Source organism: Sphingomonas sp. MM-1, from assembly GCF_000347675.2.
Classification (GTDB): domain Bacteria; phylum Pseudomonadota; class Alphaproteobacteria; order Sphingomonadales; family Sphingomonadaceae; genus Sphingomonas_E; species Sphingomonas_E fennica.
In genome coordinates, this window is sequence record NC_020561.1 from 3736903 (window position 1) to 3793223 (window position 56321).

Consider the following 56321-nt stretch of genomic DNA (forward strand, 5'->3'; position numbering starts at 1 on the left):
GGTGACGGCATAGGCGCCGGGGCGGATGGTGCCCAGCTCCAGCATGCGCCGCTCGCTCTTCTCGCCCGCCACCAGGGCGAAATCGAAGAGCCGGTCCCGCTTGTCATAGGTGATGGCGCGATCGCCCGCGCCGTGCGGCGTGAAGATCAGCTTCGTGCGGGACCCCAGGAAATGCCGGATCATGGTGGTGGTCCGTTCCGGCACCACGATCGCATCGAAGCCGCGAAGGTAGGGCAGGGCGGCGATCAGCCGGGTAATGCGCTGCTGCCCGCGCAGCACGCCCCATTTGTGCAGGGCATCGGCCGGGCCGGGAAGATCGAGATAGCGGATCGTGGGGGTGAAGCCGGGAAAGCAATTCAGCACGTCGCGCACCAGCGCATCATTTTCCGGGCCGGCGATCGCTATCTCGATATCCAGATCGGGATAGCGTGCCGCCATCTCGCCCGCGATCGGCAAGGCATGGAACACATGGTGCTTTTCGCCCACGAACAGGAACAGGATACGCATCGGAGCCCGTGACCGTCCTCCGCTGATCGCGCGGATATGCATCGGTCGCCGGGCGGCGGTGCCCATGGGCGGCGTCGCGGCCGCGGCGGAGCGGTGCTTAGAAATCGACCTTGTCATAATGATCGGGCGGGCTGACGATTTCCATGCGTTCCGACAAAAGCGGGCGGAAGCTAGGCCGCGATTTCAGCGCGGCATACCATTCCTTGGTGCGGTCATGCCCGCGCCAGTCGATTCCGCCCAGATAGTCCGCGACGGACAGGTGGGCGGCTGCGGTGAGATCCGCGAGGCTCAGCACCGGCCCGCCGATCCAGCGGCGATGATCGAGCAGGTAATCGACATAATCGAGGTGGCTGTTGGCCGCCTTCATCGCCTCGCGCAGGGCCTTGGCATCCGGCGTCATGCGGTGGACGATCCGCTTCAGCATGCGTTCGTGCATCAGCGGCGCCACCACCTCGGCATACATGCGCTCGTCGAACCAGGTGACGAGCCGGCGGATTTCCGCGCGGTTGGCGGCGGTGCCCGGCAGCATCGACGCCTTGTCGATCGTCTCCTCGAAATATTCGCAGATCGTGGAGGAATCGATCAGCACCGTGCCGGCGGCGCTGTCCGCCATCACCGGCGTCTGCCCGGCGGGGTTCATGTCCAGGAACTCGTCCCGCTGCACCCAGGGCGATTCGCGGACGAGCTCATAGCCCACGCCCTTTTCACCGAGCAGCAGGCGCACCTTGCGCGAGAAGGGACAGAGCGGGAATTGATACAATTGCCACATGACTGGCCCTTGTTAGGCACGGGATTGCGCGGGCGGAAGGGGGCGTGCGGGCCACAACGTAAATATTCGTTCACTGGAATCCGCGAACCGGCCGGAAAGGCGAAGGGCCGGGGGGGCGGGCGATCCGCTCTCCGGCCCTGGCCAGGGACATGCGGTTCAGGCCGCCAGCGACAGCGGGCTGGCGATCTCGTCCGGCGCGCCGGGGCGCATCCGCTTGCGGAAGGACTTGGGCGTCTCGCCGCAGGCGCGGCGGAACGCGACCGAGAAGCTGCTGGAACAGGTGAAGCCCAGCTTGAAGGCGATATCCTTGATGAGCAGATCGGTATCCGCCAGCATGTTGGCCGCGCGGTTGAAGCGTACCTGCTCCACATAATCGTAGATCGTCTGGCCGGTGGTCTGCTTGAAGGCGCGGCTCAGGTGGCGGCGGCTGAGGCCGGTCAGCTTGGCGAGATCGCTCAACGACGGCGTGCCGTTCTGCGTCTCGACATATTCGATGATCTGGCGGTGGGTGCGCCGCGCCAGCCCGCCGCGCTGGATCGTGGAGCGCGGCTGCAGATCGTTCACATAACGCGCGATTTCCACCATCAGCGAGGTGCCGAGCGCTTCGGCCAGCACGCGCGAGGCGAAGCCCGGCGCCTCCGCCTCGCCGGCAAGGCGGGCGAGCGTGTCGGTGATGCGCGGGCTCTTCACGTCGAGGCAGCCGACCATCTCATTGGGATGGACCAGCTCGTCCAGCCCGGTGATGCGGGCATAGGCATCCTGGTTGAAGATGCAGCGCACCGCCTGGGTCGGCCCGCCTTCGGCGCGCACCTCCAGCGGCACGTTGGCGGGAAGCACGAGGACCCGGCCGATATCCTCGAAGCGCTTTTCCGCGCCCTCGATCAGGTAGCGGCCGGTGGAGAAGGCCTGCTTGCGCTGGCGCTGCATCGCGATCGCATGGTGCGGTTCGCAATGCGTATATTCCACCGGCGTCGGGTGGATCGCGCTCACGATCTGGATCGTGCAGTTCGGGGCAACGATGGCGGCATCCACATGGATAGTGGACGATTGGGTGGCTTGCTGGGCTGCGATCACGTTCGTCATGCCTTTCCCTTTTTCCATCTCCGGTTCGCATTTTATTGTTTTTGACCTTCGACGGCCTTGCTATGCGTTCGAGGAACCATAGCATCGCTGCGCATATGATGCCTAGGGGGAAGATTCAGGGGGCGTTTTGCGTCCGTGGAGCGTGAATTTGGCCCGATTTTGGAAGGACGGGCTTCTCCTGGGCGGCGGGACGTGGTGGAACTGTGACCAACGATTGCGTCGCCGCGCATGATGCGCACGACCGGATAAAAGGGTGAGGCGGATGATGGAGGGCAAGATCACGACCGGCTGGGATCATGAGACGGACGTGCTGGTCGTGGGATCGGGGGCGGGCGCGCTGACGGCGGCGATCGTGGCGGCGGACAACCATGCCGACGTGCTGGTGATCGAGAAGGGCGAGCTGTTCGGCGGCACCAGCGCCACGTCCGGCGGCGTGCTGTGGATTCCCAACAGCCACCTCGCCAAGGCGGCGGGCCAGCAGGATTCGCGGGAAGAGGCGATCGAATATATCTCCGCGCTCGCGGGCGACGTCGATCCCAAGCGGATCGAGGCCTTCGTCGATATGGCGCCGGCGATGCTGCAATATGTCGAGCGCGAGGCGAACGTCCTCTACAACTCGATTCCCTATACCGATTATCATGCGGAGTTGCCGGGCGGTAAGCTCGGCTGGCGCAGCCACGATCCGGTGCCGCTGGACGGGCGGCTGCTGGGCGACGACCTGCGCTGGATGCGGCCGACCCACGCCTCCGCGATGCTGTTCGGCAAGATATCGTGGACGGCGGCCGAAGCCGCGCCGATGATCACGCGCTGGCCGGGCTGGTTCAAGAGCCTGCTCAAGGTGCTCTGGCGCTATTATTCCGATATCGGCCAGCGGCTCAAATCGGATCGCGCGCGCTTCCTCACCGGCGGCAACGCGCTGGTCGCGCGGCTGAAGCTGGCGCTGGACAAGCGCCATGTGCCGCTCTGGCGCAAGGCGCCGTTCGCGGACCTGATCGTCGAGGACGGCAAGGTCGTCGGCGCCACGGTGGTGAAGGACGGCCGTGTCCAGCGCATCCGCGCCCGCAAGGGCGTGATCCTGGCCGCCGGCGGGTTCGAACGGAATGCCGATCTGCGCGGCGCCAACCTCCGCCGCTCGCCCGATCCCGATGTCAGCGGCGGCCAGCCGGACAATACCGGCGATACGCTGCTCGCGGCGGAACGGGCCGGTGCTGCGGTCGAGCGGCTCGATTCGGCCTGGTGGGCGCCGACGATCAAGGTGCCGGGCGAGGATCGCGCCCGGCCGCTTTTCTTCGAACGGTCGCTGCCCGGATCGATCATCGTCAACCAGGCCGGCAAGCGCTTCACCAACGAAGCGGCCTCCTACCACATCGTCGGCAAGGAGATGTTCGAGAAGAATTTGCCGGGCGCCGAGACCACGCCCGCTTATGTGATCTTCGACGCCACCTTCCGCAGCAAATATCCGATGGGGCCGGTGATGCCGGTCTTCCCGGATTTCACCATGCGCGGCGAGGTGAAGCAGATCGTGACCAAGGCGAACAGCATCGCCGAACTCGCGGAGAAACTGGGCCTGCCCGCGGACGCACTGGTGGCGACGGTGGAGCGCTTCAACGAGAATTCCCGGCGCGGCGAGGACCCGGATTTCGGGCGCGGCCATCAGCCCTATGATCGCTATTATGGCGATCCCAAGGTGCAGCCCAATCCCAACCTGCTGCCGCTGGAAAAGGCGCCTTTCTATGCGCTGCCGGTCAATCCCGGCGACATCGGCACCAATGGCGGCCTGGTGACGGACAGCCACGGCGCGGTGCTGGACAAGCAGGGCAAGCGCATCCCGGGCCTCTACGCCATCGGCAATACCGCGGCCTCGGTGATGGGCCGTTCCTATCCTGGCGCCGGCGCCACGATCGGCCCGGCGATGACCTTCGGCTATGCCGCCGCGCGCGACCTTACGGGCGCGAACCAGCCGGTCGGCTGATCGGTGGAAGCGGGGAGGGGATCGCCTCCTCCCCGCAATCCGCTTTTCGGCGATGTTCCGGTTCAATCAGAGCCGGAGCATCTCCGAAAAGCTTCTTATCCGACGTGATTTCCGGGCCGGCAGATGGGATCATCCGCCTGGAAATCCCTTCAGCCCCGGAACTTGGCGTCCAGCTCCGCCTTGGCGGCGACATATTCGGCCTTGAAGCGGGCGATCATGTCGGCGGCCGGCTCCACCGCGTGGATGGTGCCGATGCCCTGGCCGCAACCCCAGATGTCGCGCCAGGCCTTGGCGGTGATCGTCGCGCCGAAATCCATCGACTTGATGTCGCCCTTGGGCAGATTGTCCGGGTCCAGCCCCGCCGCGACGATCGATCCGCGCAGATAATTGCCGTGCACGCCGGTGAAGAGATCGGAATAGACGATGTCCGCCGCATGGCCTTCGACGATCGCCTGCTTGTAGGCGTCGGTCGCGGTGCCTTCCTTCGTGGCGATGAAGGCCGATCCGATATAAGCGAGGTCCGCGCCCATCGCCTGCGCCGCCAGGATCGCGCGGCCGGAGGCGATGGCGCCCGACAGGATCAGCGGGCCGGCGAACCATTCCCGAATCTCCTGGATCAGCGCGAAGGGGGAGAGCCGCCCGGCATGGCCGCCGGCGCCCGCCGCCACCGCGATCAGCCCGTCCGCGCCCTTTTCGATCGCCTTGCGGGCGAAGCGATCGTCGATGATGTCGTGCAGCGTGATGCCGCCCCAGCCGTGCACCGCGTGGTTCAGATCCTCGCGCGCGCCCAGCGAGGTGATGACGATCGGCACCTTCCATTTGGCGCAGGTGGCGACATCCTCCTCCAGCCGCGCGTTGGACTTGTGGACGATCTGGTTCACCGCGAACGGGGCGGACGGGCTTTCGGGATGATCCCGGTCCCAGGCGGCCAGTTCCTCGGTGATGCGGTGCAGCCATTCGTCCAGCTCGCTCTGCGGGCGGGCGTTCAGCGCGGGGAAGGAACCCACGATCCCCGCCTTGCACTGCGCGATCACCAGATCGACGCCGGAGACGATGAACATGGGCGAAGCGATGGCCGGCAGCGAAAGCCGGTCGAAGATGGCTGGCAGGGTCATGCCCCGTTTCTTAGCGCAACCAAAATGAGCGTCCAGTGCGGGAATGGCCCCAATTCCGGCGCCGTCCCGCCCGCGAATGGCTCTGCCGGCGGCGCCCATCCGGCAACGGCAAGCCGTGCCGTAGCGTCTCGGGCGCCGAGATGCCCCCGCGCGGGCGGGACGGGATTTTTTCGCTTGGTCCTCAGTTGCCGGCGGTGGCGGGCTTGCCCTGATCCAGCGAGGCGGCGGTCTGGCCGAAGAGGATGCGGCGCTGCTCCTCGCTCTGGACGCCCGGCGTCGTGCGGAACTGTTCGCCGATCGCATAGGCGCGCACCGTCGCCGGCCGCGCGGCGATCGCCTCGAACCAGCGCTTCAGGTGCGGGAAATCGTTGAGGTCCTGCCCCTGATTCTCGTGCGGCACGATCCAGGGATAGGCGGCCATGTCGGCGATCGAATAATCGCCGGCCACGAATTCCCGATCCGCCAGCCGCTTGTTCAGCACGCCGTAGAGCCGGTTGGTCTCGTTGACGTAGCGATCGATGGCGTAAGGCAGCTTTTCCGGCGCATAGACGCGGAAATGATGGTTCTGGCCGGCCATCGGCCCCAGCCCGCCCATCTGCCAGAACAGCCATTGCAGCACCTCCGCCCGGCCGCGAATGTCGGCGGGGATGAAGCGGCCGTGCTTTTCGGCGAGGTAGAGCAGGATCGCGCCCGATTCGAACAGCGAGATGGGCGCGCCGCCGTCGGCCGGGGCCTGGTCCACGATCGCCGGCATGCGGTTGTTGGGCGCGATCTTCAGATATTCGGGGTCGAACTGCTCGCCCTTGCCGATGTTCACCGGCACGATGCGATAGGGAATGCCCGTTTCCTCGAGGAAAAGGGTGATCTTGTGGCCGTTCGGCGTGGGCCAGTAATGCAGGTCGATCATCGCAGCGCTCCCAGAAGGTGTCGGCCGGGTATCAGGGAGCCGGCCCGCCTCCGCAATTAATCCTTTCGTATGGCGGAGAAGCGGAAGTCCACCGCGACAGGCCCGGCGATGCGATCGGTCGCCTCCCATTCGCCAGTGCCGATGCCGAAATCGCCGCGCGTGATCGTGCCCTTGCCGGCCACATCGGCGCGATCGCCCTTGATCGCGAGCGTGAAGTCCACGGTCATCGGCCGCTTCACGCCCTTGATGGTCAGGCTGCCCTGCGCGCGATAGCGGGCCGGCCCGGTCGACGTCACCCGCGTGGCGCGGAAGGTGGCGGCTGCATGGGCGCCGGTATCGAAGAAGGCGTCGCCGCGCAGCGTCTCGTCGCGCGAGGAATCCTCGGTATCGGCGGACGCCATGTCGATCCGCACGCGGATGTCCGACTTGTCGAGCGCGTCCGCGTCGAAGCGGATATCCGCGTCCCAGCGGGTGAAGCGCCCCTCGATCGGGGTGCCGGTGAAGCTGGCGGTGAAGCCCAGCCGGCCGCCGGGCTGGACGGCCCAGCGCGGCGCTTCCGCCTTGGCTTCCTCGGCCGGGGCGGCGGCGACGCTGGCATTGTCTCCGGCGGTGGTGGCTGCGTTATCGGGGGCTTCGGCCGGCGCAGCTTGGATGGCGCCATTCCCTTCCCCCGCATCGTCCCCCGCCGTCTCGCCGGCCGGGGTTTCGGCGGCAGCCGGGGCGGGCGGCGGCACATTGCCCCGCGTCGATCCGATCGTGCCGGGCAGCAGGAAGGCGCCGCCCACCAGCGCCAGCGCCGCGATATAAGCGAGGGCGCCGCCGCCGCGCGACAGCCGCTCCGGTCCGGCAGGCAGCATCCGTTCGATCAGCGGCTGGCGCAGCAGCCACTGGTGGCGAAGCGCGCCGGCGACGTGCAGCACGAACAATGCGATGCCGATCCAGGCCAGCGCCGAATGGGCCGCCTCGCTGAATTCGTGGACGGGGCCGCGCAGCGCGCCGTGCAGGCCGGGAATGTGCGGCCAGGGAATGGTGCTGAACAGCAGGGTCGGCACCTGGATGCGCGATGTGGATACCAGCAGCCATCCGGTGATCGGCCCGCCGATCATGAAGGCATAGAGGCCGAAATGCACGAGGCCGGCGGCCCGCTTCGCCCACGGGCTGTCCGGTTCCGCCGCCGGCCGGGGCTTCCACCAGCGCACCGCCACCCGGATCAGGCTGAGCAGCAGGATCGTGATGCCGATCGACTTGTGGAGCTGGAAGGCGGTGAACTGGCCGGTGGCGGCGGTCAGATTCCCCATTCGCCAGCCGAGGCCGATCTGGAAGGCGAGGGCCGCGGCGATAAGCCAGTGGAGCGTGATCGCGATGCGCGAATAGCGGGCTGGTTCCATAGGCACAGGGCTAACCCGTTATTTCGCTTGTGTCGACGGTCACAGCCGCATGTCCTGACGGCCTGTTAACCCTGATTCCGGTTAGACATTCGGGGCGGATTGCGTCGCGCGGGTGGGCGTGCCGGGATTTTTGTGGGATTGATATCGATCATGTCCGGACCGGACCCCTTCGCCGACATCGTGCCGCCCAACCGGAGCGAGGCGATGTTCAATGGAGCGTTCCATTCGGCGGTGATCGGCATGGCGCTGGTCGGCCTCGATGGGCGGCTGATCCGGGTCAATCCCTCTTTCGCGGACATGCTCGGCTATCCCGCCGGGGAGCTGGAGGGCCAGCGCTTCCAGGCCGTCACCCATCCCGATGATCTGGCCGCCGATACGGAACAGTTCGAGGCGGTGCTGCGTGGGGATATCGATCATTACCGGCTGGAAAAGCGCTATCTGCGCAAGGATGGGAAAGTGGCGCACGGCATGCTGAGCGTATCGGTGGTGCGCGACGCGGGCGGCCATGCGGAGCTGTTCGTCTCGCAGATCGAGGATATCGGCGCGCGCAAGCTCGCCGAACGGGCGGCGCGGGAGGAGGCCGAGCGGCTGGCGCTGGCGTTCGAGGTGATGGAGGGTGGCCCCTGGCAATATGACATCGCCGGCGGCGTTTTCACCATGTCCTCCTATCTCACCCGCTTCGTCTGCGGCGACGGCCATGGCGGGATCGATGCCGATGACTTTCAGGCCCGCATCCATCCGGACGATCGCCCGGCGGCCAGCTTCATGGCGCTGCTGGCCAATGAGACGGACCGGGCCGTCGCCCATTTCCGCATCCGCGTGCATGACGACGAATATCGCTGGGTTCGATCCACCGCGAAGCTGCTGCGCGACGGCGCCGGCCAGCCGGAAAGCATCGTCGGCATCACCATCGACATCAACGAGGAGCGCAGCCGCCAGGCGCGCCTGCAGATGGAAGCGGAAAGCGATCCGCTCACCGGCCTGCTCAACCGTCGCGGCTTCGATCGGCGGGCTGCGGCCGGCTGGGGCGGGCTGGTGCTGATCGACCTCGATCATTTCAAGGCGGTCAACGACGGCCACGGCCATGCCGTCGGCGATGCCGTGCTGTGCGAGGCCGCCCGGCGGATACGCGCCACCGTCCGCGCCGGGGATATCGTCGCCCGGCTGGGCGGGGACGAGTTCGCCGTCCTTCTCGTCGAGGACGAAGGAGGCGATCATGCGGCCCTTGCCGAACGCCTGCTGGCCGCGTTGCAGGCGCCCTATCTGGTGGATGGCGCGCGGATCGCGGCCAGCGCCAGCATCGGCGTCGCCCCGCGCAACCATGGCGGGGAAGCCGCCGCCGGCCTCCTCGTCCGCGCGGACGCCGCGCTCTACGAGGCGAAGCGCGGCGGCCGGGCGGGCTGGCGCATCGCGGCCTGATGCCCGATCGCCGGAACGGCCGAGGCAGTTTGCGGGCTGCCGCCTATGCCGCGGCCGCGCTCTGCTCCGCCTCGCGCAGCACGTTGCGCTGGATCTTGCCGGTTGCGGTCTTGGGCAGTTCGGCGGCGATGCGGATGGCGCGGGGCACCTTGTAGGCGGCAAGCTGATCGCGGCAATGGGCGATCAGCGCCGCCTCGTCCGCCGCGGCGCCGGGCCGCAGCGAGACGTGCGCCACCACCGTTTCGCCGCGATAGGCATCCGGCGCGCCCACCACGGCCGCCTCGCGCACCGCCGGATGGGTGTGGAGCGCATCCTCCACCTCGCGCGGCCATACCTTGAAGCCGGAAGCGATGATGCAGTCCTTCTTGCGGTCGACGACGTAGAACCAGCCTTGCTCGTCCATGAAGCCGACATCGCCGGATCGCATCCAGCCATTGGTCAGCGTGGCCGCCGTCTCCTCGGGCTTGTTCCAATAGCCGGCCATGATCTGGCGGCCGCGCATCCATATCTCGCCGGTCTCGCCGACGGGCACGGGCCGGCCGGCCTCGTCCGCCACCATCGCCTCGGTGCCGATGAAGGGGATGCCGACGGAGAAGGCGCCCGATGCGGGATCGACGGGCACCTCGACGCCCACCGGGCAGCTATGGGTGACGGAGGCCGTTTCGGTCATGCCATAGGCGGCATAGACGGCGTGGCCGATCGTGTCGGCGATCGTGGCGCGGAGCGCGGGCGCGATCGGCGCGCCGCCAGAATCCATCCGCCGGAAGCTGGCGAAATCCTCGCGCGTCACCTCGCCCAGCCCGGCCAGCGCGTTGTAGGCGGTGATGGCGCCCACCGTCCATGTCGGCCGTTCCGCGCGGATGGTGGCGAGCGCCCTGGCCGGATCGAAGCGGCCGAACAGGATCAGCGTCGCCCGCGCCGCGATCGACAGAGCGAGGTGCATGACGAAGCCGGTGATGTGGAACATCGGCGCCACGCCCAAGATGCGGGCATCGCCGTCTATCCCATACCAGAGCGACATCGCCTCGCTGTTCCAGGCGAGGCTTTCGTGGCGGATCATGGCCGCCTTGGGAACGCCCGTCGTGCCGGAGGTATAGAGCAGCAGGCCGAGGTCGTCCGGCGCGATGGTGGGAGAGGGTGGCGGCACCAGTTCTTCCGCCATCGCGGCGGCAAGGCTGCCGGGGAGGGCGGCGTCGCCCGGCCCGCCGTCCTCGGGCACCGTCAGCACCGGCCGGCCACCGTCGCCGATGATCGCCAGCGCCTCGCCGATGGTTGCGGCATGGCCTTCGTGGCAGATCAGCAAAGCGGGGCGGCTGTCCTCGAACTGGCGGGCGATCTCGGCCGCGCGATACATGGGGTTGCCCGGCACCGGGATGGCGCCCAGCTTCCACGCCGCCACCGTCGCGATCGCGGCGGCGGGCACGTTCTGAAGGATGATGGCGATGCGATCCCCGGGCTTGACCCCGTGCGCGGCCGCCCAACCGGCCAGGCGATCGCTCTTGGCATCCAGCGCGCCGAAGCTGATGCCGCTGCCCGAAAAGCGGATCGCCGTCCGGTCCGCCGCGTCCGCCACCGCCGCGCGGAACGCCGCCAGCATGTCGCCGAAGCGGGCCTGGTGGTCATGGGGTTGCCCTTCGGGGAAAAGCCTTAACCATGGCTTCGCCGCATAATGGTTCGCGGTCATCCTCTGCTCCATTGTATTTTGGCTGGCACCATCGCGCGCGCGAATCGGGGCCGCAATATCCAAATGGATAGGAAACTCGCCCTTCTTGGAGGTTTCACCTTTGAAAAGGTCATGCTAGGGCGCAGGTAAAACCAGAACAGCGAAATAAGGTTGCACCTATGGTTGATTCGACGATCGGCGTGAAGGTTAGCGAGGAGCTTCGCCAGCGCCTCAAGGCGGCGGCGGCCGAAATCGCCCGCACCCCCCATTGGCTGGCGAAGAAATCGCTGATCGGCGCGATCGAGGCGATCGAGCGGGGCGATCACGGCATCGTCCAGGAAGGACCCGCCGTTGCCGAGGAGGTGGAGCCCGTCGCCGCCGCCGATCAGGATGGCCCGCCCGCGCCCTTCATCCAGTTCGCCCAGACGGTGCAGCCGCAGGGCGCGCTCAGGGCGCGGATCACATCCGCCTATCGCCTGCCGGAACGGGAATGCCTGCCCTATCTGCTGGCCGAGGCGACGTTGAGCCCCGAGCAGCAGCGCCAGGCCACCGATACCGCGACCCGGCTCGTCAGCGCGCTCCGCGCCAAGGGCCAGGGCGGCGGAGTGGAAGGGCTGATCCAGGAATATTCGCTGTCCAGCCAGGAAGGCGTGGCGCTGATGTGCCTGGCGGAGGCGCTGCTCCGCATCCCCGATCGCGCCACCCGCGACGCGCTGATCCGCGACAAGATTTCCACCGGCGACTGGCAGTCCCATGTCGGCCGCAGCCCCTCGCTGTTCGTCAATGCCGCGACATGGGGGCTGGTCGTCACCGGCAAGCTCACCTCCACCGCCAGCGAGAAGAGCCTGTCATCGGCGCTCACCAAGCTGATCGGGCGCGGCGGCGAGCCGGTGATCCGCAAGGGCGTGGACATGGCGATGCGGATGATGGGCGAACAGTTCGTCACCGGCCAGGATATCGGCGAGGCGCTGGCCAACGCCCGCAAGATGGAGGCGCGCGGCTTCCGTTATTCCTACGACATGCTGGGCGAGGCGGCGACCACGGCGGCCGATGCCGATCGCTATTATGCCGATTACGAACGCGCGATCCACGCGATCGGCAAGGCTTCGGGCGGGCGCGGCATCTATGAGGGGCCGGGCATCTCGGTGAAGCTCTCCGCGCTCCATGCCCGCTATTCCCGCGCCCAGGCCGATCGGGTGATGGCGGAGCTTTACCCCCGGCTGAAGGCGCTCGTCATCCTCGCGCGGGGCTATGACATCGCCGTCAACATCGATGCCGAGGAAGCCGACCGGCTCGAACTGTCGCTGGACCTGCTGGAAGGGCTCTGCGCCGCGCCCGAGCTCAAGGGCTGGAACGGCATCGGCTTCGTCATCCAGGCCTATTCCAAGCGCTGCCCCTATGTGATCGATCATGTCATCGATCTGGCGCGCCGCACTGGCCACCGCCTGATGATCCGGCTGGTGAAGGGCGCCTATTGGGATAGCGAGATCAAGCGCGCCCAGGTGGACGGGCTGGAGGATTTCCCCGTCTTCACCCGCAAGGTGCACACCGATGTTTCCTACCTCGCCTGCGCGCGCAAGCTGCTGGCGGCGCCGGATGCGGTGTTCCCGCAATTCGCCACGCACAATGCCCGCACGCTCGCCAGCGTGATGGCGATGGCGGGCGGCAATTATTATGCCGGCCAATATGAGTTCCAGTGCCTGCACGGCATGGGCGAGCCGCTTTATGAGGAGGTCGTCGGCGCGGACAAGCTGAACCGCCCGTGCCGCATCTACGCGCCGGTCGGCACGCATGAGACGCTGCTCGCCTATCTCGTCCGCCGCCTGCTGGAAAATGGCGCGAACAGCTCCTTCGTCAACCAGATCGGCAATGCCGACGTGCCGATCGCCTCGCTCGTGGTCGATCCGGTGGAGGTCGCCCGCAAGATCGAGCCGCTCGGGTCCCAGCATCCCGCCATCCGCTCGCCGCGCGATCTCTACGGCCCGTCGCGGCCCAATTCGGCCGGCCTCGATCTCGTCAACGAACAGCGGCTGGCCTCGCTCTCGGCGGCGCTCCTCACCAGCGCCGCCACCGCCTGGCGGGCGGAGCCGGCGGATGAAGGCGGGATCGAACGGCCCGTCTACAACCCGGCCGACGGCCGCGACATCGTCGGCACCGTGTGGGATTGCACGCCGGTGATGGTGGACGCGGCGCTCGCCCGCGCCGTGCGCGAACAGGTGGTGTGGGGCGCCACGCCCGCGGCCGAGCGCGCGGCCTGCCTGCGCCACGCGGCGGACCTGATGGAAGCGCGGATGCCGATCCTGCTCGGCCTGATCGTGCGCGAAGCCGGCAAGTCCCTTCCCAATGCCATCGCCGAAGTGCGCGAGGCCGTGGATTTCCTGCGCTATTATGCCGATGCCGCGCAGGATTTCGCGGCGGATACGCATCGTCCGCTCGGCCCCGTCGCCTGCATCAGCCCGTGGAACTTCCCGCTGGCGATCTTCACCGGCCAGGTTTCGGCGGCGCTGGCCGCGGGCAACACCGTCCTCGCCAAGCCGGCGGAGGAAACACCGCTGATCGCGGCCGAAGCCGTGCGGCTGCTGCACGCCGCCGGCGTGCCGGCCGATGCGCTCCAGCTCGTCACCGGTGCCGGTGATGTCGGCGGGATGCTGACGGGCGACGCCCGGGTGCGCGGCGTCGTCTTCACCGGATCGACCGAGGTCGCCCGCCTCATCCAGAAGACGCTGGCGAAGCGCGTGACGCCCGAAGGCCATGCGGTGCCGCTGGTCGCCGAAACGGGCGGCATGAACGCGATGATCGTGGACAGCTCCGCGCTGGCCGAACAGGTGGTGGGCGATGTCATCGCTTCCGCCTTCGACAGCGCGGGCCAGCGCTGCTCGGCGCTGCGTATTCTCTGCGTGCAGGAAGATGTCGCCGATCGCACGCTGGAGATGCTGTGGGGGGCGATGAACGAGCTTTCGGTCAACAATCCCGATCGGCTTTCCACCGATGTCGGCCCGGTCATCACCGCCGAGGCGCGCGATCGCATCCAGGCGCATGTCGATGCGATGGCGGCGAGGGGCCACAAGGTCCGATCGCTGCCGCTGCCGGCCGAGACCCGCAACGGCACCTTCGTAGCGCCGACGATGATCGAGATCGACGCCGTCGCCGATGTCGAGCAGGAGGTGTTCGGCCCCGTCCTCCATGTCCTCCGCTACGCGCGGGAGGATCGCGATGCCGTGCTCGAACAGGTCAATGCCAGCGGCTACGGCCTCACCTTCGGCGTCCATTCCCGCATCGATGAGACGATCGCCCGGCTCACCGATCGCAGCCATGCCGGCAACATCTATGTGAACCGCAACATCATCGGCGCGGTGGTCGGCGTGCAGCCGTTCGGCGGGCAGGGGCTTTCGGGCACCGGCCCCAAGGCGGGCGGCCCCCTCTATGTGCCGCGCCTGCTCGCCAGCCGGCCGGCGGTGGAGCGGCCGGGCCTATCGGCCGATCCGGCGATGCTCGCGCCCTATGAAGCCTATGCCGATTGGCTGCGCGATGCCGGCCATGGCGAGGCGCTGGCCGTCTGCCAGGCGCACAGCCGGGGCGTGCCGCTGGGCGCGCTGGCGGAGCTGCCGGGGCCGGTGGGCGAGCGCAATCTCTACCGTCTGGAGCCGCGCGGCACGATCGCGCTCATTCCGTCCTCCACGCTGGGCCTGCTCGTGCAGCTCGGCGCGGCGCTGGCGACCGGGAACGATGTCGTCGTCGAAAGCGGCCAGCCGGTGCTCGCCATCCTCGAATGCCTGCCGTCCGATCTTGCCCGGCGGGTCCATCGCACGGGCGACTGGGCGGCGCGCGCCGATCTGGGGGGCGTGCTGTTCGAAGGCGATGCCGATGCGCTGATCAAGGTCAACGCCATCCTCGCGGAACGCCCCGGCCGGATCGTCACCGTCCAGGGCGCCACGCCCGCGGATCTCGCCTCGGGCCGCTCCACCTACAATCTCGATCTGCTGCTGGAGGAAAAGTCCGTCAGCACCAACACCGCTGCGGCGGGCGGCAACGCCACGCTGATGGCGATCGGCTGAGCCTCGCCGCCCTTCCGCCGCCCGCTCCGTCTGGAAAGCGGGCGGCGGGGAGGGGCCTCATCCTTCCTGCCAGCCGCCGCCCAGCGCGCGGAACAGATCGACCTGCGTGGTCACGATCCGGGCATCGGCCTCGGCCAGCGCAGCCTGCGTCTCGGCGAAGGTCCGCTCCGCATCCAGCACGACGAGGAAGTCGACACGGCCTTCGCGCTGCTGGGCACGCGCGATGCGGGCGGCGATCTCCGCCTGGTCGCGGGCGGATTGCAGCGCGGTCCGCCGGTCGAGCGCGTGGCCGTAGGCGGACAGCGCCGTCTCGGTCTCCTCCAGTGCGCGCAGCACCGTCCCGTCGAAGGTGGCGAGCGCACCCTGCGCGTCGGCCTCGGCCCCCTGGATGCGGGCGCGGGTGGCTTCCTGGTTCAGGAAGTTCCAGTTCACCAATCCGCCCACCAGCCAGCCGAGCGGCCCGGCGCCGAAGATATTGCCGAAGCTGTTGCCGGTGGAGCTTACCGATCCGCCCAGCGTGATCCGGGGATAGAGGTCCGCCGTCGCCACGCCGATCCGCGCGGTTTGCGCGGCCAGCCGCCGCTCGGCCGCCCGCACGTCCGGCCGGCGGGCGAGCAGGGCGCGCCCGTCGCCCACCGGGATCGGCTTTTCCAGCCGCAGCGTCGTGCCGCGCGCCTGCGCCTCCGCCGGCAGCTCGGAAGGCGCACGGCCGGTCAATGTCGCCAGCCGGAAGCGGGCGGCGTCGCGCTCGGCCGCCAGCGGCGGGATCAGCGCCTTCTGCTGGTCCCGCAGCGCCAGCGCGCGGGATACGTCCAGCCGCGTGCCGCGCCCGGCTTCCAGCCGCTTGGCGGTGAGGGAGGCGGTCTGGTCGATCAACTCGACGATATGCTCGGCCACGCCCAGCCGCTCGGTCGCGCTGTTGAGGTCGGCATAGGCCCGCGCCGTCTCGGCCGCGACCGCGACGCGCACGGCGTCCCGCTCGGCCTCCGCCTCGGCCACGTCCGCGCGGGCGGCCTCGACGTTGCGGCTGATCCGGCCGAACAGGTCGACCTCGTAGGAGATGTCGAGCCCGGTATCGACCTGCCAGTCCTCGCGGTCGACGCCCGCCGGCCGCTGGATCGCCGGAAGCCGGCCGTAATTGGCGCCGAAGCCGGCATTGGTCTGCGGCAGCCGATCGCCCTTCACGCCGCGCAGCGAGGCGCGGGCCTTGGCGATGTTGGCGACGGCGACGGCGACGTCCTTGTTGTTGGCGAGCGCATCCTCGACCAGCCGGTCGAGCACGGGATCGTCATAGAGCCGCCACCAGCGGCCGTCCGTCGCCGCATCCGCCGTCACGGCGGCGGGCTGGCTCAGGAAGGCGCCCTGGGTGGGCGCCGCCGGCAGCGGCGCCACATAATCGGGGCCGACGGCGCACCCGGCGAGCGCCAGGGCGGCGAGGCTGGAGAAGGCAAGGTTGCGGAGACGGTTCATGGTCGTCCTCCTCATTCGGCGGGTTGCAGGGCGGCGGCGGGATCGTCCGCCGGGCGACGGCGAAGCCGATCGCCCAGCGCGCGGGCCGCCACGTAGAAGACGGGGGTGAAGATCAGGCCGAAGCCGGTGACGCCCAGCATCCCGAAGAACACCGCCGTGCCCAGCGCCTGCCGCAGCTCGGCGCCCGGCCCGGAAGCGATCACCAGCGGCAGCACGCCCAGGATGAAGGCGAAGCTGGTCATCAGGATCGGCCGCAGCCGGGTTTCGGCCGCCTGCACCGCCGCGTCCACCACGCTCCGGCCCGCTTCCTCCGCCTGCTTGGCGAATTCCACGATCAGGATGGCGTTCTTGGCGGCCAGCGCGATCAGCACGACCAGGCCGATCTGCGTCAGGATGTTGTTGTCCAGCCCGCGCAGGTTCACGCCCGCCAATGCCGCCAGCAGCGTCATCGGCACGATCAGGATGATCGCCAGCGGCAGCACCAGGCTTTCGAACTGGGCGGCCAGCACCAGGAACACGAACACCACGGCCAGGGCGAACACGACGGCGGCGGTATTGCCGGCGGCGCGCTGCTGATAGGCCATGCCGGTCCATTCCCAGCCATAGCCGGCGGGCAGCGCCTTGGCGACGGCGGCCTCCATCCCGTCCAGCGCCTGGCCGGATGAATAGCCCGGCGCATTCTCGCCCTCCACCTCGATCGCGGGATAGAGGTTGTAGCGGGTGACGCGATACGGCCCGGTCCGGTCCTCGAAATTGGCGACCGCGCCGATCGGCACCATCGCGCCCGAATTGGACCGGGTCTTGAGGTTGGCGATGTCCGCCACGCTCGTCCGCGATGTTCCCTCCGCCTGCGCCGTCACCCGGTAGGTGCGGCCCAGCAGGTTGAAATCGTTGACGAAAGAGGAACCGAGATAGACCTGCAGCGCCTCGAACACCCGGGCCGGGGCCACGCCCAGCATATCGGCCTTGGCGCGATCGATATCGGCATAGATGCGGGGCGAGGACGGATCGATCTTGGTGTGCACCATGGCGAGGCCCTGGGTCTTGTTGCCCTCGCCGATCACCCCGCCGGTGGCCTTGTAGAGCTCGGTAAAGCCCTGGCCGCTGCGGTCCTGCACCATCATGGAGAAGCCGCCCGCCGTGCCGATGCCGCGGATCAGCGGCGGCGGCACGATGAAGATGGTGGCGCCGTCGAACTCGGCGGCCGCCTTGCGCAGCTCATCGGCGATGCCCTGCGCGGTCAGGCCCAGCTTCTTGCGCTCGTCGAAAGGCTTCAGCACGATGAAGGACGCGGCCGAATTGGGCGCCTGCGTCTGCGAAGGCGCGTCGAACCCGGCGAACATCACCGCGCCCTCGGTGCCGGGCACCTTCAGCAGCCGCTGCGACAATTGCCGCATCAGCGTGTCGGTGCGCTCCAGCGAGGCGCCGGAAGGCAGGCGCACGGCGGCGAGATAATAGCCCTGGTCCTGCCACGGCACGAAGCCGGCGGGCGTCGCCCAGAATAGCGCGCCGGTGAGCGCGATCAGCCCGGCATAGATGGTCAGCATCTTCCTGGGCGCCGTCACCAGCCGGCGGACCAGCGCGCCATAAGCGGCGGACATCCGATCGAACCCGCGGTTGAACGCATCGCCCGCGCGCGCGGCGATGCCTCGCCAGCCGTGGGTCGGCCGGTGATGGCCGGACTTGAGCAGGCGGGCGGCCAGCGCCGGCGAGAGGGTGAGCGACAGGATCAGCGAGATCACCGTCGCGGTAGAGATCGTCACCGCGAACTGGCGGTAGAACTGGCCCGAAATGCCGGTGATGAACAGGGTCGGCACGAACACGGCCAGCAGCACCAGCACGATGGCGACGAGCGCGGTCGAAACCTCGTCCATCGACAGGCGCGACGCCTCGAGCGGGCTCAGCCCGCGCGCGATGTTGCGCTCGACATTCTCGACCACGACGATCGCGTCGTCGACGACGATGCCGATCGCCAGCACCATGCCGAACAGCGAGAGGTTGTTGAGCGAATAGCCCAGCCCCGCCAGCACCGCGAAGGTGCCGATCAGCGATACAGGGATGGCCAGCACGGGCACGATGGCCGCGCGCCAGCTCTGCAGGAAGACGAGGATGACGAGGACGACGAGGATCACCGCCTCGATCAGCGTGTGGTTCACCGCCTCGATCGATTTCTCGATGAACTCGGTCGGGTTGTAGACGGACTTATATTCCAGCCCCTTGGGGAAGGACTTGGCCAGGGTTCGCATCTCGGCGCGCACCTCCTCGGCGGCGGCGAGCGCGTTGGAGCCCGGCCGCTGGAAGATGCCGATGTGGATGGCGGGCTTGCCGCTCAGATAGGCGTTGACGCTATAGTCCTCGGCGCCCAGCTCCACGCGGGCGACGTCCGAAAGGCGCGTCTGGCGGCCCTCGGCGTCGGTCTTGATGACGATGCCGGCGAACTGCTCGGGCCGGTTGAGGCGGCCCAGCGTCTCCACGCCCACCTGGAAGGCGGCGCCCGTATTATAGGGGGGCTGGCCCACCGCACCGGCGGCGACCTGCACGTTCTGGGCGCGCAGCGCGGCCACGATCTCGCCCGCGGTCATGTTGCGGGCGGCCGCCTTGCCGGGATCGATCCAGATGCGCATGCCGTAGTCGCGCGCGCCGAAGATGCGCACGTCGCCCACGCCGTCGATGCGGCTCAGCCGGTCGCGGATCTGGGTTAGCGCATAGTTGGACATATAGGCCTGGTCGAGCGACCCGTCCGGCGAGATCAGGTTCACCACCATCAGGAAGTCGGGCGACGTCTTGCGGGTGACGACGCCCTGGCGGCGCACCTCCTCCGGCAGGCGCGGCTCGGCCAGCGCGACGCGGTTCTGCACCAGCACCTGCGCCTGATCGAGGTCGGTGCCCAGCCGGAAGGTGACGGTGATCGTCAGGCGGCCGTCGCCGGTGGACTGGCTCGACATGTAGAGCATGTCGTCGACGCCGTTGATCTCCTGCTCCAGCGGGGCGGCGACGGTATCGGCCACCGTCTCGGCATTGGCGCCGGGATAGGTGGCGCTCACCGTCACGGTCGGCGGCACGACGTCGGGATATTGGGATATGGGCAGCGCGAAATAGGCGATCGCGCCGATGATCGTGATGATCACCGCGATCACGCCCGCGAAGATCGGGCGGTCGATGAATATGCGGGATATGCGCATGGCAAGTCTTCCCTGTTGGGCCGCTTCGGGGAAGCGCCCCTTGTCCTGTCATCCGCCCGTTCCGGGGGATCGGCGGGGCTTGGCCTTCAGGAAGGCGTCAGGCCCCGGCGCGATATCCCGCCGGCGCGGGCGCGGTTCGGTTCGTTTCCCTCAGCGGACGGTGAAGGTCGCCTGCGATGCCGGGGGGGTGATGGGCCTGCCGTTCGACGCCGCCTTCACGGCCTCGACCTTGCCGGCCCGCGTCTGCACCGTGGTGCCGGGCTGGGCGAGCTGCATGCCGCTGATGACCACGCGGTCCCTGGCGGCGATGCCGCTGCGGATGATGCGGAGGCCGTCCACCACCGCGCCCAGCTCCACCGGGCGGGCGACGACCGTGCCGTCCTGCTGCACCACCAGCACCACCTTGCGGGCCTGATCGCTCACCACCGCGCTGTCGGGCACCAGCAGCGCCGGCCGCGCCTGGCCGCCGGAAAGCCGCATGTTGCCGAACATGCCCGGCGTCAGGAAATGATCCGGGTTGGGGATCACCGCGCGGCACCGGATCGTGCCCGAATTGGGATCGATGCCGTTGTCGGTGAAGTCGATGCGGCCGTTCCAGCGATAATCGGTCTCGTCCTGCAGGCGCACCTGCACGGTCGTTTCCTTCTCGCCCGCCTGCGCCAGGCGCTGCGCCTTCAGGTAGAGCGCCTCCGATCCATCGAAGGTGAAATAGATCGGATCGAGCGCATAGACCGTCGTCAGCAGCGTGGCCGATCCGGCATTGTCGCCGGCCACGAGGTTGCCGATGTCGGCGCGGCGATCGGATACGCGGCCGGAAATCGGCGCGCGCACCTGGGTGAACTCCACGTCCAGCGCGCGGGTGCGCACGGTCGCCTCGGCCGCCGCGACGGCGGCGTTCGCGGAACGGACGGCGGCGCGCAGCGAATCGATCTCCTCGGCGGAAACGGCTTCGTCGGCGATCAGCCGTTCGGCGCGGGCCAGCTCGCTGCGGGCCAGCGCGGCGGCCGTGCGGGCGGATGCGGCGCGCGCCTGCGCTTCCGCCATCGCGGCGGTGAAGGGGCGGGGATCGATGGTGAAGAGAAGCTGGCCCTTGCGGACGAAGTCACCGTCCTTGAAGTGGATGCCGGTGATCTGGCCCGAAACGCGGGGCCGGATCTCCACCGCCTGGCTGGCGGCGAAGCGGCCGATATAATCGTCCCACTCGGTCACGCTGCGTTCCACCGGCGTCGCCACCGTCACCGTGGGGGCGGAAGGCGCGTCGGCGGAGGCGGGGGTGCCGCCCATCATCATGTGGCCCACGCCCAGCAGGGCGGCCACCGGCAGGCCGACCAGCGCCGCCAGCCGCACGCGGGAGCGACGCGGCGTGAAGGGCGGCACGGCCGCCGGCGCCGCGTCGGCGGGCACCGGCACCACCTCCGCGCGGTCCGTGAAATTCTCGTTGCGGCTGTCGAAGGTCATGCGAGGCTCCCCATGGCGCTGCTCGGCCGCGCATCGTCGATGATGGCCAGCAGCATGTCCGCCTGGAACGCGCTGAAGCCGGCCGCGACGAAGCGGGCGATTTCGTGATGATCGATCTTGCGGCGCCGCAACCGGGCGGTCACCGCGAAACGGCGAAGGGCTTCCAGCCGTTCGTTGGCAAGCGGGCGGGGGGCCTCGATGCCGAACAGGCGGTGGCGCAGCCTGGCCCACCAGCCGTCCGGCGCCAGGCTTGTCGTGTCGTCATGCGCGGCAAGCCCGATCACCGACCATTCGGCCCGATCGAACAGGTGGAACGCCTTGCTGGCGGCAACAGGCTGCGTGCCCGTGGCGGCGGCCACGGCGAAATCCATGAATGCCATTGTCTGTCTCCCTGCGATGCGGAGGTGGACCCTCTCGTCACCGCTGCCGATCCTGCGGGGACCGGCGCTTTCCCATGGCAGGCAACATATTGCAGCGCGGCAGCCAGGTCATTTCAGACGAAGGTATGTCCTTCGGCGCGTTGGTTTATGCGCATCATACGAAGGTTTATGTTGAAGGCCGCCGGGCTGATTCCCATGGCTGATTTCGCCGGTGCACAACGGGTTGCGATCCGCCGCCGGATTGGACTAAAACGGGAACGAATTTCTGAAAAAGTGGGGGCAATCGGATGAGCGAGACAGCGATCGTTCACATCGTCGAGGATGATGAGTCGCTGCGCGCCTCGCTCGACAGCCTGTTCCGATCGGTCGGGCTGGCGACGCGGCTCTACGGATCGGCGCGCGCCTTCATGGAAGCCGATCGGCCCGACGCGCCCGGCTGCCTCGTGCTCGATATCCGCCTGCCGGGGATGAGCGGGCTGGATTTCCAGGCGCAGCTCCAGGAATCGGGCGTGCGCCTGCCGGTGATCCTGATGACGGGTTTCGGCGATATTCCCATGTCCGTCAGGGGGATGAAGGCCGGGGCGGTCGATTTCCTGACCAAGCCGTTCCGCGATCAGGATATGCTGGATGCGGTCGCCACCGCGATCGAGCGGGATACGGCGCGCCGCGCGGCGGAAGGCGACGCCGCCGATCTTCACGGGCTGTTCGGCACGCTTTCGCCGCGCGAACGGCAGGTGATGGCGCTGGTCACGGCGGGCAAGATGAACAAGCAGGTCGCCGGCGATCTCAACCTCAGCGAGATCACGGTGAAGATCCATCGCGGCCACGCCATGCGCAAGATGGGCGCGCGGTCGCTGGCCGATCTCGTCCGCATGGCCGAGGCGCTCCAGCTCCGGCCGGACGGCACCGTCGAGCGGCCGGCCTGACGGTTTTCAGCCTTGCTGCGGGCTTGAATCGCGGAAATGAGTGTGATTCACACTTCCGTATGATTCACAGGGGGACGGGGCTTGCCCATATCGGCATTCACGGGGCGGCAATTCATGCGGGCGCATGATCGCCCGTCCCCTGTGGAACGCCCGATGCGAGGCCCGATGTGACGAGTGCGAAGTCCCTGCCCATGATCGTGATCGTCGATGACGACGATTCGCTTCGTGCCGCGACGCGCAGCCTCGTCCGCTCGCTGGGCTATGAGGTCCATGATTACGGCAATGCCGAGGATTTTCTGGCGTCCGGCGATGCCGATCGCGCCGCCTGCCTCATCACCGACGTCAACATGCCGGGCCTGAGCGGCATCGACCTCAAGCATGCGCTGGCGGGGCGGGGCTGCTCGCTGCCCGTCCTGCTGATGACCGCCAGCACCGACGAGAATATTCTCGATCGCGCGGCATGCTGCGGCGCCATCCGCACGCTGCGCAAGCCCTTCGACTGTCGCGACCTGATCGACACGCTCGAAGCGGCCGTCGCCGCTCCCTGATCCGTCCAGTCCATCCGTCATTCGAAAAAATTGGCCGGGGTGCGGGGAGGCGCCCCGGCCAAGTTATTTCGCGTCACGGCGGAGAGGGTGCCGTAGCCCGCGGAGCGACTAGGGGATCGCCCCGGTGAGATGAGCATTATTGCGACTCGTTCTTAATTGCAAGAGAAATTCTGCCGCATCGCCGGAGCATTCCGCCCAGCCGCGATGATTTGCCCGCTCGACAGCCGAGTCCGGCCCGCGTTAAGGACATTTCGGATGCGCATGTGCATCCGTGTAGCGAACGGCTTGGAATCGGGCGGGGTAATGCGATGAAGCCTTGGATGGTGCTGGCTGATCGCACCGCCGTGCTTTTCCTGGGGGTGGCGGCCGGCGTCGCGATCGGCCTGTCCTTCGCTTATGGCGGGCACCCCTGGCCGGATACCGCCGCGATCGACGAAGGCGTGCCCGCCGTCGTCCCGCCCGCGAAGGGGCCGGGGGCGGAGCCCGCTTTGCCGGCGACGGGGGGCAGGGGGCCGGCCACGGCCGCCGTCACGCTGCCCGATCATTCCTCCTCGGCCGCGATCGACTGCTCCATGCCCTTCCAGCAGCAATTGCTGGATACGCTGGCCGGCGGCGGCAAGGTGCGCGTCGGCGTGTTCGGCGACAGCTTCGGCGACGGCCTCTGGTCGGCGCTCTATCGCCAGCTTCCCGCCAAGGCCAATTACCAGGTCGTCAAATATAGCCAGCAGTCCACGGGCTTCACCCGCTATGCCAGCCTCAATATCGAGGAGCATACCGCCCAGCAGCTCGCGGCGGACGGCCCGGTCGACATCGCCGTCATCTCCTTCGGCGCCAACGATACGCAGGGCGTGTGGGCCGGCGGCAAGGCGGCGCGCCTGCTTTCGCCCGAATGGAAGCGGGTGATCGGTGAGCGGATCGACGGCCTCGTCAACCTGCTGCGCGCGCGCGGCGCGATGGTCTACTGGGTCGGCCTGCCCAAGATGCGCAAGGACAGCTTCGACGCGGATATCAGCGCGATGAACGCCTTCTATGCGGATCGGATGCGCGCGCTGAACGTGCCCTTCATCGATACCGCGCCCCTTTCGGTGGACGAAAACGGCGCCTACGCCCCCTATCTGCCGGACGGGCCGGAGAAGAAGCGCACGCTGATCCGCGCCAATGACGGCATCCACATGTCGATGACGGGCTATGTCCGCATCACGCGCGGGCTGGCGGAACGCATCCGCAACTATGTGGATACGGCGCGCAGGTCCGTCGCTGAGGGGGCCGTCCCCGCTGCCGGGCAGGCCGGCGTTTCATGATGGTTCCGATCCTGGCGCTTGCCGCCGCTGCCGCCGCCGGGCCGAACTGCGCCGAGGGCCTGTGCAACATTCGCGGGCTCGAACCCTTCTTCGACAAGCTGGAACGCCAGCCCCGCAACCAGGCCGGCAAGCGCCCGATCCACATCCTCCAGATCGGCGACAGCCACACGGCGGGCGATACGATCACCGGCGCCTGGCGGGAGGTGCTGCAGGCGCGCTATGGCGGCGGCGGGCGCGGCGTGCTGGCGGCGGGGCGGCCCTATCAGGGCTATCTCACCCAGGGCATCACCGCGCAGATGTCCTCGGGGTGGCGGATATCCTCCACCTTCGGCTCGGCCTCCGCGCCGCCGCGCCCGCTGATGGGCGTTTCCGGCTTCAGCCTCACCTCGCAGCAGCCGGGGGCGGAGATGTCGCTCACCGCCGATGCCGGGCAGATGTTCGATCGCTTCGTGCTCTGCGCTGTCGCGGCGCCGGGGGCGGGCGCGCTTACCATCCGCATCGGCGCGCGGACGGAACGGATGCAGCTTGCGTCGGCCACGGAACGCGCGGAATGCCGCACGGTCTCCGTCGACCAGCCGTCCTTCACCGTCACCGTGACGGCGGAGGACCGCCCGGTCACGATCACCTCCTGGGCCACCTTCCGCGACAATGGCGGCATCGCGCTCTCCAATGTCGGCGTGGTCGGTTCCCAGCTCCAGCATTTCGCGCGGACGGACGATGCCGTCGTCGCGGAGGAGCTTCGCGCCTACCGCCCCGACCTGATCGTCATCGAATTCGGCACCAACGAGGGCTTCTCGCCGGTCTTCCGGCCGAATGAGTATGAGATCACGCTCCGCAGCCAGATCGGCCGGATGCGCAGGCTCGCGCCCGGCGTGCCGATCCTGCTGATCGGCGCGCCCGATGCCAGCAGCCGCCGGCCGGAGATGCTGATCAACGCGCCCGGCCCCGCGCCGCGCCCGTGCGCGGAGCCTTCGGGGCCGATCAACGCCTCCATCCCGCCGGGGCAGACGCGGATCGGCACCGGCCGGCTCGATAACCTGCTCGCCGATATCAGCGCGGGCGACAGCGCCGATGCCGGCCAGGACGGCGCCGATCCGGTGGTGGCTCCGCCCGCTCCCCCGCCGCCCGCGCCGGCTCAGATAAGCTGGTCGGTCCGCGCCAATCCGCTGTTCCCGCCCGCGGGCCTGCGCGCCGTGCGCGATGTCCAGCGCCGCGTCGCCGGCCAGCTCGGCATCGCCTTCTGGGATTGGGAAGCGCGGATGGGGGGCGCCTGCTCCGCGGTGAAATGGGTGAAGGGGGATCCGCCCCGCATGCGCGGCGATTATGTGCATTTCAACTCGGCCGGCGGGCGCGACATCGCCCAGCGGCTGAACGCCGATCTGGAACAGGCCCGCACGCTGCTGAGCGCGTCGCGCTAGATGCTGTTCCCCACGCTCACCTTCGGGCTGTTCTTCCTCGCCACCTATGCGGTGATCTGGGGCGTCGGCCGCGCGAACGAATGGCGCAAGATCCTGCTGCTGCTGGCGAGCTGGGTCTTCTATGGCGCCTGGGACTGGCGCTTCGTCGCGCTGCTGATCTTCTCCGCCTTCCTCAACTGGGGCACGGCGGCGCTGATCGCGCGGACGGACGAGGAATATGAACCCGGCCGGCGCAAGGCGCTGCTCGCCTTCGGGGTCGCCGCCAATCTCGGCATCCTAGGCTTCTTCAAATATTATGATTTCTTCCTGGAACAGCTCGGCCTGCTGCTCGCCCATTTCGGGTTCGAGCGGGATATGCCCCTGCTGGAGATCATCCTGCCGGTGGGGGTCAGCTTCTTCACCTTCCAGGGCATGTCCTACCTGATCGACGTCGCGCGGCGGAAGGTGCCGCCGGCCAGCCTGCTGGACATGACGCTGCTCATGTCCTTCTTCCCGCACCTCGTCGCCGGGCCGATCGTGCGCGCGTCCGATCTGATCCCCCAGTTCCGCCGCACGCCGAAGCTGGAACGCGGCATGGTGGCGATGGGGCTGCTGCTGATCGTCTGGGGCCTGTTCAAGAAGGCGGTGATCGCATCCGAGCTTTCGGTGGGGCTGGTCGATCCGGTCTTCTTCGATCCGTCGGCCCATTCCAGCCTCGATCTCGTCATCGCGGCCTATGGCTATGCGGTGCAGATCTACTGCGATTTCTCGGCCTATAGCGACATGGCGATCGGGCTCGCCGCCCTGCTCGGCTATCGCTTCCCCTATAATTTCAACCAGCCTTATCGCGCGAGATCGCTCCAGGATTTCTGGCGCCGCTGGCACATCAGCCTGTCGAGCTGGCTGCGCGACTATCTCTATATCTCGCTCGGCGGCAGCCGGGGCGGGCTGGCCAGGGCCTGCCGCAACATCATGATAACGATGCTGCTGGGCGGCCTCTGGCACGGCGCGAAATGGACCTTCCTGATCTGGGGCGGCCTCCACGGCATCGTCCAGGTGCTGGAAACGCTGTGGCGCAAGCTGCGGCCGGCGGGCTGGCCGCATCTGCCGGCGGCGCTGGCGATCGTCGCCACCTTCCATATCGTCACGCTCGGCTGGATATTCTTCCGCGCCGATACGTTCGACGGCGCGATCGCCTTCCTGGACGGCATCGGCCGGGGCGACTGGGGATCGACGATCGCGACGCCGCTGGCCATCGGCCTCATCCTGTTCGGCATGGCGATCCACTTCACGCCGCCCACGCTGGCGCAGGGGATCGCGCTCCGCCTCCGGGGCGTTCCGGCCATCTGGCTGGGGCTTGCCACCGGCGTGGTGATCCTGCTGATCGATGCGATGCGGTTCGAAGGGGTCGCGCCCTTCATCTATTACCAATTCTAGGGCCGGGGAGGCGAGGGCATGAGCGAAGACCATCATCCATCCCCGGTCGATCTGCCCGGCGGCCCGGATTTCCACGGCCGGCCGTTGCGCTGGGCGACGATCGCCATCGCCGTCGCCACGCTGTTCCTCGGCCTGTTCAACGCCACCGCGATCAACGGCTGGGCGGTCGAGCTGGCGCCCACGCCGCTGAGCGCGCGGATCGTGGCGGCGACGGAAGCGTGGGAGGAAACCACCGAGGCGATCGGCATCGCCGCGCCGCGCGCCTGGCTCCATGCCCGCTGGAAGGCGCTTCAGACGGCGCGGTTCAAGGGGCAGGAAAAGGCGGAATAGCCGGCCGCCACCTGCCGCCATGCCGACGAAAGCCGGCATCCATTGGCCGCAGCGCCGGTCCTGCGGATGCAGGCCGGACGTCGATGGACCACGATTTTCGCCAGGGTGACGAGATGCCCGGGAGCCGCTGACCCCGCAACCAGGCCGCTATTGTCATGCTGACGAAAGCCAGCATCCATTGGCGGCAAGAAGCGAGCCCGGCGCCGACGCGCCCTGGCTTTCGCCAGGGTGACGGGTTCTGATTTGAGGGGCCAGCCCGCCCCTCAATCCTGGAACGGATCGCGCACCAGGATGGTGTCGTCGCGCTCGGGGCTGGTGGAAACCAGCGCCACCGGGCACTGGATCAGCTCCTCCACCCGGCGGATATATTTGATCGCCTGCGCCGGCAGGTCGGCCCAGCTCCGCGCGCCCGCGGTGGACTGGCTCCAGCCTTCGAACACCTCATAGACCGGCTCGACGCGGGCCTGATCCTGCGGATGCGGCGGCAGATAGTCGTAATGCCGGCCGTCCAGCATGTAGCCGGTGCAGATCTTCAGCTCCTCGAACCCGTCCAGCACGTCCAGCTTGGTCAGCGCGATGCCGGTGATGCCCGACACGGCGGCCGACTGGCGCACCAGCACCGCATCGAACCAGCCGCAGCGGCGCTTGCGGCCGGTGACGGTGCCGAATTCGTGGCCGCGCTCGCCCAGCCGCTGGCCGGTCTCGTCGGTCAGCTCGGTGGGGAAGGGGCCGGAACCGACGCGCGTCGTATAGGCCTTGACGATGCCGAGCACGAAGCCCGCCGCCGAAGGCCCGAGGCCGGAACCGCCGGCGGCCGTGCCGGCGATGGTGTTGGAGGAGGTGACGAACGGATAGGTGCCGTGGTCCACGTCCAGCAGCACGCCCTGCGCGCCTTCGAAGAGGATGCGGTCGCCGCGCTTGCGGGCCTCGTCCAGCGTGCGCCACACGGGCTTGGCATAAGGCAGGATGAAGCCGGCGATCTCGGCCAGCTCGGCCATCAGCGCGGCGCGGTCGATCGGCGGCTCGCCGAAGCCGGCGCGCAGCGCGTCATGGTGGGCGCAGACGCGGTCGAGCTGCAGGTCGAGATCGTCGAGATGGGCGAGGTCGCACACCCGGATCGCGCGGCGGCCCACCTTGTCCTCATAGGCCGGGCCGATGCCGCGCCGGGTGGTGCCGATCTTGCCCGCGCCGCTCGCATCCTCGCGCAGGCCGTCCAGGTCGCGGTGGAAGGGCAGGATCAGCGGGCAGGTCTCGGCGATCTGGAGGTTGTCGGGCGTCATCTCCACGCCCTGTCCGGCCAGCTTGGCCACCTCGTCGCGGAAGTGCCACGGGTCCAGCACCACGCCGTTGCCGATCACCGAAAGCGTGCCGCGCACGATGCCGGACGGCAGCAGGGAGAGCTTGTAGACCTTCTCGCCCACCACCAGCGTATGCCCGGCATTGTGCCCGCCCTGGAACCGGACGACGCAATCCGCGCGCTCCGCCAGCCAGTCGACGATCTTGCCCTTGCCTTCATCGCCCCACTGGGCGCCGATGACGGTGACGTTGGCCATGCTACTCTTCTTTCTAAAGCGTCATGCCGAACATGCTTCGGCATCCATCGCGTCAGGCAGCGCCTAGCGCCGAAATGGTCCCTGAAACAAGGTCAGGATGACGGTTGCAGTGGTTCGGGCGTCGTGCCCCGCAGGATGAACGCGCAATTGGCGGCGGCGGGATCGTCGCTCTCGCCAAGCGCCGCGATGGTGGTCCAGCCCTCGGCGCGCAGCGCGGCCGCCGCCGCCGGATCGCTTCCCGCCGGCACGAACACGCGGCGGCTCGGCTCCTGTCCCAGCCCGGCGTCCACCAGCGGATCGATATAGAGCGAAAAGCCCATCGCCGGCTCCTCGCGGCCGTCGGCGTGGAGGACGGTGTAGCTGCCGCCGCGCCCGATCTCGCCCGAAAGGCCGTCGGCGAACAGCGAAAAGCCGATCCAGCTCTGATATTCGAAGCCGTGCCGCTCGGTCGGGTCCAGCGTCAGCCCGACGCGGCCGGCGAAGGCGGCGGCGATCCGCTCCACCGCGTCCAGCCGCTCGGCCAGCGGCGCCACGCCGTCCAGCAGCCGCAGCCGCGCGACGGCGCGGTCGATCGGCCCGGCGGCGGCGACCAGCGGCAGATAATCCTGCCCGTCGAGCGCCGCGAGCGCGCCCACATCCTTCGCGTCCAGCCGCTCGCGCACCCGTTCCAGCCGGGCGGGGGTGAGCGGCATCGGCCCGGCGGCCAGGGTCTCGATCAGGTCGGGCAGGGTCAGATCCACGGTGATGCCGGTCACGCCCGCCGTTTCCAGCGCCTCGATCGCGACGCCCAGCACCTCGATCGCCGCCGTCACCGAATCGCTGCCGATCAGCTCGGCGCCGGTCTGGATCAGTTCCCGCTCGGGGCGGAGCTGGGTGGTCTTCAGCTTCAGGATCGGCCCGCCATAGGCCAGCCGCAGCGGCCGGGGCCGGTGGGCCATGCGCGTGGCGGCGATGCGGCCGGCCTGCGCGGTGATGTCGGGCCGCAGCGCCAGCGTCCGCTGCGATATGGGATCGACGACGCGCAGCAGATCCTGCGCGCGCGCCGATTTCAGCCGGCCGACCAGCTCGTCCTCGAACTCGGCCAGCGGCGGCGCCACGCGCTCATATCCGTTGCGCCCGATCGCCACGATCACCCGATGCAGCAACCGCGACGCCGCCTCCGCCTGCGGCGGCAGCCGATCGCGAAGCCCAACGGGCAAAAGGCCGGGTGTGTTGGTCATCTTATTCCCTCTCCCCTCTGGGGAGAGGGCCAGGGAGAGGGGGGAGTCCGCGAAGCCAGCGCCTCGCCGATGGCGGCGAGCACGCCCTCCACATTCTCCATCACGTCGCGATTGGTGAACCGAATCACGCGAAAGCCCTGCTCTTCCAGATAATGGGTGCGGCGCGCGTCATAGCCGACTTGGCCGCCATGTGTATCCCCGTCGATCTCGATCGCGAGTTTTTGTAGCCGGGCCGCGAAATCGACGATGAACGGGCCGACCACGACCTGGCGGCCGAACTTGATGCCGCCGAAACGCTTTGCGCGAAGAAGCGACCAGAGACGGCTTTCCGCGGGCGTCTGATGCTCGCGGAGGTGGCGGATGCGGGCCTTCAGCTCGTCGCTTCGCCGCATCCGGACTCCCCCTCTCCCAACCCTCTCCCCAGAGGGGAGAGGGCTTATCACGGTCTCCTCAAAACCGCAGCGACTTCACCGTCTTGACGCCGGGCAGGCGGCAGATGTCCCACATCACCGGCTCGCCGGCGGGCGTGTCGAGCGAGAGGAGCAGCACCGCCTCGCCGCCGGCCGAACGGCGGCCGAGGTGGAAGGTGCCGATGTTGACGCCCGCCTCGCCCAGCTTGGAACCCAGCCGGCCGATGAAGCCGGGGGCGTCCTCGTTCACGACATAGAGCATCGTGCCGGCGAGGTCGGCCTCCACCTTCACGCCGAAGATTTCGACCAGGCGCGGCTCGGAATTGGCGAACAGGGTGCCCGCCACCGATTTCTCGCCATTGGCGGTCGTCACCGAAACGCGGATCAGCGTGTGGTAATCGCCCTCGCGGTCGTGGCGCACCTCGCGCACGTCCAGCCCGCGCTCGCGCGCCAGGAAGGGGGCGTTCACCATGTTTACCGTGTCGGAATAGACGCCCATCAGGCCCTTCAGCACGGCGCCGGTGATCGGCTTCTGATTCAGCTCGGCGGCAGCGCCCTCGACCTCGATGGCGACGGACTTGATCGCATCGCCCTCAAGCTGGCCGACCAGCGCGCCCAGCCGCTCGGCCAGCGCCATGTAGGGCTTCAGCTTCGGCGCTTCCTCGGCCGACAGGCTCGGCATGTTGAGCGCGTTGGTGACGCCGCCGGAGATCAGGAAATCGGCCATCTGCTCGGCCACCTGGATCGCCACGTTCACCTGCGCCTCGTTGGTCGAGGCGCCGAGGTGCGGGGTGGAGATGAAGCCCGGCGTGCCGAACAGCGGGCTTTCCTTGGCCGGTTCGGTCACGAACACGTCCAGCGCCGCGCCCGCGACATGGCCGCTGTCCAGCGCCGCCTTCAGCGCCTCCTCGTCCACCAGGCCGCCGCGCGCGCAGTTGATGATGCGCACGCCCTTCTTGGTCTTGGCGATATTCTCGGCCGAAAGGATGTTGCGTGTGCTGTCGGTGAGCGGCGTGTGGAGGGTGATGAAGTCCGCGCGGGAGAGAAGCTCGTCCAGCGTCACCTTCTCCACGCCCATGTCCACGGCGCGCTCGGGCGTGAGGAAGGGATCGTAGGCGACGACCTTCATCTTCAGGCCCAGCGCGCGATCCGCGACGATCGATCCGATATTGCCGGCGCCGATCAGGCCGAGCGTCTTGCCCGTCACCTCGACGCCCATGAAGCGGTTCTTCTCCCACTTGCCGGCCTGGGTGGACCGATCGGCCTCCGGCAGATCGCGGGCGAGCGCGAACATCAGCGCGATGGCATGTTCGGCGGTGGTGATCGAGTTGCCGAACGGCGTGTTCATCACCACCACGCCCTTGGCGGAGGCGGCGGGGATGTCGACATTGTCGACGCCGATGCCGGCGCGGCCGACCACCTTCAGGTTGGTGGCGGCTTCCAGCACCTCCTTCGTCACCTTGGTGGCGGAACGGATGGCCAGGCCATCATACTCGCCGATGATGGCGATCAGCTCTTCCTTGGTCTTGCCGGTGATCTCGTCCACCTCGACCCCGCGATTGCGGAAGATCTGGGCGGCAAGCGGGTCCATCTTGTCGGAAATCAGAACCTTGGGCATGGTGAAAATCCTTGGATTTTCGTCATCCTGACGAAGGTCAGGATCTCGGTCGGCGGGGAATGCCCTCACGAGACCCCGGCTTTCGCCGGGATGACGTCTTGAATAAGGGAGGGGTCAGCCGCGCGCCTGCGACCAGGCCCAGTCGAGCCAGGGGCCGAGGGCCTCGATATCGGCGGTCTCGACGGTCGCGCCGCACCACACGCGCAGGCCCGGCGGGGCATCGCGATAGCCGGCGATGTCGTAGGCCGCGTCCTCATTCTCGAGCAGCGAGGCGATCTTCTTGACGAGCGCCAGCTTGCCCTCGTCGTCCAGGCCCGTCACCGCATCGTCCGCGAACTTCAGGCAGACGGAGGTGTTGGAGCGCGAGGCTGCGTCCACGGCCAGATGGTCGATCCACGGCGTCTTTTGCACCCAGGCGTCGAGCGCCGCGGCATTGGCGTCGGCGCGCTTTATCAGCGCGGTCAGCCCGCCGATCGACTTCGCCCATTCCAACGACCAGATATAATCCTCGACCGCGAGCATCGAGGGCGTGTTGATCGTCTCGCCCTTGAAGATGCCTTCGATCAGCTTGCCGCCCTTCGTCATGCGGAAGATCTTGGGCAGCGGCCATGCCGGCGTGTAGCTTTCCAGCCGTTCCACGGCGCGGGGGCCGAGGATCAGGATGCCGTGCGCGCCTTCGCCGCCCAGCACCTTCTGCCAGGAGAAGGTGACGACATCCAGCTTGTCCCACGGCAGGTCCATGGCGAAGCAGGCGGAGGTGGCGTCCGCGATGGTCAGACCCTCGCGGTCGTCCCTGATCCAGTCGCCGTTCGGCACGCGCACGCCGGACGTGGTGCCGTTCCAGGTGAAGACGATATCGGTCGACTGGTCGAGCGCGTGGAGGTCCGGCAGCTCGCCATAGGGCGCCTTCACCACGTCCGCGTCGATCTTCAGCTGCTTGACGACATCGGTGACCCAGCCTTCGCCGAAGCTTTCCCAGGCGACCATCGTGGCCTTGCGCGCGCCCAGCAGCGACCAGAGCGCCATCTCGACGGCGCCGGTGTCCGATCCGGGAACGATGCCGATGCGGTGGGTGGCGGGAACGCCCAGTATCTCGCGCGTCAGCTCGATCGCGTGGACGAGGCGGCTCTTGCCCAGCTTGGAGCGGTGCGAGCGGCCCAGCGATCCGGTGGCGAGATGGTCGGCGGCCCAGCCCGGAGGCTTGGCGCAGGGACCGGACGAGAAATGGGGGCGCGCCGGCTTGGTGCCGGGGCGAGCAACGTCAGTCATGTAGTCTCTCCTCACAGAGAGCGCGCGCCGCGTTGGGACGGCGTGGCCCGCCGGCGCTTCTAGAGATTGGGCGAGGGGAGTCAATCGCCCTTCGTGTCGGAAAATTTTGCACGTGCGAAGGGTTCGCAACTGCATTCGTTGCGAAATCATAACGATAAGGCTTTGGCCCGGGCCTTGCTTGGTGCTTCGTCAATCGTAGCATTGGGAGAGGTGAACATGCGGAAGCTTTGGGGTGTCGCCGCACTTTCGGCGGCGGTGATGGGGGCCGCTCTGGCTGCCGTTCCGGCCTCGGCCGCGATCATGATCTACACCTCGCCGGGCGCCGTTTCGCCGTCGGACAACGTCCAGTTCAACGATGGCTATCCGAATCCCGCCAATCCGCTGCAGGCGGAAACCAATCACGGCACGCTGGTGACGTTCGAATCGAACGAGCTGCTCTATACGCCATCTAGCGGGCAGGCGCGCATCACCGGCACCGACAGCAACCTGACCACGCTCACCTTCTACCTCACCAATCCCGCGCTTGCGATGAGCGAGGTGGAATTCAGGCTCACGGACCCGAACGGCAACTATCACACCACGGCAACGATCGATTTCTACGATCAGTTCGGTGTCGCGACGACGCTTTCCGGTTTCACGCTGAGTAATGGCGCGGATTGGTTCTCGGCTCGGGGGACCGACGGCTCGTTGATCAGCAAGGTGGTGATCACGACGGCGGACAATATAAACGACGTTCGCCAGGTTCGCGTCACGCCGACGGCCTTGCCGCTGAACGAACCGTTGGTGCCGGAGCCTTCGACCTGGGCGATGCTGATCACGGGCTTCGGCTTGGTCGGCGCTGCGATGCGCCGTCGACGCGGGCAAGCCGCCTTCGCCTGAACGGGGGATGGAGCGGGGACCGGTGGCGGGCGTGCCTCGGCTGCCCGCCACTCGCTTCGCGGATCAACCCCGCAGCCGGAAGGGCTGACGCAGCGCGACCTGCCCGTCAGCCTTCCTCCCCGCTGCGCGAGAATTTGCGGCGCACCCAGGCAAGGCCGCCGGCGATCGCGGCGATGAAGATGGCCAGGAATTTCTTGCCGAAAAGCAGGACGGCGCCCAGCAGCCCCACTTTCTTCGCGGCCGCGACGCCGGCGCCGGCCGCGACCAGCCCGGCGAGGCCGAACTCGGCGGTCTTGTCCTTGCTCGAATCATAATCGGCATAGCGCGATCCGACATCGAAGCTCGCCGCTTTCCCGAAGGCCGCCGCCGCCGTGCGCACCTCGGCAAGCTGCGGCATGCTCGCCACCATGTTGAGGCTCAGAACGCCATGGCGGCCGAGCAGCCGCACGTCATAGTTGAGCGCATCGACGTCGCTTCCCGAAAAGCGGATGTCGCGGGCCCAGATCAGCGAATGATCGGCCGGATCATAGGATGGCTGCTGCGCCCAGCCGACGAGGTGGCGCGCGGCATAGCCGGCCTTGGTCCGCTCCTCATTATCCGCTTTCTCGCTTTCCTGGATGTCGCGGAGGAGGGCGTCGTAATCCTCCGTCTTCGCGTCCTTGTCGCTCACATAGCCGGTGGCTTCGTAGGTGACGACCGCCCCCCAGCTATCGTCGAGGAAGGTCTTGCCCTTGGGAAAGACGAGGCCCAGCACCCCGCCCACCGCATCCGGCGGATTGCCCCAGCCTTCGACGAGCACCTTCTTCGCCTCCTCGGCCGGCAGGAAATAATAATCCTCGCCCAGGTGGAGCGTGGCGTTGGCGTTTCCGATCGGCACGTCCCCGGTCCTGGGATGCAGGCTGTCCAGCAATGCCTTCATTCGCGCGACATAGGCCTTCTGCTCGGCCGTAAGCTCCGCCGTGGCGGTGGTGTTCGCCGCGGGGCTGGCCAATATCTGCGCCGGAACGCCGGCCAGCAGGATGGCGGCCGCCAGCATCTTGATTCTCATCGTCAAATTCCCCCGAATATTCCCCGAGGGGCTGGCTCGCACGACGCCCCGTTCTTGACCAGATGGAAAATGATCCGATGCCGGATGCCTAGACGGGCAGGGAGCGGATCAGAACGGAACCGTAATCGTCACCTTGGCGCGGTTGCTCGGAAATCCGCCGACGCCGACCTGCTCGGCATTCACCTTGCCGCGAACCTTGCCGAACAGGCCGAACTCCGCCTTCGGCATGCCTTCGGGCGGCGCTTCTTCCGCGGTGACGCGGCTATATTCCTGCTTGTCGCGGCTGGCGCAGACGATGATGTCGCGGCCCGATCCGGCGGCATCGGCCCGGCAATCGGTTTCCGGCGGCTTCATCTTGCCGAGATCGAAGTCTATCGGCGGGGCTATATTGGCGGCTTGCAGGGCGATCGCGATCGATAACATGCCGCCTCCCGATATTCGGCATGACGTTATTTGCGGTTCTGGGCGCAAATATGGCCGGATCGGCCAGGGCAAGCGGCGGGCCGGCAAACGGCGCAACGCCGCTTTGCCTCGCTTCGACTCACGCGGGATTGACCGGACCGGCTTGAAAACGCACAGATTCCCATGATGCGTATTCGGGGGGCATGGCTGTTGGCGATGCTGGCGCTTGCCGCCTGCGTCGGCCCGTCGCGGGAAAAGCCCCGCCGCCCGCCCGCGCATCGCCCGCCGCCCGTGGCCAGGGCGGATGATCCGCGCGAGCTGAAGCAGTGCCTGGCCGATCTCGGCAAATATGGCGCCCAGTTCAACGTGCTGCCGGATCGCTGGTTCGGCAATGGCTGCTCGGCCACGGGCGCGGTGCAGCTCGTGGCCATCGGCATCCCCGTCACCAATCTCGGCGCGATGAAGTGCCGCACGGCGGAACGGCTGTCCGCCTGGACGAACGAGGCGGTGCAGAATGCCGCCATGGCCTGGCTGGACAGCCGGGTGGTGAAGATCGAGAGTTTCGGCACCTATAATTGCCGCCCGCGCAACGGCGTGGCGGGCGCCAAGCTTTCGGAGCATGGCCGCGCCAACGCCGTCGATATCGCCGCCTTCCAGCTTGCCGATGGCCGGCGGATCACGGTGGAGAAGGGGTGGCGCGGGCCGGACGCCAACGTCCGTAACTTCCTGCGCGCGGTTCACAAGGCGGCCTGCCGGCGCTTCGCGATCGTCATCGGCCCGGACGGCGATGCCGCCCACTACAACCATTTCCACTTCGACATGGGCGCCGACGGGCCATATTGTAAGTGAGCCGAAAGGCCCCATTTCGATAAGGTGCCGGAACGCACCAAATCGATAACAGAACAAGGCTAATTTGCTTTCCATGAGTAACCGAGAGATTCCCAAGCGCGTCTTCCCGCCCGCGAAGGACGACGCCGCTTCCGCGCGGCATGTGACGCCGGCGCCCCAGACCACCGATCCCGCCTACCGGCTCGCCTTCCAGGACATGGATTTCCTGCTGCGGGACGATCTGCGCCCGGTGCGCTTCCAGCTCGAGCTGATGAAGCCGCAGCTTCTGCTGAACGAGGCGAATATCGGTTCCACCTTCGTGATGTATGGATCGGCCCGCATACCGGAGCCGGCCAAGGCCGACATGCTGGTCGATGCCGCCGTCACCGATACGCAGCGCCGCATCGCCGAACGGCTGAAGGCCAAGGCGCATTATTATGACGAGGCGCGCAAGCTCGCCGCGCTCGCCAGCCAGTCCCCGCTCGACGCGGAAGGGCGGCGGCAGTTCGTCGTCTGCTCGGGCGGCGGCCCCTCGATCATGGAAGCCGCCAATCGCGGCGCCGCCGATGTCGGCGCGGATTCGATCGGGCTCAACATCGTGCTGCCGCACGAGCAGGCGCCCAACGAATATGTCACGCCGTCATTGAGCTTCCAGTTCCACTATTTCGCGCTGCGCAAGATGCATTTCCTGCTCCATGCGCGCGCGGTGGCGGTGTTCCCCGGCGGCTTCGGCACCTTCGACGAGACGTTCGAGCTGCTCACCCTGATCCAGACCGGCAAGATGAAGCCGCTGCCGATCCTGTTCTTCGGCCGCGAATTCTGGGATCGCGTGATCGATTTCGAGGCGCTGGTCGAGGAAGGCGTGGTTTCGCCCAACGATCTCAAGCTGTTCCGCTTCGTGGAAACGGCGGACGAAGCCTGGAATCATGTGAACGCCTATTGGGCGAAGCGCGAGCTGGAGCAGCGCGAGCAGCAGCAGGCGGCGGAATAGCCGCCGGCTCCGCCGCCAGCCCGGCGGGGTCCGGGGTGGCGTGGGCCGGCTCCTCCGGCCCCTCCGGCCCCTCCGGCCCCTCCGGCCCCTGCCTCAGGAGATATCGATCCTGAGCCGCGTCAGCCGCACGCTGGCGATCCGCCAGCCGTCCGCCTCGTGCCGGTAGGTCTCGTGATAATGGCCGTATCCGTGCAGGAAGGTGTAGGGCACGGTCGCGCCCGGCCCCACCCATAATTTGTCCTCCATCGCCCAGATGCCGGTGGCCAGCTTCGGCGATGTGAAGGCGATTTCGGGCATGTGGCCGTGGTGCACGGTGGTGATGTTGGCCAGGATCGGCGCCAGCATCGCGATATAGGCGTCCGCGCCCGCGATCAGGGCCTGCGGGTTGGGCGGATCGGTGCCCTCGCGGAAATCCGCGTGCAGGTCGTCCGTGAACACGGCGCGCAGGCCGCTCCAGTCCTTCAGGTCCATGCAACGGAAATATCGCGCCTTCAGCGTCTTTATCTCCTCGATGGCCAGCAGCCTCTCGATCGCGTCCATCCGTGCCTCTCCTTTGTCCGTGGCCAGATTGTCCGGTGGGCGGCTGATGGAAAAGCCCGCATCCGCCCCAAGAATCGCTTTATGGCGCCGGGGCGAAAGGCACGTCATTCAGGATGAAGTCGCCGGCCTTGCCGCCTTCCTGTCGCTCCACCTAGCTTGAACGGCAGGGATCGGTGGGCCGGCGCCCGCCGCTGAAGACAGAAAAAGAGCGAGAGAGAGTGAGCGATAATCCCAGCGCGCCCGCCGGCGTGAACCTGACGCATCTCCAGCGTCTCGAGGCGGAAAGCATCCATATCCTGCGCGAGGTGGTGTCCGAGGTCGAACGGCCGGTGATGCTCTATTCGGTCGGCAAGGATTCGGCGGTCATGCTGCATCTGGCGCGCAAGGCCTTCTATCCCTCGCCGCCGCCCTTTCCGCTGCTCCATGTCGATACGACGTGGAAGTTCAGGGCGATGTATGAGCTTCGCGACCGGATGGCGAAGGAAAGCGGCATGGAGCTGCTGGTCTATCACAATCCCGAAGCCATGGAACGCGGCATCAACCCGTTCGATCACGGATCGCTCCACACCGACATGTGGAAGACGGAAGGGCTGAAGCAGGCGCTCGACAAATACGGCTTCGACGCGGCCTTCGGCGGCGCGCGCCGCGACGAGGAGAAGAGCCGCGCCAAGGAACGCATCTTCTCCTTCCGCTCGGCCAATCACCGGTGGGACCCGAAGAACCAGCGGCCGGAGCTGTGGCGCCTCTACAATGCGCGCAAGGCGAAGGGGGAGAGCATCCGCGTCTTCCCCATCTCCAACTGGACCGAGCTGGATATCTGGCAATATATCCACCTGGAGAACATCCCGATCGTTCCCCTCTATTTCTCCGCCCCGCGCCCCACGGTGGTGCGCGACGGGCTGACCCTGATGGTGGACGACGATCGCTTCCCGCTGCGCCCCGGCGAGGTGCCGGAGATGAAGTCGATCCGCTTCCGCACGCTCGGCTGCTACCCGCTGACCGGCGCCGTGGAGAGCGAGGCGAAGACGCTGCCGGAGGTGATCCAGGAAATGCTCCTCACCACCACGTCCGAACGCCAGGGCCGCGCGATCGACCACGATCAGGCCGCCAGCATGGAGAAGAAGAAGCAGGAGGGATATTTCTGACGGACGGCGGCGGCCGTGCGTCATCCTGACGAAGGTCAGGATCTCCCTCCCCGAGAGCATGCTCTCAACCGCAAGAGATCCCAGCCCGCGCTGGGATGACGGGATTGAACCATGACGACCAATGAAAGCTCCTACAAGGCGCAGGACCTCATCGCCGAGGATATCGACGCTTATCTGAAGCAGCACCAGCACAAGAGCCTGCTGCGCTTCATCACCTGCGGTTCGGTGGATGACGGCAAGTCCACGCTGATCGGCCGGCTGCTCTACGATTCCAAGATGATCTTCGAGGATCAGCTCGCCGCGCTGGAGGCGGATTCCAAGCGCGTCGGCACGCAGGGGCAGAATATCGATTTCGCCCTGCTGGTCGACGGCCTCGCCGCCGAGCGCGAGCAGGGCATCACCATCGACGTCGCCTACCGCTTCTTCTCGACGGAAAAGCGCAAGTTCATCGTCGCCGACACGCCGGGGCATGAACAATATACCCGCAACATGGTGACGGGCGCGTCCACCGCCGATCTCGCCGTGATCCTGATCGACGCGCGCAAGGGCGTGCTCACCCAGACGCGGCGGCACAGCTACCTCGCCCACCTGATCGGCATCAAGAATATCGTGCTGGCGGTGAACAAGATGGACCTGATCGATTACGATCAGGAACAATATGAGGCGATCGTCGAGGATTATCGCGTTTTCGCCACCTCGATCGGGATCGGCGATTTCGTGGCGATGCCGATTTCCGGCTTCAAGGGCGACAACATCACCGGCCCGTCGCCCAACACGCCCTGGTATCAAGGCCCCGCGCTGATCGAGCATCTCGAGACGGTGGAGCTGGACGTCACCACCGATCAGGCCAAGCCGTTCCGCATGCCGGTGCAGTGGGTGAACCGCCCGAACCTGGATTTCCGGGGATTCTCGGGGTTGGTCGCCACCGGCACGGTGCGGCCGGGCGATGCGGTGCGCGTGCTGCCTTCGGGCAAGACCTCCACCGTCGCCCGCATCGTCACCATGGACGGCGATCTCGACGAGGCGGTGGCCGGCCAGTCCGTCACCATCACGCTGGCCGACGAGGTGGATTGCTCGCGCGGGGACGTGCTGTCCGTCGCCGATACGCCGCCCCAGGCGGCCGACCAGTTCGAGGCGACGATCGTCTGGATGGCGGATGAGGAGATGCTCCCCGGCCGTCCCTATTGGCTGAAGCTCGGCACCCAGACGGTGACGGCCAGCATCCAGGCGCCCAAATATCAGGTCAACGTCAACACGATGGAGCATCTGGCGGCCAAGACGCTGGACCTGAACGCCATCGGCGTCGCCAACCTGTCGACCGATCGGCCGCTGGTGTTCGAATCCTATGAGGCGAACCGCGATCTGGGCGGCTTCATCCTGATCGACAAGCTCACCAACGCCACCGTGGCGGCCGGCATGCTGCACTTCTCGCTCCGGCGCGCGCAGAATGTCCACTGGCAGGCACTGGACATCAGCCGCGAGGCGCACGCCAACCTCAAAAACCAGAAGCCGGCGGTGCTGTGGTTCACGGGGCTTTCGGGCGCGGGCAAGTCCACCATCGCCAACCTGGTGGAAAAGAAGTTGCACCGGATGAACCGGCACACCTTCCTGCTCGACGGCGACAATGTCCGCCACGGCCTGAACAAGGATCTCGGCTTCACCGATGCCGATCGCGTGGAGAATATCCGCCGCGTCGGCGAGGTGGCGAAGCTGATGACCGATGCGGGCCTGATCGTCATCACCGCCTTCATCTCGCCTTTCCGCCAGGAACGGCAGATGGTGCGCGACATGATGGCGCCGGGCGAATTCTTCGAGGTGCATATCGATACGCCGCTGGCCGATGCCGAGGCGCGCGACGTGAAGGGCCTCTACAAGAAGGCGCGCTCCGGCCAGCTCGCCAACTTCACCGGCATCGACAGCCCCTATGAGGCGCCGGCCAATCCCGAGGTCCGCATCGACACGACGAAGATGACGCCCGAGGAAGCCGCCGACCTGATCGTCGAGGAGCTGCTGAAATGAGCACGCTGTTCGAAGGCATCATCGGATCGGACGTCGATCTCGCCCGCCGCATCGCGGAAACCGCCGGCCACATCCTCGTCACGCTCCAGAAATCGGGGCTGTTCGAAGGCAAGGCGCTGGGCAAGGCGGGCGATCGCGTCGCCAACGCCTTCATCATGGAGGCGCTGAAGCAGCAGCGCCCCGACGATGCCGTGCTGTCGGAGGAGGAGAAGGACAATCCCGAGCGCCTGAAGCGCGAGCGGGTGTGGATCGTCGATCCCCTCGACGGCACCCGCGAATATGGCGAGGAACGCACCGATTGGGCGGTCCATGTCGCGCTCGCGGTCAACGGCCGGGCCACGGTCGGCGCGGTGGCGCTGCCCGGCATCCCGCTCACGCTCTGCACCGAACGCAGCTTCGGCGCGCTCGTCGGTAGGGGCAAGCCGCGCATGCTCGTCAGCCGCACCCGCCCCGCGCGGGAAGCGGTGGCAGTCGCCGAGAAGCTGGGCGCGGAGCTGGTGCCGATGGGCTCGGCCGGCGCCAAGGCGATGGCGGTGGTGCGCGGCGAGGCGGAGATCTACCTCCACTCCGGCGGCCAATATGAATGGGACAGCTGCGCCCCCGTCGCGGTGGCACAGGCGGCGGGCCTCCACGTCAGCCGCATCGACGGCAGCCCGCTCGTCTACAACCAGGCGGATGTCTACCTCCCCGATCTCCTGATCTGCCCGCCCAGCTATGCCGATCAGGTGCTGGCGCTGATCCGGGAACTGGAAGCGGCCTGACGATCGCCCGGGGTAGCCCTTTTCCAGGGCTACCCCGGTCTCGAACTACTGCCCCTTCAGGATAGCGAGCAAGGCACGCGCCGCCGCATCGTCTCCGCTATTGAGCGCGGCTTCCAGTTGTTCCCGCGCAAGCTGCGATTGGAGCTGCGCTATATGCGCCTCATTTTCCGCGGCGGCTTCGCGCAGTGGCTTCAAAGGATCGCTTGAAGGCGGCTGCTGGAGTTTCCGCAGCTTTTCGGCATTTTCCAGCTCTGCGATCTGCGCGGTCAGCGCCTTGCTCTTTTCGCTCTGCGCATATTCCAGGTCGGATCGGCGTTCCGTTTCGCGTTTTTCCATGGCATCGGCCATGGTCGTCGCCGCGTTGGCGGCCGAGGCTGTCGCGGCCTCAAGTGCGGCCTTGGTCGATTTCAGATAATAACGTTCGAGCCGTCCGTCCGCGCTCAGGAACACGCCCAGATCCTTGGCCTGGAACATGGGGACCTTGAACTTCAGGAAGCGCAACTGGCCGAGCTGCGGGAAATTGGCTGCCTCCACTTCGGCCAGATCATCTTCGAGGGCGCAGCCGACGTCCGTGGCGAGTGCCTTGCGGCAGACGAGCAGCTTCCCCTGCGCGGGCTCGCGAATGAAGACGCCTTCGTCATATGCCGTGTCGCGGGCGTGCCGGATGCGATAGGCCTTATCAAGATCGTCGACCGCTTCGTCGGTCAGGCGTTTGTGCAGGCACTCCGCATCGTTGGGGGCTCCTGCCGCGCAGTCCTTGGCAAGGGGCCATTCGGTGCGGACGGCCAGGTGCAGCTCGAGGTGATGTTCCAGGCAGGCTTTCAGCGTGCTGCTGCCGAGGCATTCAGCCGGGACCGTGGGCGTGGATTGCGTGGCGGCGCTCACCAACTCAGCGGCGAGATCCGTGGATTGTGCCTTGGTGGTGCTGTTTCCGAATGGCGATACGGCTTTCATGCCGGCAAGCGCCCGTATCTCGCTGGATAGCGCGGACATGTCCACCCCGCCCACCGGGACGACACGCTGGGCGGTGCCCATGGTCACCAGCTTTTCCAGTTTCTCGCGCGCGCTATTCCCCAGCGGCAAATCCTGTTGGCGGCCGGCCTCGCCATAATGCTTCGGCCAGCGTGCGATTTCTTTCACGCTCAGCGCTTCCAAGGCCTTGGCCTTGCTGTCCTTGGCGCCTTCGATGGCGGCATTCGCCCGGCGCTGTTCCAGCAATATCGCCTGCCACCGCCCCTTTGCTTGCCGGGGCGTCTTCAGCTTGAGCCTGAGTTCCTCGGTCAGCTCTTCCATGGCCTTGTTGGCGCCGATCAGCGCCTTCGTCTCTTCCTTGATCGCCTTGTCGGCATCGGTGAGCGTTTTCAGGTTCTGCTTCGCCTCATCGGTGCAGATTACCTGCGTTGGCCCGATCGGCTGCAATTTGAAATTGCTGGATTTGTTGGACAGCACGTTCGCGTCGCCGGAAGTCGGCGGTATGGCGGCGGCACCTGCGCCCGCTACCACCGCCACCGGCGGCACTCCCGCCGCCAGCATGACGCCGGCGGCGGCGATCTTGGCGGCGTTCTCGACGACCTGACCGGTGCGATCTTCCGCCGCCACGCCGATCGATTTCAGCGTGCCGTTGGGATAATAGTTCATTTCCAGGCTGGAGGTCTTGAGGAAGCCGGTCAGCCGCGGGTCCAGCATATAGGCCTCGCCGGGGACATAGCTTTTCTCGGCCGCGACATCGGTGGAGAATTTGAGGCTCGTCGGTTTGCCTTCGATCATGCCACCTGGGCATTCGGCAAGAGTTCGCACGATCGTCAGTTCGTATCGCGCCATCGGCAGCCTGTAGGTCAAACCTGGCAGGGCATCTCCCGCCTCCACGGTCTGTTCCCGATATGGCGTGGTGCGGATCGTTGCGCAGCCGGCCAGCAGCGATGACGCGATCAATAAAGATGCTGAAAAGCGTGTCATGGAATGCCTCCCCCCAAAGGCTGCCACGATGATATTATGATTTTCGATGGATCATCAATTCGAAAATAGAATTGATTAGATTTTCTGGAGGGGAAATTTGTCTGCGATGGTCCGGTTTATCTGCCTGCGGATAGGTTGAAACCTGCATCTTTTTGGATTGTTTTTCCGGGATTCCCGAGCCGGCCGCTCTAACCTGAATCGAAGCAAAATCCGGAACGCTCCGCCCGAAACCATAAGCGAAGCCGGCAGCCTTCCTTCCCGATTTGCGCCATTATCGTTCGCAGGGAAGGGAGCCTTGAGAGCATGAAATTCTGGCAGAATCTGAGCTGGATCGAAACCGATCAGCAGATCGAATGCGCCCGCTTCGCCGAGGAGGTCGGCTTTGACGGTGTCATGCACGGCGATCATTTCTGTTTTCCCGATGTCATCCGCAGCCGCTATCCCATGTCGCCCGACGGCGCGCCGCCGATGCCCACCGACTGGGCCTATCCCGATCTCTGGGTGACGATGGCGGCGCAGGCGGCGGTGACGAGCCGGCTGCGCTTCGCCGCCGCCATCTACACCATGGCGACCCGGCACCCGATCGTCACCGCCAAGGCCACCGGCACGCTGGCGCTGCTTTCCGGCAACCGCGCGATCGTCGGCGTGGCGCCGGGCTGGATGAAGGAGGAGTTCGACGCCGCCGGCATCCCCTTCGAACGGCGCGGCGCGCGGCTGGACGAGGCGATCCGCGCCACCCGCAAGCTCTGGGGCGGCGGCGCGGTCGAGCATCATGGCGAATTCTACGATTTCGGGCCGGTCCGGCTGGAGCCGATGCCCGGCTATGCGCTGCCCATCTATATCGGCGGATCGGGCGAGGTCGCGTGGAAGCGCGCGGCGCGGCTGGGCGATGGCTGGATCGGCGGCGGCGATGCGCCGGAGGACGTGCCCGAACTGCTCGCCACCCTGAAGCGCCTGCGCGCGGAGGCCGGCCGGGCGGACCAGCCGTTCGAAACCATCCTGCCGCTCACCCGGCCGGCCAGCGTCGATGAGCTGAAGCGCCTGCACGCGGCCGGCATGGATGCCACCGTCGCCTATCCCTTCATGCTCACCATCGGCCCGCGATCGACGATCGACGAGAAGAAGCGCGCGATGGACGCCTTCGCCCGCGATTATATCCGCGCTTTCGCCTGAGCTTTCGGCCGATCGGCGGGAATCCGCCGCGCTCCCGGCACGGGCGGGCGCGGGCGCGATTCCCCATGGGCGCCGATTGCGGCAGATTCCCAAGCATATCAGCGGGGAGGGGGGCGATGCAGGCGCGATCTGGTGGAAAGGCCTTTGCCGGGGCGGCGCTGGTGGCGGGGATCGCGCTTCTGGCCGGTTGCGCCTCGAAACGACAGACCCGGCCCGAACAGCCGTCCGCCGCCCGGCCCGTGCCCCCGGCTGGTGCCGCGACCAATCTGGTCGTCCCGCCGGCGGACGGGCAGGGCGGCTATCGCACCATCAATGACGGGCTCGGGCAGGACGAGGCCGTCTGGCACCTCCGCTCCGCGCTCAACGTCGCCGCGCTGAGCTGTTCGGGCACGAATATCCCCACCGATTACAATGCGTTGCTCACGCAGCGGAAAAGCCTGTTCGCGAAAGCCTATGCGGCGGAGGTGGCGGGTCACCGGTCCGGCGGCAATGTCGCGCTCGATCGTCACATGACGCAGCTCTACAATTTCTACGCGCAGCCGCCTGCCCAGGCCGGCTTCTGCGCCGTCGCCCGCGATGTCGCGACCGAGGCGCGCGGCGTGGGAACGGGGGCCTTCCCCGCCTTCGCCATGTCCGCGCTCGCCCGGCTGGAGCGGCCGTTCGACGATTTCTACCGCGCCTATGACGATTATCGCGTCCAGCTCGCGGCGTGGGAGCGCGGCGATCGCGTCAGGACGGCCGCCGCTCCGGCCGCGCGCGCCGCGCCGACGGCGCTGGCGGCGGCATCGCCGGCCGCAAAGCAGGCGGCCGCGGTCGCTTCCCGCGCCGCCGCCATGGACGCGTCGTCGGCCTCGTGGCGCATCCAGCTCGGCGCCTTTTCGGGCGAGGATGCGGCGCAGGGCGCCTGGCGGAAGATCAGCGCGCGGATGGCCGATGTCGCCGGCTTCAAGCCGCGCTACGAAGCCGTGCCGGGGAAGAAGCTGGTGCGCGTGCAGGTCGGTCCGCTCGGCAGCCGGGCGGATTCGATCCGGCTATGCGCCGCCGCCGCCGCCGCCGGCTTCGATTGCTTCCCCGTCGTCGCTTCCTGATCTGGCGGCGCAGGCCGTGGCGCTCGCAAAGGCGATGCGCACGGCCTCGTCCAGCGGCAGGGCGCGATGGGCGTCCGCGATGATCTCCACACCGATCGGCCCGGCATAGCCGATCTCGCGCATCGTGCGGACGAAGCCCGCCGTGTCCAGCGCGCCGTGCCCCGGTGGCAGCCTGTCCCCGATGGTGGCGTCCATCATGTCGCGCGCCGGGTTCGGGATCGCATCGTTGATCTCGATCCCCACGATCCGATCGATCGGGATGGCGCGGATCTGGTCGTCATCGATGCCGCCGTGGCGGACGTGCCAGATGTCCAGATAGAGGCCGCCATCCGCGCCGCCCACCACCTTCAGCCCCGTGGCGGGATCGGCGATGCCGGAAAAGGGCAGCAACTCGATCGCCGGCCTCACGCCCGATCCCCGGGCGTCGCCCGCCACGCCCGCATAACATTCGGCCAGATGCTCCAGCGGCCATTCCTCGCCGATCGGCCCCATCAGCTTCAGGTGGCGCGCGCCCACCGCCGCGCCGAATTCGATCAGCATGCGTCGCATGGCATCGGATTGCCGGCGCCGCTCCCCTACGGCGAACCAGTCGCCCAGGCATTCCACCTCGATGTCGGTCAGCCCATGGTCGCCCAGCATCCGCGCGATCTCGGCCGGGCGGTATCGTTCAAGCAGGCGGGCGAGGTCGCTGTGGAGGAAGCCGATGCCGCTGAACCCGGCGCCTGCGGCTGCCCTGATCCTGTCCGGTAGCGAATGCGGGCTGGTGCCATCCGATCGCAGCGGATGCTGGTTGCCGGCGATCGTCCAGTGGCAGGCGATCAGCCTGTTCTCGCGCCTCTCCATGCTCCTATCAGACGACGGCGCGGCGGCGCCCGCAAGGATCGAGACTTCTCGATTCAGGCAATCGGCGGTGGTTGCGCGTCGTCGGTCGGCAGATCGGGATCGATATGCGCCCAGCGCGGCGCGGCCGATGTCCAGATCGTCATCTGCGGCCCGATCAGCCCGGGATCGTCCAGCGCGCCGGCCCGGATGATGGTGAGGTGCGGCCGCTCGTCCGCCTTGCTGAACAATTGCGTGCCGCATTGCGGGCAGAAGCCGCGCCGCATGTGGTTGCCGGAATCGGCCAGCGTCTCATGCCAGCGCACCTCGCCCTCCACGTGCAGGGCATCGGCCGGGAAGGTCACGTTCACCGTGGCGCTGCCGGCCCCCAGATACTGGCAGAGGCGGCACCAGCAGGCCCTGGCGCCGAGCGGCGCGGCATCGGCCGTGAAGCGCACCGCGCCGCACAGGCAGCCGCCGGAAACGCTCACCGCCGGCCCCGCATCGGGCAAACCCGCATCAGGCGATGGCCGCGACCAGGCCTTCGAACAGGCGGCGGCCGTCGGTGCGGCCGTGCGCCGGCTCCATCATCCGTTCGGGGTGCGGCATCATGCCCAGCACGTTGCCCGCATCGTTGAGGATGCCGGCGATGTCGCGCGCGGAGCCGTTCACCTGCTCGCCATAGCGGAAGGCGACGCGGCCTTCGCCCTCGAGCCGGTCCAGCGTTTCCGCGTCAGCGGTGTAATTGCCGTCATGATGGGCGACGGGGATGCGGATTTCCTCGCCCACCTCGTAGCGCGAGGTGAAGGCCGACTGGCTGGTGCCGACGGTCAGCGTCACGTCGCGGCAGACGAAGTTGAGGCCGGCGTTGCGCATCAGCGCGCCGGGCAGCAGCCCCGCCTCGGTCAGTACCTGGAAGCCGTTGCACACGCCGAGCACGGCCACGCCGCGGGCGGCGGCATCGGCCACGGCGCGCATCACCGGGCTGCGCGCGGCCATCGCGCCGGCGCGGAGGTAATCGCCGTAAGAGAAGCCGCCCGGAACGCCGATCAGGCCCACGCCCTCGGGCAGCTCCGTCTCGCGGTGCCACACCATCGCCGGCGCCTCGCCGGTGACGTCCCGGATGGCGACGGCGAGATCGCGATCGCAGTTCGATCCGGGGAAGACGATGACGGCGCTCTTCATGCCGCGATCCGCTCGATCCGGAAATTCTCGATGACCGTGTTGGCGAGCAGCTTGCGGCACATCGCCTCGATGTCCGCGTCGCTGGTGCCGTCGGCCAGCGAAAGTTCGATCAGCTTGCCGGCGCGGACATCCTCCACGCCGGAAAAGCCGAGGCCCTCCAGCGCATGGTGGATGGCGCGGCCCTGCGGATCCAGAACGCCGTTCTTGAGGGTGACGTAGACGCGCGCCTTCATGCGATTCAGCCCGATGATGATTTGGATTGGCGGGCTTATGCGCCCGGGGGGCCTGGCTTTCAACCTTCCGTTGGCGCGGACGCCCCGCGCCAACGGCAAGTCGTTACTTTTTCTCGCGATTCTTGCGGTGCTTTTCGAGGTCGAGCACCGTGGTGTCGCCCTCCGGCAGCAGGCCGAGGCGGCGTGCGACCTCCTGATAGGCCTCCACCTCGCCGCCGAGATCGCGGCGGAAACGGTCCTTGTCCAGCTTCTCGCCCGAGGTCATGTCCCACAGGCGACAGCCGTCGGGGCTGATCTCGTCCGCCAGGATGATGCGGCTGTAATCATTGTCCCAGATGCGGCCGAATTCGAGCTTGAAGTCGACCAGCCGGATGCCGACGCCCGCGAACAGGCCGGACATGAAATCGTTCACGCGGATGGCGAGGTCGGCGATGTCGTGCATCTCCTCCTGGCTCGCCCAGCCGAAGCAGGCGATATGCTCGTCCGTCACCAGCGGATCGCCGAGCGCATCGTCCTTGTAATAATATTCGATGATCGTGCGCGGCAGCTGCGTGCCTTCCTCGATGCCCAGCCGCTTGCTGAGCGATCCGGCGGCGACGTTGCGCACGACCACCTCGATCGGCACGATTTCAACCTGGCGAATGAGTTGCTCGCGCATGTTGAGGCGGCGGATGAAGTGCGTCGGCACGCCGATCTGGCCGAGCAGGGTGAAGACATGCTCGGAAATCCGGTTGTTCAGCACGCCCTTGCCCGAGATCGTGCCCTTCTTCTGCGCGTTGAAGGCGGTCGCGTCGTCCTTGAAATACTGGATCAGCGTGCCGGGCTCTGGGCCTTCGTAAAGGATCTTGGCCTTGCCTTCGTAGATCTGGCGGCGGCGGGACATGGGCGCGGGCTCCCCGGGCGTTAAAAGAAGATCGCCCCGGACGCGGCGTCTGGGCGACGCGCAGCCGAGGCGGATGGACGGCCTATAACTCAAGGCCGGGCATGTGGCAACAAAGCCGGGCCGGCGGGGGCGGGGGCGGTGCCTTCGCCGGCCGCGGCCGATCAGCGGTAGAAGATATGGTCGCCCAGCACGCCGGCGCGTTCGCGGGTGCGGAAGAAGCGCGGCGGGGCCTGGTAGGAGGCGTGGTAGAAGAGGGCGCCCGGCATCACATCCGGGGCCTTGCCGGCCATCGCCTCGCGCGAAACCTCGACGGCGGTGCGCCACTGCGCGGTGGTGCGGCGCGGATTATAGGTGTTGGTGTTGAAGAACTGGCCCGGCTGGTGCGCCACGCCGCACACGGTATCGGCGAAGCGGCCCGATTCGAGGCGGTTCATGATGAGCTGGGCGACCGCGAGCTGCCCGGCGCGCGACTGGTTCGCGGCTTCGTGGTGGACGACCTTGGCCATGCATTCCAGCTCGGGATCGTCGATGCGTTCGGCCGAAGCCGTGGCTGTGGTGGCAGCGCGGGTGTCGCGCGCCGGAATATCCAGGGAAAGCGCAGGGGCCTCGACCGCTTCGCCCGGAGCATCCGCGACGATCGCGGGCGCAGTCTCTTCGGCGACGATGGCGGGAAACGCTGCGGAAACGGTGGCGGCCAGGGAGGTTTCGGAAGCGAAACCGAAGGTGGCCGGAACGGCCATCGCCATCGCGGCGGTGGCGGAGATATAGAGTTGGCGGCGGGAAGCGCGGAACGACATTCAAGGCTCTATCGAATGCGCAAAAGCCGTCCGTGCCCCCAAAACCAAACACTTGGGCGCGGCCGAAACTTTCACGTCTTGTCGATCAGCAGGGTAGGGACAGGATAGTCGCGATCCCCCGCAGCGACCGGATCGGCACCCACATCGGGTCGGCGGGGCGAGGAGTCAAATGTCGCACGACGAGTCGTTACGCTCACGGGACGGCCCGATGGACGTTCCGGGGAACCCATTGAGAAAACGGGTGGCTTGGCGGGCCGGTGGCGGCCCCGTCGAATCGCGATGCGGCGTTGTGGCCGACGGCGGAATGCATGTAGAGCAGGCGAAGCTTAATGAAGTGTGAGCGATGAACCAGCATCCGGCCCGGCAAGAAGACGACGAACGCAATCTCGCCACCGAGATCGAGGACGTGATCGATCACGCCGTCGAGGAAGCGCTGGACAGCGCGCGGGCCGAGAATGCGGAGATGGCCTATCGCCGCGATCGGCTGCTCGCGGCGCTGACGCTGCTGGGCGGGGCGGGCCTGTTCCTCGGCACGCCCTTCGCGCTCCGGTCGGGGGCGGAATTCTTCCTTCCGGTGACGGCGGCGCTCGTGGTCGCGATCGCGCTGGTGCCGCTGCTCGAATGGCTGGAGCGGCGGCGCGTGCCGTCCGCGCTCGCGGCCTTCGCCTGCATGTCGCTGTTCCTGGGCGCGGCCAATATCGCCGTCGCCCTCATCGTCGTGCCGGCCAGCGACTGGTTCGCCCGCCTGCCGGAACGCGCCGGCCAGATGCGCGCCAACCTTTCGCCGCTGATCGAGCTTTACGCCAGCTTCGAACGTTTCATCGACGATCTGGTCCACACCTTCGCGCGCAAGCCGACGGCGGCGGCGACGGTCGCGGTGCAGACGCCCAATTCGCTGCTGGAAATCGTGGCTTCCTCGGCACCTTATGCCGCGATCCAGATGTTCTTCGGCATATTGGTGGTCTTCTTCTTCCTGTCCGGCTGGACGCGGATGCGCCGCCGAATCATCCAGAGCCGGTCGAGCTTCTCCAACGCGATGATGACGGCGCGGGTGATCCAGGAGATGGTGGATTCCACCTCCGCCTATCTGGGCACGATCACCATCATCAACATGTCGCTGGGCGCGCTGGTGGCGGTGGCGCTGTGGGCGATCGGCATGGAAACGCCGATGATGTGGGGCGGCATCGTCGCGCTGCTCAACTACATCCCCTATCTCGGGCCGATCGCGGCGGCGCTGCTGCTGGCGGCGGGCGGGCTGATGACCTATCCCGACGTGTGGGTGGGCCTGGCGCCGGCGGCGATCTTCGTCGCCATCCACCTGATCGAGGCGAACGTGCTCACGCCCACGCTGGTGGGGCGGCGGCTGACGATCAATCCGCTGCTGATCCTGATCGCCCTGAGCTATTGGGGCTGGGTGTGGGGCACCACGGGCGCGCTGCTGGCGGTGCCGCTGCTCATCATCCTCAAGACGATATTGGATGCGGCGGGCAAGCCGGACATCGCCGGCTTCCTGTTCGAGGAAGGCACGCTCACCAACGGCCATCATGACGAGGTGATCGCCGCGATGGAGGCCGAGCGCGAGGCGAGGCGGAGTTCTCCACAATAATCCTTCCATGGCGGTTGACAGCCATCGGGGGCGGTTCTAGGGAGCGCGCCTCATCGCTTCGATGCGGGTGTAGCTCAGTTGGTTAGAGCGCCGGCCTGTCACGCCGGAGGTCGCGGGTTCGAGCCCCGTCACTCGCGCCATTCCCTGTAACGGGAATGGTTTTCGAAAGGATCGAGCTTCGCATTTTGTGCGGGTGTAGCTCAGTTGGTTAGAGCGCCGGCCTGTCACGCCGGAGGTCGCGGGTTCGAGCCCCGTCACTCGCGCCACTTCCCATGCATCAGCGTGCAACGCAGCCATGCAGCGGGAAGGGCGCGCTTCGCGCTCCCCACGCGCCTTCAATCCTTCCAGACGCCCAGCTCCATCCAGCGCAGCAGGCGCTTCATCGGCAGCGCCCATAGCCAGGCGAACCCCGCCACGACATAGAGGGCCATCGCGATCCACTCCGGCGGCGAAAGCGCCTCGACGATCGTCACGGCGGCGAATGCCCACAGGCCGATCAGCGCCAATATCAGGAACATGCCTGCGGGTTTGCGCCAGCTCGGGGTCATGCGGTCTCCGGTTCGATCCATTCGCGTTCGGTGGCGATCGCGTGGAGCGGCATGTCCCACGGATCGGCCGGCACCTCCTCCACTTCTTGCGCGGACCATGCAAGGCCGATCCTGCGGATATCGGGAAAGCGCGCGAACAGCCGGTCATAATAGCCGGCGCCCTGGCCCATCCGCATCAGCCGCCGGTCGAAGCCGACCAGCGGCGTGACGATCAGGTCCGGCAGGAGCGCGGGTGCGCCGTCGGCGGGCTGGAGCAGGCCGTGGCCGCCGGCGACGAGCGTGTCGCCGGGGCGCCAGCGATGGAAGGTCATCGGGCTTTCGGGGGTCGTGACGCGGGGCAGGGCGACGGCGCGGCCGCGATCGTGGAGCGCGTGGAGGAGGGGGCGGGGGTCCGCCTCCGACCCGATCGGCCAATAGCCGGCGATGATGCGCGCGTCCCGGATATGGGGAAGGGCCTGGGCGGCGAGGGCGTCGGCCGCCTCGCGCAACCGCCCCTCGCGATCGAACCGCGCCGCGAAGTCGCGCCGCCGGTCGCGCAGCGCGCGCCGCAGGTCGGCCTTGGCCGGAATCATGCCGCCCGGATCATGCCGAAGCCGGGCCGTGGGCGGCAGGAGGAAAGGCGGCTGGAGGGTTGGCGGGACCACCATGGCCGTTTTCCGGAATATCCTCTGACGCCGTAAACGTCAGGTGGGGGCCGTGTGTTTTGGACCAGGGTCCTCACAGGGACAGCTCCCTTGGATGATGAATCGCCTCAGGGATGTTCAAAGGCTCGTACCGGGCAGTGCCCGCCGTCTTCCTATTTAGGCGTCCGTCCGGCCCGGCTCAAGGGCGATCGGCGTCGTTCAGGCCGGCCAGCGCTTCCAGCCGGTCGGCCAGGCGCTCCAGCGCGGTCAGCGCGGCGGGCTCGATCGCCGCCGGCGTCGCCGTGGGGGCGGGGGTGGCGGCCGTGCGGGGCGCCGCGCCGCGCTTGGCCTCGTCCAGCTCGTCGGCCAGCAGCAGGGAGGCGAAAAGGAACTGGCGCACCTCGTTCAGGCCGCCCACCGCCTGCGTCGCCCGCGCCATCCGCTCGTCGATGATCGCGGCCAGCCGGCGGAAATGCGCCTCCTCGCCGTCGCGGCACGCGAGCGCGTAGCGGCGCCCGCCGATATCGAGGTCGACTTCCGCCATCAGCCCGCCTTCCGCTGGTCGATGATCGCCGTCAGCCGCTCCATCGCCGCGCTGGTGCGCTCGCGCAGGCGGCGTTCCCGCTCGGCCAGCAGGTCGTAGCGTTGCTGCAGCTGGCCCAGCGCTTCCATGGCGGGATCGCCGCCGGGGCGGCCGGAACCCCGGCTTTCGAGGCGGGCGAGGGCGCGTTCGATGCGATCGATCGCGGAAATCAGGCGCTCGTCGGTCATCGCCGCACGCATAGCACGGCTCGGGCGCGCATCAATATCGCGCACCGCGCGCCCGGTGCATTCCACCGTGGTTGACGATCGGTGCTCCGCGCTACAAAGGGACCCGCGATCCCATTCGAATCGCCGCAGCCCCTGCGGTTTCCATCCCGCTTGATATACAAGGCTTGCCCATGACCGTCGCTCCCAAGCAACTCGCCAACGCCGTTCGCGCGCTGTCGATGGATGCCGTGCAGGCGGCCAATTCCGGGCATCCCGGCATGCCGATGGGAATGGCCGACGCCGCGACCGTGCTGTTCACCCAATATCTGAAGTTCGATCCGCAGGCGCCGAAATGGGCTGATCGCGACCGCTTCGTCCTGTCCGCCGGCCATGGATCGATGCTGATCTATTCGCTGCTCCATCTTACGGGGTACGCCCGTCCGACGATGGCGGATATCCGGAATTTCCGTCAGCTCCACAGCCCGTGCGCGGGCCATCCCGAGAATTTCGAGCTGGCCGGCGTGGAAGCGACCACCGGCCCGCTGGGCTCGGGCTTCGCCACCGCCGTGGGCATGGCCATCGCCGAACGCCACCTGAATGCCACCTTCGGCGACGACCTTGTCGATCACCGCACCTGGGTGATCGCCGGGGACGGCTGCCTGATGGAAGGCATCAACCATGAGGCGGTGGGCCTGGCCGGCCATCTCGGCCTCGGCCGCCTGATCGTGCTGTGGGACGACAACCGCATCACCATCGACGGATCGGTGGACCTTTCGTCGAGCGAGAACGTGCTCGGCCGCTACGATGCCTCGGGCTGGCACACCATCGCCTGCGACGGCCATGATCCGGCCGATGTCGCCCGCGCCATCGATGCCGCCATCGCCGATCCGCGCCCGTCGCTGATCGCCTGCCGCACCGTCATCGGCTATGGCGCGCCCAACAAGCAGGGCACGTCGGCCACCCATGGTTCGCCGCTGGGCGGGGACGAGGTCGCCGCCGCCCGCGCCGCGCTGGGCTGGGATTCGGCCCCGTTCGAGATTCCGGCGGACATCGCCGCCGCCTGGGCCGAGGCCGGTGCCCGCGGCGCGCCCGTCCGCGCCGAATGGGAAAAGCGGCTGGCCGCGCATGCGCAGGGCGCCGAATTCACCCGCCGCATGGAAGGCCGGCTGCCGGTGAACGCCGCCGCTGCCGAGCATATCCAGGCGCTGCTCGCCAACCCGCAGAAGGTCGCCACGCGCAAGGCTTCGGAAAACGCGCTGGAAGCGCTGACCGCCGCGATCCCGGAGATGGTCGGCGGTTCGGCCGATCTCACCGGTTCGAACAACACCAAGACCAAGATCCAGCAGCCGCTGACCGCCAAGGATTATTCCGGCCGCTACATCTATTACGGCATCCGCGAATTCGGCATGGCCGCCGCGATGAACGGCATGGCGCTGCATGGCGGCGTCATCCCCTATGGCGGCACCTTCCTGGTCTTCTCCGATTATTGCCGCCCGGCGATCCGCCTGTCGGCGCTGCAGCGGACGCGCGTCGTCTATGTGATGACGCACGATTCGATCGGGCTGGGCGAGGATGGCCCCACCCACCAGCCGATCGAGCATCTCATGTCGCTCAGGGTGATGCCCAATCTCGACGTCTATCGCCCCGCCGATGCGGTGGAGACGGCGGAATGCTGGGCGCTTTCGCTGGAGAAGGCGGACGGCCCGTCGCTGCTGGCGCTGAGCCGCCAGAACCTGCCGCAGGTGCGGACGGGCGCGGACGAGAATCTTTCGGCGAAGGGCGCCTATCGCCTGCGGGGCGCCACCGCCGCGCGCAAGGCGGTGATCGTCGCCAGCGGTTCCGAGGTGGAAATCGCGCTCGGCGTGGCGGAAAGGCTTGAAGCCGCCGGCATCGGCGCCGATGTCGTCTCCATGCCCTGCTGGTCGCGATTCGATGCGCAGACCCCGGAATATCGGGCGGAAATCCTGCCCGCCGACGTGCTGAAGATTTCGATCGAGGCCGGCACGACGATCGGCTGGGAACGTTATGTCGGGCTTGACGGCCTGCGCTTCGGCATCGACGGCTTCGGCGCGTCGGCGCCCGCGCCGGCCCTCTACGAATATTTCGGGCTCACGCCCGATGCGATCGCGCCCAAGATTCTTGCGGCGCTTGGCAACTAAGGAGACGAGACCATGGCGGTGAAGGTAGCGATCAACGGGTTCGGGCGTATCGGGCGTCTCGTCGCGCGGGCGATCCTGGAGCGTCCGGACAGCGGGCTCGAGCTGGTCGCGATCAACGATCTCGCCGATGCCAAGTCCAACGCGCTGCTCTTCAAGCGCGATTCCGTGCACGGCACCTGGCCGGGCTCGGTCGAGGTCGACGGCAACGATCTGATCATCGACGGCAAGCGCATCAAGGTTTCGGCCGAGCGCGATCCCGCCAACCTGCCGCACGCCGCCAACGGCGTGGACATCGCCTTCGAATGCACCGGCTTCTTCACCGATCGCGCGTCGGCTGAGAAGCATATCGCCGCCGGCGCCAAGAAGGTGCTGATCTCGGCCCCCGGCAAGAATGTCGACCTGACCGTCGTATTCGGCGTCAACGACGACAAGCTGAAGCCGGAGCACAACATCGTCTCCAACGCGTCGTGCACCACCAACTGCCTGGCGCCCGTCGCCAAGGTGCTGAACG

General features: G+C 67.6%; 51 protein-coding genes and 2 tRNA genes (2 of these 53 only partly in view). 23 read left to right on the plus strand and 30 right to left on the minus strand.

Annotation, left to right across the window (positions count from 1 at the left end; genetic code table 11):
- From G432_RS17720 to G432_RS17730, 3 genes are all read right to left on the minus strand, one after another.
- On the minus strand, nt 1–507 hold the beginning of the coding sequence (locus G432_RS17720; protein WP_015460197.1) for a hypothetical protein. It extends 648 nt beyond the left edge of the window; only the first 507 of its 1155 coding nucleotides appear in the window; it begins with the start codon at nt 505–507; its stop codon lies beyond the left edge, outside the window.
- A 97-nt stretch (nt 508–604) separates the two neighbouring features.
- Nucleotides 605–1276 carry a glutathione S-transferase family protein gene (locus G432_RS17725; RefSeq protein WP_015460198.1) on the minus strand — a complete coding sequence of 224 codons (672 nt, stop codon included), beginning with the start codon at nt 1274–1276 and terminating at the stop codon, nt 605–607.
- A gap of 156 nt (nt 1277–1432) precedes the next feature.
- The gene (locus G432_RS17730; protein ID WP_236626814.1) at nt 1433–2359 is read right to left on the minus strand and encodes an AraC family transcriptional regulator; all 927 of its coding nucleotides are present in this window, start codon (nt 2357–2359) and stop codon (nt 1433–1435) included.
- A gap of 262 nt (nt 2360–2621) precedes the next feature.
- On the opposite strand from G432_RS17730, the gene G432_RS17735 reads away from it, so the two are divergent.
- Nucleotides 2622–4331 (plus strand): FAD-dependent oxidoreductase, encoded by a 1710-nt coding sequence (locus tag G432_RS17735; protein WP_015460200.1) that lies wholly within the window; start codon nt 2622–2624, stop codon nt 4329–4331.
- Between the two features lie 149 nt (nt 4332–4480).
- On the opposite strand, the gene G432_RS17740 is transcribed toward G432_RS17735, so the two are convergent.
- The 3 genes from G432_RS17740 to G432_RS17750 form a co-directional block, all read right to left on the minus strand.
- A complete protein-coding gene (locus G432_RS17740; RefSeq protein WP_015460201.1) occupies nt 4481–5446 on the minus strand; it encodes an NAD(P)H-dependent flavin oxidoreductase in 966 nt (321 codons plus the stop codon).
- Between the two features lie 181 nt (nt 5447–5627).
- Nucleotides 5628–6353 (minus strand): glutathione S-transferase N-terminal domain-containing protein, encoded by a 726-nt coding sequence (locus tag G432_RS17745; RefSeq protein WP_015460202.1) that lies wholly within the window; start codon nt 6351–6353, stop codon nt 5628–5630.
- Between the two features lie 56 nt (nt 6354–6409).
- On the minus strand, nt 6410–7741 hold the full coding sequence (locus tag G432_RS17750; protein WP_015460203.1) for a YceI family protein: 1332 nt from the start codon (nt 7739–7741) through the stop codon (nt 6410–6412).
- Nucleotides 7742–7891: 150 nt separating this feature from the next.
- Here G432_RS17750 and G432_RS17755 point away from each other — a divergent pair, with 150 nt between their 5' ends.
- Complete coding sequence (locus tag G432_RS17755) at nt 7892–9160, plus strand: diguanylate cyclase (protein WP_236626815.1); 1269 nt, start codon at nt 7892–7894, stop codon at nt 9158–9160.
- Between the two features lie 43 nt (nt 9161–9203).
- Here the strand turns inward: G432_RS17755 and G432_RS17760 are convergent, their stop codons facing one another.
- The gene (locus G432_RS17760; RefSeq protein WP_015460205.1) at nt 9204–10844 is read right to left on the minus strand and encodes an AMP-binding protein; all 1641 of its coding nucleotides are present in this window, start codon (nt 10842–10844) and stop codon (nt 9204–9206) included.
- A gap of 158 nt (nt 10845–11002) precedes the next feature.
- Here G432_RS17760 and putA point away from each other — a divergent pair, with 158 nt between their 5' ends.
- Nucleotides 11003–14878 (plus strand): trifunctional transcriptional regulator/proline dehydrogenase/L-glutamate gamma-semialdehyde dehydrogenase, encoded by a 3876-nt coding sequence (putA, locus tag G432_RS17765; RefSeq protein ID WP_015460206.1) that lies wholly within the window; start codon nt 11003–11005, stop codon nt 14876–14878.
- 57 nt (nt 14879–14935) lie between these two features.
- Here putA and G432_RS17770 read toward each other — a convergent pair whose 3' ends face one another.
- From G432_RS17770 to G432_RS17785, 4 genes are all read right to left on the minus strand, one after another.
- The gene (locus G432_RS17770) at nt 14936–16348 is read right to left on the minus strand and encodes an efflux transporter outer membrane subunit (RefSeq protein ID WP_015460207.1); all 1413 of its coding nucleotides are present in this window, start codon (nt 16346–16348) and stop codon (nt 14936–14938) included.
- A gap of 11 nt (nt 16349–16359) precedes the next feature.
- The gene (locus tag G432_RS17775) at nt 16360–19530 is read right to left on the minus strand and encodes an efflux RND transporter permease subunit (protein WP_015460208.1); all 3171 of its coding nucleotides are present in this window, start codon (nt 19528–19530) and stop codon (nt 16360–16362) included.
- 150 nt (nt 19531–19680) lie between these two features.
- Nucleotides 19681–20988 carry an efflux RND transporter periplasmic adaptor subunit gene (locus G432_RS17780; protein WP_015460209.1) on the minus strand — a complete coding sequence of 436 codons (1308 nt, stop codon included), beginning with the start codon at nt 20986–20988 and terminating at the stop codon, nt 19681–19683.
- Nucleotides 20985–21368, minus strand: a complete 384-nt coding sequence (locus G432_RS17785; RefSeq protein ID WP_015460210.1) for a hypothetical protein — start codon at nt 21366–21368, stop codon at nt 20985–20987. Before G432_RS17785 ends, G432_RS17780 begins: the two co-directional genes overlap by 4 nt.
- A 74-nt stretch (nt 21369–21442) precedes the next feature.
- Here G432_RS17785 and G432_RS24290 point away from each other — a divergent pair, with 74 nt between their 5' ends.
- From G432_RS24290 to G432_RS17815, 7 genes are all read left to right on the plus strand, one after another.
- Nucleotides 21443–21571 (plus strand): hypothetical protein, encoded by a 129-nt coding sequence (locus tag G432_RS24290; protein ID WP_269078675.1) that lies wholly within the window; start codon nt 21443–21445, stop codon nt 21569–21571.
- Between the two features lie 84 nt (nt 21572–21655).
- On the plus strand, nt 21656–22294 hold the full coding sequence (locus tag G432_RS17790) for a response regulator transcription factor (RefSeq protein ID WP_015460211.1): 639 nt from the start codon (nt 21656–21658) through the stop codon (nt 22292–22294).
- 167 nt (nt 22295–22461) lie between these two features.
- Nucleotides 22462–22842, plus strand: coding sequence for a response regulator transcription factor (locus G432_RS17795; RefSeq protein ID WP_015460212.1), 381 nt, complete (start codon nt 22462–22464; stop codon nt 22840–22842).
- A gap of 320 nt (nt 22843–23162) precedes the next feature.
- A complete protein-coding gene (locus G432_RS17800) occupies nt 23163–24143 on the plus strand; it encodes an SGNH/GDSL hydrolase family protein (RefSeq protein WP_015460213.1) in 981 nt (326 codons plus the stop codon).
- Complete coding sequence (locus G432_RS17805; protein ID WP_015460214.1) at nt 24140–25561, plus strand: GDSL-type esterase/lipase family protein; 1422 nt, start codon at nt 24140–24142, stop codon at nt 25559–25561. The genes G432_RS17800 and G432_RS17805 overlap by 4 nt, the downstream gene beginning before the upstream one ends.
- Nucleotides 25562–26977 carry an MBOAT family O-acyltransferase gene (locus G432_RS17810; RefSeq protein ID WP_015460215.1) on the plus strand — a complete coding sequence of 472 codons (1416 nt, stop codon included), beginning with the start codon at nt 25562–25564 and terminating at the stop codon, nt 26975–26977. It begins immediately after the preceding gene.
- A gap of 18 nt (nt 26978–26995) precedes the next feature.
- Nucleotides 26996–27307 carry a hypothetical protein gene (locus tag G432_RS17815; RefSeq protein WP_015460216.1) on the plus strand — a complete coding sequence of 104 codons (312 nt, stop codon included), beginning with the start codon at nt 26996–26998 and terminating at the stop codon, nt 27305–27307.
- A gap of 263 nt (nt 27308–27570) precedes the next feature.
- Here G432_RS17815 and G432_RS17820 read toward each other — a convergent pair whose 3' ends face one another.
- The 5 genes from G432_RS17820 to G432_RS17840 all read right to left on the minus strand — a co-directional run bounded on the left by G432_RS17820 (nt 27571) and on the right by G432_RS17840 (nt 33377).
- A complete protein-coding gene (locus tag G432_RS17820) occupies nt 27571–28860 on the minus strand; it encodes an adenylosuccinate synthase (protein ID WP_015460217.1) in 1290 nt (429 codons plus the stop codon).
- Between the two features lie 92 nt (nt 28861–28952).
- On the minus strand, nt 28953–30080 hold the full coding sequence (locus tag G432_RS17825; protein WP_015460218.1) for an ATP phosphoribosyltransferase regulatory subunit: 1128 nt from the start codon (nt 30078–30080) through the stop codon (nt 28953–28955).
- Nucleotides 30077–30472 carry an endonuclease domain-containing protein gene (locus G432_RS17830; RefSeq protein WP_015460219.1) on the minus strand — a complete coding sequence of 132 codons (396 nt, stop codon included), beginning with the start codon at nt 30470–30472 and terminating at the stop codon, nt 30077–30079. Before G432_RS17830 ends, G432_RS17825 begins: the two co-directional genes overlap by 4 nt.
- Nucleotides 30473–30530: 58 nt before the next feature.
- Complete coding sequence (gene serA / locus G432_RS17835; RefSeq protein WP_015460220.1) at nt 30531–32108, minus strand: phosphoglycerate dehydrogenase; 1578 nt, start codon at nt 32106–32108, stop codon at nt 30531–30533.
- A 114-nt stretch (nt 32109–32222) separates the two neighbouring features.
- Nucleotides 32223–33377, minus strand: coding sequence for a phosphoserine transaminase (locus G432_RS17840; protein WP_015460221.1), 1155 nt, complete (start codon nt 33375–33377; stop codon nt 32223–32225).
- A 216-nt stretch (nt 33378–33593) separates the two neighbouring features.
- Here G432_RS17840 and G432_RS24150 point away from each other — a divergent pair, with 216 nt between their 5' ends.
- Nucleotides 33594–34256 carry a PEPxxWA-CTERM sorting domain-containing protein gene (locus G432_RS24150; RefSeq protein WP_015460222.1) on the plus strand — a complete coding sequence of 221 codons (663 nt, stop codon included), beginning with the start codon at nt 33594–33596 and terminating at the stop codon, nt 34254–34256.
- 106 nt (nt 34257–34362) lie between these two features.
- Here the strand turns inward: G432_RS24150 and G432_RS17850 are convergent, their stop codons facing one another.
- Complete coding sequence (locus G432_RS17850; RefSeq protein ID WP_041864987.1) at nt 34363–35304, minus strand: DUF2167 domain-containing protein; 942 nt, start codon at nt 35302–35304, stop codon at nt 34363–34365.
- Nucleotides 35305–35412: 108 nt separating this feature from the next.
- Nucleotides 35413–35727, minus strand: coding sequence for a hypothetical protein (locus G432_RS17855; RefSeq protein WP_015460224.1), 315 nt, complete (start codon nt 35725–35727; stop codon nt 35413–35415).
- Nucleotides 35728–35889: 162 nt separating this feature from the next.
- Between G432_RS17855 and G432_RS17860 the strand changes: the two genes are divergently transcribed.
- Nucleotides 35890–36555, plus strand: coding sequence for an extensin family protein (locus G432_RS17860; protein ID WP_144062078.1), 666 nt, complete (start codon nt 35890–35892; stop codon nt 36553–36555).
- Between the two features lie 73 nt (nt 36556–36628).
- The gene (locus G432_RS17865) at nt 36629–37525 is read left to right on the plus strand and encodes a TIGR00730 family Rossman fold protein (RefSeq protein ID WP_015460226.1); all 897 of its coding nucleotides are present in this window, start codon (nt 36629–36631) and stop codon (nt 37523–37525) included.
- Between the two features lie 93 nt (nt 37526–37618).
- Here the strand turns inward: G432_RS17865 and G432_RS17870 are convergent, their stop codons facing one another.
- Nucleotides 37619–38065 carry a nuclear transport factor 2 family protein gene (locus G432_RS17870; protein ID WP_015460227.1) on the minus strand — a complete coding sequence of 149 codons (447 nt, stop codon included), beginning with the start codon at nt 38063–38065 and terminating at the stop codon, nt 37619–37621.
- A 218-nt stretch (nt 38066–38283) separates the two neighbouring features.
- Here G432_RS17870 and cysD point away from each other — a divergent pair, with 218 nt between their 5' ends.
- The 3 genes from cysD to G432_RS17885 all read left to right on the plus strand — a co-directional run bounded on the left by cysD (nt 38284) and on the right by G432_RS17885 (nt 41990).
- Nucleotides 38284–39210 (plus strand): sulfate adenylyltransferase subunit CysD, encoded by a 927-nt coding sequence (gene cysD / locus G432_RS17875; protein ID WP_015460228.1) that lies wholly within the window; start codon nt 38284–38286, stop codon nt 39208–39210.
- 111 nt (nt 39211–39321) lie between these two features.
- On the plus strand, nt 39322–41229 hold the full coding sequence (gene cysN / locus G432_RS17880; RefSeq protein ID WP_015460229.1) for a sulfate adenylyltransferase subunit CysN: 1908 nt from the start codon (nt 39322–39324) through the stop codon (nt 41227–41229).
- Nucleotides 41226–41990, plus strand: coding sequence for a 3'(2'),5'-bisphosphate nucleotidase CysQ (locus G432_RS17885; RefSeq protein WP_015460230.1), 765 nt, complete (start codon nt 41226–41228; stop codon nt 41988–41990). The genes cysN and G432_RS17885 overlap by 4 nt, the downstream gene beginning before the upstream one ends.
- A gap of 45 nt (nt 41991–42035) precedes the next feature.
- Here the strand turns inward: G432_RS17885 and G432_RS17890 are convergent, their stop codons facing one another.
- A complete protein-coding gene (locus G432_RS17890; RefSeq protein WP_015460231.1) occupies nt 42036–43973 on the minus strand; it encodes a hypothetical protein in 1938 nt (645 codons plus the stop codon).
- A gap of 276 nt (nt 43974–44249) precedes the next feature.
- Here G432_RS17890 and G432_RS17895 point away from each other — a divergent pair, with 276 nt between their 5' ends.
- Both G432_RS17895 and G432_RS22200 read left to right on the plus strand, forming a co-directional pair.
- Nucleotides 44250–45119, plus strand: a complete 870-nt coding sequence (locus G432_RS17895; RefSeq protein ID WP_015460232.1) for a TIGR03619 family F420-dependent LLM class oxidoreductase — start codon at nt 44250–44252, stop codon at nt 45117–45119.
- 116 nt (nt 45120–45235) lie between these two features.
- Nucleotides 45236–46207 (plus strand): SPOR domain-containing protein, encoded by a 972-nt coding sequence (locus G432_RS22200; RefSeq protein WP_015460233.1) that lies wholly within the window; start codon nt 45236–45238, stop codon nt 46205–46207.
- Here G432_RS22200 and G432_RS17905 read toward each other — a convergent pair.
- The 6 genes from G432_RS17905 to G432_RS17930 form a co-directional block, all read right to left on the minus strand.
- Nucleotides 46151–47050: a sugar phosphate isomerase/epimerase family protein gene (locus G432_RS17905; protein WP_015460234.1), complete on the minus strand. Its 900-nt coding sequence runs from the start codon at nt 47048–47050 to the stop codon at nt 46151–46153. The genes G432_RS22200 and G432_RS17905 overlap by 57 nt on opposite strands.
- 53 nt (nt 47051–47103) lie before the next feature.
- Nucleotides 47104–47517, minus strand: a complete 414-nt coding sequence (locus G432_RS17910; protein ID WP_041865551.1) for a GFA family protein — start codon at nt 47515–47517, stop codon at nt 47104–47106.
- Nucleotides 47518–47545: 28 nt separating this feature from the next.
- Complete coding sequence (gene purQ / locus G432_RS17915; protein WP_015460236.1) at nt 47546–48211, minus strand: phosphoribosylformylglycinamidine synthase subunit PurQ; 666 nt, start codon at nt 48209–48211, stop codon at nt 47546–47548.
- Nucleotides 48208–48444: a phosphoribosylformylglycinamidine synthase subunit PurS gene (gene purS, locus G432_RS17920; RefSeq protein ID WP_015460237.1), complete on the minus strand. Its 237-nt coding sequence runs from the start codon at nt 48442–48444 to the stop codon at nt 48208–48210. Before purS ends, purQ begins: the two co-directional genes overlap by 4 nt.
- 103 nt (nt 48445–48547) lie before the next feature.
- Nucleotides 48548–49327 carry a phosphoribosylaminoimidazolesuccinocarboxamide synthase gene (gene purC, locus G432_RS17925; protein WP_015460238.1) on the minus strand — a complete coding sequence of 260 codons (780 nt, stop codon included), beginning with the start codon at nt 49325–49327 and terminating at the stop codon, nt 48548–48550.
- Between the two features lie 161 nt (nt 49328–49488).
- On the minus strand, nt 49489–50124 hold the full coding sequence (locus G432_RS17930) for a cell wall hydrolase (protein WP_015460239.1): 636 nt from the start codon (nt 50122–50124) through the stop codon (nt 49489–49491).
- 343 nt (nt 50125–50467) lie between these two features.
- On the opposite strand from G432_RS17930, the gene G432_RS17935 reads away from it, so the two are divergent.
- The 3 genes from G432_RS17935 to G432_RS17945 all read left to right on the plus strand — a co-directional run bounded on the left by G432_RS17935 (nt 50468) and on the right by G432_RS17945 (nt 51996).
- Nucleotides 50468–51730 carry an AI-2E family transporter gene (locus G432_RS17935; protein WP_015460240.1) on the plus strand — a complete coding sequence of 421 codons (1263 nt, stop codon included), beginning with the start codon at nt 50468–50470 and terminating at the stop codon, nt 51728–51730.
- Between the two features lie 63 nt (nt 51731–51793).
- Nucleotides 51794–51870, plus strand: a tRNA-Asp gene (locus tag G432_RS17940).
- A gap of 49 nt (nt 51871–51919) precedes the next feature.
- Nucleotides 51920–51996 (plus strand) — tRNA-Asp (locus G432_RS17945).
- A 69-nt stretch (nt 51997–52065) separates the two neighbouring features.
- On the opposite strand, the gene G432_RS17950 is transcribed toward G432_RS17945, so the two are convergent.
- The 4 genes from G432_RS17950 to G432_RS17965 form a co-directional block, all read right to left on the minus strand.
- On the minus strand, nt 52066–52278 hold the full coding sequence (locus G432_RS17950; protein WP_015460241.1) for a DUF2842 domain-containing protein: 213 nt from the start codon (nt 52276–52278) through the stop codon (nt 52066–52068).
- Nucleotides 52275–52925 carry a 5-formyltetrahydrofolate cyclo-ligase gene (locus G432_RS17955; protein ID WP_015460242.1) on the minus strand — a complete coding sequence of 217 codons (651 nt, stop codon included), beginning with the start codon at nt 52923–52925 and terminating at the stop codon, nt 52275–52277. Before G432_RS17955 ends, G432_RS17950 begins: the two co-directional genes overlap by 4 nt.
- Before the next feature lie 175 nt (nt 52926–53100).
- Complete coding sequence (locus tag G432_RS17960; RefSeq protein ID WP_015460243.1) at nt 53101–53445, minus strand: cell division protein ZapA; 345 nt, start codon at nt 53443–53445, stop codon at nt 53101–53103.
- Nucleotides 53445–53672: a hypothetical protein gene (locus G432_RS17965; RefSeq protein ID WP_107395903.1), complete on the minus strand. Its 228-nt coding sequence runs from the start codon at nt 53670–53672 to the stop codon at nt 53445–53447. The genes G432_RS17960 and G432_RS17965 overlap by 1 nt, the downstream gene beginning before the upstream one ends.
- A 170-nt stretch (nt 53673–53842) precedes the next feature.
- Here G432_RS17965 and tkt point away from each other — a divergent pair, with 170 nt between their 5' ends.
- Together tkt and gap are read left to right on the plus strand one after the other, a co-directional pair.
- Nucleotides 53843–55810 carry a transketolase gene (gene tkt / locus G432_RS17970; RefSeq protein ID WP_015460245.1) on the plus strand — a complete coding sequence of 656 codons (1968 nt, stop codon included), beginning with the start codon at nt 53843–53845 and terminating at the stop codon, nt 55808–55810.
- 12 nt (nt 55811–55822) lie between these two features.
- Nucleotides 55823–56321 carry the 5' portion of a type I glyceraldehyde-3-phosphate dehydrogenase gene (gene gap / locus G432_RS17975; protein WP_015460246.1) on the plus strand. The gene runs 512 nt beyond the window's last position, so only the first 499 of its 1011 coding nucleotides appear in the window; its start codon is at nt 55823–55825; its stop codon lies off the right edge, out of view.

Excerpts from the sequence above, each read along its gene's own strand:
- G432_RS17725 (WP_015460198.1), bottom strand. The coding sequence starts at position 1,276 with ATGTGGCAATTGTATCAATTCCCGCTCTGTCCCTTCTCGCGCAAGGTG.
- G432_RS17730 (WP_236626814.1), bottom strand. The coding sequence starts at position 2,359 with ATGACGAACGTGATCGCAGCCCAGCAAGCCACCCAATCGTCCACTATC.
- G432_RS17735 (WP_015460200.1), top strand. The coding sequence starts at position 2,622 with ATGATGGAGGGCAAGATCACGACCGGCTGGGATCATGAGACGGACGTG.
- G432_RS17740 (WP_015460201.1), bottom strand. The coding sequence starts at position 5,446 with ATGACCCTGCCAGCCATCTTCGACCGGCTTTCGCTGCCGGCCATCGCT.
- G432_RS17745 (WP_015460202.1), bottom strand. The coding sequence starts at position 6,353 with ATGATCGACCTGCATTACTGGCCCACGCCGAACGGCCACAAGATCACC.
- G432_RS17750 (WP_015460203.1), bottom strand. The coding sequence starts at position 7,741 with ATGGAACCAGCCCGCTATTCGCGCATCGCGATCACGCTCCACTGGCTT.
- G432_RS17755 (WP_236626815.1), top strand. The coding sequence starts at position 7,892 with ATGTCCGGACCGGACCCCTTCGCCGACATCGTGCCGCCCAACCGGAGC.
- G432_RS17760 (WP_015460205.1), bottom strand. The coding sequence starts at position 10,844 with ATGACCGCGAACCATTATGCGGCGAAGCCATGGTTAAGGCTTTTCCCC.
- putA (WP_015460206.1), top strand. The coding sequence starts at position 11,003 with ATGGTTGATTCGACGATCGGCGTGAAGGTTAGCGAGGAGCTTCGCCAG.
- G432_RS17770 (WP_015460207.1), bottom strand. The coding sequence starts at position 16,348 with ATGAACCGTCTCCGCAACCTTGCCTTCTCCAGCCTCGCCGCCCTGGCG.
- G432_RS17775 (WP_015460208.1), bottom strand. The coding sequence starts at position 19,530 with ATGCGCATATCCCGCATATTCATCGACCGCCCGATCTTCGCGGGCGTG.
- G432_RS17780 (WP_015460209.1), bottom strand. The coding sequence starts at position 20,988 with ATGACCTTCGACAGCCGCAACGAGAATTTCACGGACCGCGCGGAGGTG.
- G432_RS17785 (WP_015460210.1), bottom strand. The coding sequence starts at position 21,368 with ATGGCATTCATGGATTTCGCCGTGGCCGCCGCCACGGGCACGCAGCCT.
- G432_RS24290 (WP_269078675.1), top strand. The coding sequence starts at position 21,443 with ATGGCAGGCAACATATTGCAGCGCGGCAGCCAGGTCATTTCAGACGAA.
- G432_RS17790 (WP_015460211.1), top strand. The coding sequence starts at position 21,656 with ATGAGCGAGACAGCGATCGTTCACATCGTCGAGGATGATGAGTCGCTG.
- G432_RS17800 (WP_015460213.1), top strand. The coding sequence starts at position 23,163 with ATGGTGCTGGCTGATCGCACCGCCGTGCTTTTCCTGGGGGTGGCGGCC.
- G432_RS17805 (WP_015460214.1), top strand. The coding sequence starts at position 24,140 with ATGATGGTTCCGATCCTGGCGCTTGCCGCCGCTGCCGCCGCCGGGCCG.
- G432_RS17810 (WP_015460215.1), top strand. The coding sequence starts at position 25,562 with ATGCTGTTCCCCACGCTCACCTTCGGGCTGTTCTTCCTCGCCACCTAT.
- G432_RS17815 (WP_015460216.1), top strand. The coding sequence starts at position 26,996 with ATGAGCGAAGACCATCATCCATCCCCGGTCGATCTGCCCGGCGGCCCG.
- G432_RS17820 (WP_015460217.1), bottom strand. The coding sequence starts at position 28,860 with ATGGCCAACGTCACCGTCATCGGCGCCCAGTGGGGCGATGAAGGCAAG.
- G432_RS17825 (WP_015460218.1), bottom strand. The coding sequence starts at position 30,080 with ATGACCAACACACCCGGCCTTTTGCCCGTTGGGCTTCGCGATCGGCTG.
- G432_RS17830 (WP_015460219.1), bottom strand. The coding sequence starts at position 30,472 with ATGCGGCGAAGCGACGAGCTGAAGGCCCGCATCCGCCACCTCCGCGAG.
- serA (WP_015460220.1), bottom strand. The coding sequence starts at position 32,108 with ATGCCCAAGGTTCTGATTTCCGACAAGATGGACCCGCTTGCCGCCCAG.
- G432_RS17840 (WP_015460221.1), bottom strand. The coding sequence starts at position 33,377 with ATGACTGACGTTGCTCGCCCCGGCACCAAGCCGGCGCGCCCCCATTTC.
- G432_RS24150 (WP_015460222.1), top strand. The coding sequence starts at position 33,594 with ATGCGGAAGCTTTGGGGTGTCGCCGCACTTTCGGCGGCGGTGATGGGG.
- G432_RS17850 (WP_041864987.1), bottom strand. The coding sequence starts at position 35,304 with ATGAGAATCAAGATGCTGGCGGCCGCCATCCTGCTGGCCGGCGTTCCG.
- G432_RS17855 (WP_015460224.1), bottom strand. The coding sequence starts at position 35,727 with ATGTTATCGATCGCGATCGCCCTGCAAGCCGCCAATATAGCCCCGCCG.
- G432_RS17860 (WP_144062078.1), top strand. The coding sequence starts at position 35,890 with ATGATGCGTATTCGGGGGGCATGGCTGTTGGCGATGCTGGCGCTTGCC.
- G432_RS17865 (WP_015460226.1), top strand. The coding sequence starts at position 36,629 with ATGAGTAACCGAGAGATTCCCAAGCGCGTCTTCCCGCCCGCGAAGGAC.
- G432_RS17870 (WP_015460227.1), bottom strand. The coding sequence starts at position 38,065 with ATGGACGCGATCGAGAGGCTGCTGGCCATCGAGGAGATAAAGACGCTG.
- cysN (WP_015460229.1), top strand. The coding sequence starts at position 39,322 with ATGACGACCAATGAAAGCTCCTACAAGGCGCAGGACCTCATCGCCGAG.
- G432_RS17885 (WP_015460230.1), top strand. The coding sequence starts at position 41,226 with ATGAGCACGCTGTTCGAAGGCATCATCGGATCGGACGTCGATCTCGCC.
- G432_RS17895 (WP_015460232.1), top strand. The coding sequence starts at position 44,250 with ATGAAATTCTGGCAGAATCTGAGCTGGATCGAAACCGATCAGCAGATC.
- G432_RS22200 (WP_015460233.1), top strand. The coding sequence starts at position 45,236 with ATGCAGGCGCGATCTGGTGGAAAGGCCTTTGCCGGGGCGGCGCTGGTG.
- G432_RS17905 (WP_015460234.1), bottom strand. The coding sequence starts at position 47,050 with ATGGAGAGGCGCGAGAACAGGCTGATCGCCTGCCACTGGACGATCGCC.
- purQ (WP_015460236.1), bottom strand. The coding sequence starts at position 48,211 with ATGAAGAGCGCCGTCATCGTCTTCCCCGGATCGAACTGCGATCGCGAT.
- purS (WP_015460237.1), bottom strand. The coding sequence starts at position 48,444 with ATGAAGGCGCGCGTCTACGTCACCCTCAAGAACGGCGTTCTGGATCCG.
- purC (WP_015460238.1), bottom strand. The coding sequence starts at position 49,327 with ATGTCCCGCCGCCGCCAGATCTACGAAGGCAAGGCCAAGATCCTTTAC.
- G432_RS17930 (WP_015460239.1), bottom strand. The coding sequence starts at position 50,124 with ATGTCGTTCCGCGCTTCCCGCCGCCAACTCTATATCTCCGCCACCGCC.
- G432_RS17935 (WP_015460240.1), top strand. The coding sequence starts at position 50,468 with ATGAACCAGCATCCGGCCCGGCAAGAAGACGACGAACGCAATCTCGCC.
- G432_RS17950 (WP_015460241.1), bottom strand. The coding sequence starts at position 52,278 with ATGACCCCGAGCTGGCGCAAACCCGCAGGCATGTTCCTGATATTGGCG.
- G432_RS17955 (WP_015460242.1), bottom strand. The coding sequence starts at position 52,925 with ATGGTGGTCCCGCCAACCCTCCAGCCGCCTTTCCTCCTGCCGCCCACG.
- G432_RS17960 (WP_015460243.1), bottom strand. The coding sequence starts at position 53,445 with ATGGCGGAAGTCGACCTCGATATCGGCGGGCGCCGCTACGCGCTCGCG.
- G432_RS17965 (WP_107395903.1), bottom strand. The coding sequence starts at position 53,672 with ATGACCGACGAGCGCCTGATTTCCGCGATCGATCGCATCGAACGCGCC.
- tkt (WP_015460245.1), top strand. The coding sequence starts at position 53,843 with ATGACCGTCGCTCCCAAGCAACTCGCCAACGCCGTTCGCGCGCTGTCG.